Origin of the sequence: uncultured Thiothrix sp. (assembly GCF_937876535.1) — a bacterium.
GTDB lineage: Bacteria > Pseudomonadota > Gammaproteobacteria > Thiotrichales > Thiotrichaceae > Thiolinea.
Genome location: NZ_CALFHZ010000025.1, coordinates 1 through 56,341, shown reverse-complemented (window position 1 = coordinate 56,341; position 56,341 = coordinate 1). Strand labels below are relative to the sequence as shown.

Below are 56,341 nucleotides of genomic sequence, written 5' to 3'. Positions count from 1 at the left end.
ATAAATAGCGCCCATGTCGGGTATGCATTTTCAAGACCTTTTGAACCACCTTCTTACTAGCACCGGGGAGCTGTTCATCATTCACTAGCTTGAACAGGTCTTTATCTATCCCAATCGCCAACGGCTGAAAATTCAACCAAACGGGAAAAGCGTTCAAGCGGTCGTTCAGTTCCTTGGCTTTCAAATCACTAGGGGCAGTCGTGGGCTTCTTGGTAGGTTTGCGCGCTGGTTTCTTCTTATTCGTGGGTTTGCCTTTGTTGGCCGCTGGCTTGGCTGGCGTTGGGTTTAAATCTTCACGCCGGATGATGCGCTTGCCGCTGCGGTTCACTAGGTTGGCCGGTGGGCTGCTGGTGGGCTTCTTATTTAGTGTGAGTGTTTTTTTCGGTGTATCGGTCATCGTTTGTCTGTACCCGTGGGAATCGTGCGGGGTTTCCCGCTTGGCGGTGTTGTAGGGGCAAGTGTAGCACTACCCCTATAAAAAGCCGAAGCTAGCCCGGCTTTAGCTAGTTACATAGTGTTTAGGTATGAATTTGGCTTGAAGTGATTACTTGATAACGGAAAGGGCGAATCTTGCCACCAGCTTTTAATTTATCTAAATAATCAGCCCATGCTTGCATCATTTCGCGCCTTTCTTCTAGGTACTGCCCTCGGTTATAAGCGCCTCGGATGCGATTTTTATCTTTGTGGCTTAGTTGTCGTTCCACTGCATCAGGATTCCATGTACCCATTTCATTGAGCATGGTTGAAGCCATGCTTCTAAAACCGTGGGCGGTCATTTGTCCCTTAAAACCCATTCTATGCAGTGCCTTCGATACTGTTTCACTACACATAGGTTTGTGTTGATTGCGGCCATAACCTGGGAAAACATACAAGCCTTTTCCTGTTAATGGATATAGCTCTTTAAAGATGCTAATCGCCTGTTTTGACAAAGGAATAATATGCTTGTGCTGATTGGCTATTTTGATTTGTTGGGCGGCTTTCATGCGTCTAATTTCCACTGTCCATGTAGCGGTTTCAAAATCTATTTCTTGCCACTCAGCACCAATTAATTCACTAGGTCTAAGCATTGCTAGGGCAGATAACTTCAAAGCGCACTGAGTTAAAAATGAACCTGAATAATTATCAATCGCACGCATTAAGCGCCCAACTTCTTCCGGTTCGGTTATGGCTGGAAAGGGGACTAATTCACTATTACGAGTAAACATACCTTTCAGGCTGGCAGTAGGTTCTATTTCTGCGCGTCCTGTTGCGATGGCATAGCGGAAAACCTGCCCCAGTGATTGTAAAACTCGGAGGTGAGAGTCATGTTTAACGCGGCGTTGAATACGTTCAATAACCGGCGTTATGTCCATCGGACGTATTTCATGAACTGGTTTGGAACCAAGCCACGGAAACACGTCCCGTTCTAAATAGCTAATCGTTCTTTGTCGGTGTGTAGCTGATTTACTGCTTAGATGTTTGAGAAACCATTCTCTTGAAATACTTTCAAGGCTATTAGCGGTCTGGCCTGATTGTTGTGTTTTAGAAGCTTTCTTAAACTCAATAGGGTCTATGTCCCTCACTAATAATTCACGTGCTTCCTCGTGGCGTTCTCTGGCTAGTTTTAAGGAAACTTCTGGGTAAGCGCCTAAAGAGAGCGTTTTCATTTTGCCACTGTAGCGGTAGTTATAGCGCCAATATTTCCCAGTAGGTTTGACATGCAAGTACAAGCCGCCACCATCGCTATAGTTACAGGGGGAACCTGTTGTATGAGGAAGGGCACTTTTTTTGATGAATGAATCGGTGAGTTTGCGTTTCATAAATGTTTGTATCCTGTCTAGTGTTTAGTGACAGTACAAACAGTAATACAAACATTTTTCGCGGATACCCTAAGACACTATAGGACACGTAGAAACAAAAAAGCCCTTACAAGTGGCTACTTATAAGGGCTTTTTGGATACTGTAAAACACTACAGTACAGTGTAATGGCGGAGAGCGAGGGATTCGAACCCCCGGAAGGTTTTCCTTCAACGGTTTTCAAGACCGCCGCTTTCGACCGCTCAGCCAGCTCTCCAAGGCCGCTAAGACTAATAAAAACTTTGAGTAATTTCCAGCTTTTTTTGCTTAGTGGTCAAAAAAATCTTCATCTGACCCTGCTAGCTCTTCCTGAAGCACGCGAGTAGACTCGCAAACATCATTTGATTGACCACAGTGGAGAGACTATGGAAGCCGATTACATCATCATTGGTGCAGGATCAGCGGGCTGCGTGTTAGCCAATCGCTTGAGTGAAGATCCCTCTAAGCGGGTCTTATTACTGGAATATGGTGGTAGTGATCGCAATCTGTTTATTCAAATGCCCACGGCGCTGTCGATTCCAATGAATACTGAAAAATTCGCATGGCAGTTTCATACTGAGCCTGAACCTTATTTGAATAACCGAAAAATGCATTGTCCACGTGGCAAAGTGCTAGGTGGTTCGTCATCTATTAATGGCATGGTCTATGTGCGTGGGCATGCGCGTGATTTCGATGAATGGGCTGAGCAGGGTGCTACTGATTGGGATTATCAGCACTGCTTGCCCTATTTTCGTAAAGCCGATGATTGGGCATTTGGAAGCGATGCTTACCGCGCTCAAGGTGGACCGCTTTCAGTCAATAATGGCAATCAAATGCAAAACCCCTTGTACCGCACTTTTATTGAGGCAGGCGTACAAGCAGGCTACTTGCCCACCAAAGATTACAATGGTCAGCAACAAGAAGGCTTTGGCCCGATGCATATGACGGTTAAAAATGGTCTGCGTTGGTCAACCGCGAATGCTTATCTAAAACCCGCTCTGAAGCGCCCGAATCTACAAGTTGTGACGAATGCCATGACACAGCGGATTTTGTTTGAAGGCAAGCGTGCAGTTGGTGTGTCTTTCTTAAAAAATGGGCAAGAACAACAAGCTACAGCAAAGCTTGAAGTCATTTTATCGGCGGGCGCGATTGGCTCACCCCATTTATTGCAAGTGTCTGGTATAGGGCCTGCAGCCGTTTTACAAGCAGCGGGTGTACCCGTTGTGCATGATTTGCAGGGAGTGGGGGAAAACTTACAAGATCATTTAGAGTTCTATTTCCAATTCCGCTGCAAGCAGCCCATTACACTGAATGGTCAGCTTGATCCGTGGCATAAGTTTTTAATTGGTGCGCGTTGGCTACTGAAGCGCGATGGTTTGGGGGCGACGAATCATTTCGAATCTTGCGCCTTCATTCGCTCTAAACCGGGAATGGAGTGGCCGGATATTCAATACCATTTCTTGCCTGCTGCGATGCGCTATGACGGGCGCTCAGCCTTTGATGGACATGGCTTCCAAGTGCATGTCGGCCACAATAAACCTAAAAGCCGTGGACGTATCCAAATTCGTAAAGCGGATGTGCGTGAAGCACCTTCCATTCTGTTTAACTACCTGCAACACCAAGATGATATTGAAGGCTTCCGTGCCTGCGTGCGCTTAACTCGCAATATTATTGGGCAGCCTGCTTTTGACCCTTATCGTGATTCTGAAATCCAACCGGGCGAAACAGTGCAGACTGATGAAGAAATTGATGCTTTCGTGCGCGCTCATACCGAGAGTGCTTATCATCCCTCCTGTGCTTGTCGCATGGGCACGGATGCTTTAGCAGTGGTTGATCCTGATACGCGGGTGCAAGGTGTACAGGGTTTGCGCGTGGTGGACTCCTCGATTTTCCCAACCATTACCAATGGCAATCTGAACTCACCCACGATTATGTTGGCCGAACGTGCTGCTGATTTGATTAAAGGCAAAGGGATGCTGCCAGCTGCGGGGGTAGAGGTTTATATTGACCCTGAATATCAAAGCCGCCAGCGGGTAGGGCAGCCGCAGCGAAGCTAGTCAATAGCTTACTTTGGGCGAGTTAGCTCGCCCAGCCTTTACTCATATCCGGTTGAGCATAATGCTCTAACACCCGCTCAGGATAGTTGGTGAATATCCCATCCACGCCTAAGTCAACCATTGCTTGAATATCCTCAGGATCATTGACGGTATAGACATACACTTTCAAACCACGCGCATGTGCATCCTCCACATAGTCTTGATCAACCAGCTCTAACGAGGGGTTCACGGCAATCGCACCTAAATCTTCTGCAAACTGGGCATGGTCGACTGGAATCGAGTAACCTAAAGCAGCAATATTTAAGCTAGGATCTAAGCGCCGTACTTGTTGTAGTGCACGGTGATCAAAAGAAGAAATCAGAAGTTGTTCACGCCGCCAGCTACTAATCTCAGGGTGAAGCATGGTTTGAATGAAATACACCACATCCGCCGCGACATTGCTGCCCTTCAATTCAATATTTAGGCAGGCTTTGCCATCAATTTCGCCACACACTTCGGCAAGGGTGGGAATACGCTCACCTTGACCGGCATCGAGGGAGCGTAAATAGCCAAAATCATGCTCGCTTAATTTACCTTTGCCATTAGTGGTGCGCTCTAAGCGTTCGTCGTGAATCACCAGCAAATTGCCATGCACGCAATACACGTCGATTTCAATGCAAGGTGCACCAAGCTCTAGTGCTTTACGAATGGAGGCTATAGTATTTTCGGGGGCATGGCCCATCGCACCGCGATGGGCAATACATAATAAACTAGGCTTGTTGTTTTGATTGAGCATGCAATTAAAGTCTTATTTGGAAACAGTCACTAAAGAACAACAGCCAGACATCACTTTCTGGCCATTTAATACGGCAGTGACTGTGTAAGGATAGTTTTTATCCGACATACCATCACTACAATCTTCAACTTTCTCTAAAAAGGCAGTGGTTGACGCATTACCGCGTGCACCTGCTACCACAGCAATGGTCGTACTATTCGCAGATTGTTGGCGCATACTCACAGGCACGGTAAATTGTGCACCGCCCATAATATTCACCTTCATCTCGCGCTCACTCACACTCATACTCCAGAAAGGCTCTGTACCTCCGCACTGCATCACCACTTCAGGTTTAACCACAGGCTTAGGTTTGGCTGGATTGTAGTCCACTGTGTCTACATCTTCGCGCAAATAATATTTATTCACCCAGCCTTGCTGACCCGCCCACGCGATTTTAACCCAAACCGAGTTGCCATCTTTTTTCTCTTGACCCAATGCCACTAAGCCTTTGGCATTCGCGGGTAAGACTGCAACTACACTACCACCTGTTCCGGGTTGAGTGCGCATATTTAGCCCATCATCGGGCGCGACTTTGGAGACGGCATATACACGACTGGCGGCAGCGGCGGGTGCAGCACCTGCATTTATAGTCACAGGTGCACTACTAGTGGGTGCAGCATTAGTGGTAGCAGTGACGGTGGTATTGGCAGCCTGGCTATTGGTAACGAAGATCATTAATCCAGAAGCTGCTAGTACTAAAGTCCGTTTCATCACAAGGTTCTCCCCCGATTAAAATGTGGTAAAAATCTTACCAATGGTTTTTGAATAACCCTAGTTTAGCGCGGTTTCAAGGTTTTATGACAGACTCTTGCCCAATCTATCTCGACTAAGACACAATCAAACTATACCGTTAGCCAAATTTGCGCAGGAGAGTAAGCATGCATTTGCTGGGAATCGATTTAGGGACATCCAGTGTCAAAGCGATATTAATGAATGAGCAGCAACAGATTCTCGGCTCCAGCAGTCAAGCACTCGAGGTCTTTCGCCCTCATCCGGGCTGGTCTGAGCAGCATCCTACCGATTGGCTGACTGCCATCGATCAAGCCTTACAAGCTTTACAGCAAGCCCATCCACAGGAAATGGCTGATGTACAAGGCTTAGCTTTATCCGGGCATATGCATGGTGCAACGTTGCTCGATGCACAAAATCAAGTTTTACGCCCTTGTATCCTCTGGAATGACATCCGCAGTTATCTCGAAGCGGCTGAATTAGACGCTAAACCTATTTTCCGAGCGTTGTCTGGCAATATCGTTTTTCCAGGGTTTACTGCCCCTAAGCTAGTTTGGGTACAAAAACACGAACCGGCTATTTTTACCCAAGTACATAAAGTGCTATTGCCAAAAGACTATGTACGCTGGTGGTTAACGGGTGAATATGCTTCTGATATGTCTGATGCGGCGGGTACTGCGTGGCTTGATGTAGCTAAGCGCGCATGGTCCCCCGAGTTACTAGCTGCTAGTGGTATGCGCCTTGAGCAGATGCCGAAAGCAATTGAAGGTACGGAGATTAGTGGTTATTTGCATCCACATTTAGCCGAGCGTTGGGGGATTAAACAGCGCGTCATCGTGGCCGGTGGTGCGGGTGATAATGCCGCTGCTGCTTGTGGCATGGGAACGGTCGCTGCTGGTAGCGCCTTTGTATCTTTAGGTACTTCAGGTGTGTTATTTGCAGCAACGGCCAGCTATTTACCGAATCCAGCCAGTGCAGTGCATACCTTCTGCCATGCCATTCCGCATACTTGGCATCAAATGGGGGTGATTTTATCCGCCACCGATTCTTTAAATTGGTATGCGCAGATTGTGCATCAATCCCCTGCAGCACTCACTCAAGCCTTAGGCGAACAGTTGAAAGCGCCTAGTCAGGTGTGTTTCTTACCCTATTTATCCGGTGAACGGACTCCGCACAATGATGCCAAAGTGCGTGGTGCTTTTATTGGCTTAAGCCACACGGATCAGCAACAGGATTTAACTCAAGCGGTATTGGAAGGCGTAAGCTTTGCGATACATGATAATCTCAAGGCACTCAAGGCTGCAGGCACGCAGTTAGAGCGTGTTACGGCAGTGGGTGGTGGCTCACGTTCACATTATTGGTTGAAGGTTTTAGCCACAACTTTAAATTTACCGATTGATTTGCCCGCCGAAGGCGATTTCGGTGCTGCCTTTGGTGCAGCACGTTTAGCGTTAATTGCTGCCACCCAAGCGAAGCCGCTAGAGGTGTTAACTGCCCCTAAAGTGGCACAAACGATTGAGCCAGAAACAGACTATATTCAAGCCTTTAGCGAGGCTTATCAGCGTTATCAACAACTATACCCTGCCATTAAGGGAGCATCACTATGAGCACAGGTTTCTTTGGTAATATTTCCCCGATTGCTTATGAAGGCGCGGAAAGTCGTAATCCATTAGCGTATCGTTTTTATAATCCAGATGAGTTAGTGCTAGGGAAGCGTATGGAGGAGCATCTGCGCATGGCGGTGTGCTATTGGCATACCTTCTGTTGGCAGGGAAATGATCCTTTTGGTGGCGCTACTTTTGAGCGTCCTTGGTTTGGCGAAGGCATGAGTATGGCTAAAATGAAGGCGGATGTAGCCTTTGAAATGTTTAGCCTACTTGGTGTTCCGTATTTCTCTTTCCACGATTTGGATGTACGCCCTGAAGGTGAAACCTTTGCGGAAAGTGCTTATCGTTTGCATGCGATGGCGGATTATTTCCAGCAAAAAATGGAGGAAACCGGCGTTGGCTTGTTGTGGGGCACGGCGAATCTATTCTCTCAACGCCGCTTTATGGCAGGAGCTTCGACCAATCCTGATCCGAATGTATTTGCTTATGCAGCAGCGACTGTAAAGCATTGCATGGATGTGACACATCAACTGAAGGGCGCAAATTACGTGCTTTGGGGTGGGCGCGAAGGTTATGAAACTTTACTCAACACCGACTTACGCCGTGAGTTAGATCAATATGGACGCTTCCTAAACTTGGTGGTAGAGCACAAGCATAAACTAGGTTTCACTGGCACCATTCTCATTGAACCTAAGCCTCAAGAACCTAGTAAGCACCAGTACGATTTTGATGTAGCTACGGTGTATGGTTTCTTAAAGCGTTATGGTTTAGAGCAGGAAGTTAAAGTCAATATTGAAGTCGGGCATGCGGTATTAGCAGGGCATACCTTCGAGCATGAAGTCGCTTTAGCCAATGCATTGGATATTTTTGGCTCGATTGATGCGAACCGTAACGACTACCAATCCGGCTGGGACACGGATCAATTCCCGAATAATGTTCCTGAAATGGCTTTGGCTTATTACTATATCCTGCAAGGCGGAGGATTTAAAACAGGTGGCACGAATTTTGACTCCAAATTGCGCCGTCAATCCCTTGACCCTGAGGATTTATTGATTGGGCATATCGGCGGGATGGATACCTGTGCAAGAGCTTTAAAATCAGCCGCTAAACTATGGGAAGATAAAGCTTTATCGCAGCCTTTAGAGCAGCGTTATGCAGCTTGGAGTGCTGCAGAGGCACAAGCGATGTTGCAAGGTGAACGTTCTTTAGAGCAGATTGCAACTTATGTAGAGGAGAACAATCTGAATCCACAGCCACGCTCTGGTAAACAAGAGTTGCTAGAAAATATTGTCAATCGCTATGTCTAAACTATGAGAAGCTTAATTTTAATTGCCCACGGTAGCCGACGTGCTGAGTCCAATGAGGAAGTACGTGCCTTGGCTACACAACTTGGCCGTATGTCGAAGAGTTTTGATTCAGTGACTTGTGCCTTTTTGGAGTTGGCTGAACCTTCAATTCCTGATGGGATTGAAGCCTGTGTGCAACAAGGCGCTAACGACATTGTGATCTTGCCGTATTTTTTGTCAGCAGGGCGGCATGTCGCGGAGGATATTCCAGCTTTAGTCAAACCGAAGCAGTTGCAATATCCTGATTTAAAAATTGAATTACGGCCTTATTTAGGCGCTGCTAAAGCTTTACCAGCTTTATTAGTAGGCTTAGTGGAGTAGTTCGTAGCTTGGATTAGGGATGCTTGGCAGCATCCCTAGTGTTTAAGTTAGGATTTAGTTTGGTCAGTTCTTTTAGCTTGTTCAGCGGCTGCTTCATTCGCATTAGCTTTCCATTCCTGAGTTTTAGCGGTGGCTTCTTCTTTTACATCTTTAGCCACATCCACTGCTTTTTCTTTTAATTCCTGTGCAGTTTCAACCGCTTCTTGTTTGAAGTCATTAAAGTTCTCCGAAGCGCGATCACTTAGGTCGGCTTTAGCCGATTGTCGCTCTGCTTTAGAGGCTGTATTAATGCCGAGGAATTTATAGAGGCCGCAAAAGCTGAGTAGGCCTGTGGCTAAAATAACAATGCCTAAAAGAATTAAGCCAAAGCTTTTAAAAATACCAATAGCAATCAATAAAATACCGATGCCAATACGGATATTTTTGTCAGTACGGCCTACATTACGTTCAAGTTCCATGGAAAACTCCTCTGTTCAAGCTGGATAAAATTTTAATTCGATTTAAAGGTAGATTGGGATGTTTCTGTCCAGAACAAGAGGGAGCATAAAGTTTGTGCACTGCACTTGCAATTAAAACTACAGAACTCGAGTGCTAGCTGTTCCAGACTTATCAAGAAATATTATATGCTTGTCTGGGTATACCCATTCCACAGTTCAATCAGTTGAGGAATTTCTATGAAGAAGTGTCTGCTAGTCTTATTGGTTTCCAGTTTATCTACGGTTGTTAGTGCAGAAGATTTGAAACCTGCCATTGTTTATGACCTCGGTACTAAGTTTGATAAGTCTTTTAATGAAGGCGTTTCCAATGGCGCCAAGCGATTTACTGAAGAAACTAAAATAGAAGTTCGTGAATTTGAACCTGCTAATGACTCTCAAATCGAGCAAGCTATTCGCAAAATGGCCAGCCGTGGTTCTGATCCCATTATCTCTGTTGGTTTTAGCCAAGCGAATGCCCTAACGGCTGTGGCTAAAGAATTCCCTAAACTCAGCTTCACGATTATCGATAGTGTGGTCGATCAGCCGAATGTGCGCTCAGTCACCTTCAAAGAAGAGCAAGGTTCATTCTTAGTGGGCGCTTTAGCCGCAATGGCCTCTAAAACTGGCAAAGTGGGTTTTGTTGGCGGTCAAGATATTGCGTTAATTCGTAAATTTGCTTGTGGGTATGAGCAGGGGGCGAAGTATATTAAAAAGGATATTGAAGTCTTTCAAAATATGACCGGTTCGACTGGGGCGGCTTGGAATAATCCCAGTAAAGGTGGTGAATTAGCTAAATCCCAATTTGACCGTGGGGCGGATGTGATTTTTGCAGCAGCCGGTGGCACTGGCATTGGGGTGTATCAAGCAGCGAAAGACAATGGTAAATACGCAATTGGTGTTGATTCCAACCAAAATCATCTCCAGCCCGGCACTATGCTCACTTCGATGATCAAACGAGTCGATAATGCCGCCTATGATACCTTTAAGGCAAAAATGGATGGCAGTTGGAAACCCGGTGTTGTTTCTTTAGGTCTTGCAGAGAAAGGTGTGGGTTGGGCAGTTGATGAAAATAACGAGGCCTTAGTCAAACCTTATATGGAAAAAATGGCTGAAATCGAAAAAGGGATTGTCGATGGCAGCATTAAAGTCCATGACTATATGACTGATAACAAATGTGAGTATTAAGCCTTGAATGCCTGCGCTTTAGAGCTGATTGGAGTCAGTAAACGCTTTGGTTTAGTCAAAGCCAATCAAGATATTTCATTGTGCGTTCCCTCGGGAACTATTCATGGCATCATCGGTGAAAATGGCGCAGGCAAGTCAACCTTAATGAGCATTATCTACGGATTTTACCAAGCTGATAGCGGTGAAATCCGTATTCAAGGCCAGACCGTTACTATCCATGATTCCAAACAAGCGATTGCATTGGGCATTGGGATGGTGCACCAGCATTTCATGTTAGTGGATGAGTTCACTGCTTTAGAAAATATTATGTTGGGTGCAGAGGGCGGCGCTTTATTGCATGAAGGCGAACAGCGCGTCCGTAAACGTTTAGCTGAATTAAGTCGACTGTATGGTTTGGAAGTACCTTTAGATATTCCAGTGAACCAGTTAGCAGTCGGTGTACAGCAACGGATTGAAATCCTCAAAACCCTTTATCGCGAAGCACGCATTCTAATTCTTGATGAACCAACGGGTGTACTCACCCCCCAAGAAGCGGATGATTTATTTAAAATTTTGCACACCTTAAAAGCGGATGGTGTAACTATTCTGCTAATTACGCATAAATTGCGCGAAATTATGGCGATTACTGATCAAGTTTCGGTAATGCGTCAAGGGCAAATGGTGGCACATCGCGAAACCGCTGCGACCAGTATGCCTGAGCTGGCTGAATTAATGGTCGGGCGCAAAGTTCGCCAGTCTGTTGATCGGCATGAACAATCTACAGGTCAAGTATTGCTAGAAGTGCGCAACTTGACGGTACGCGATAAACAAGGCATTGCTCGGGTTAATAAGGTCAGCTTACAAGTCGCTGCTGGTGAAATTGTTGGAATTGCAGGGGTATCTGGGAATGGTCAAAGTGAGCTTTTACAAGCTCTAGCGGGCATTATTCCTTTTAGTGAAGGTGAAATCAGTTTTGCGGGGCAAAACATTACACCTAAACAGCCCGTAAACGCGGCGCGGATGCGTGAGCTAGGCATGGCACATGTCCCAGAAGATCGACATCGGATGGGCTTAGTTTTACCCTTTGCAGCGTATCAATCGTCTATTTTAGGTTATCAGCGGGTGGATAAATATAACCACGGTCTAACCTTAAATGATCCAGCCATTCGCACTGAATACACTGATCGTGCTGAGCAATTTGATATTCGCCCCCGTGATCCTTTCCTTGGCTCGAATAATTTTTCAGGTGGGAATCAGCAAAAAATTGTTTTAGCTCGCGAAATTGGCGCTGATCCGCAACTACTGTTGGTGGGTCAGCCCACCCGGGGGGTCGATATTGGTGCCATTGAGTTTATTCATCAGCACATTATGGATATGCGCAATGAGGGTAAGGGTATTTTGCTAGTATCGGTGGAGCTAGATGAGATTATGACCCTCTCAGATCGTATTCTGGTTATGTGCGGTGGTGTAATTACTGGTGAAGTAGGCCGTGAACAAGCGAATGAACAAATTCTCGGCCTGTTAATGGCTAATGCTTTAGATCCCAATGAATCACAAGGACACTCTGCATGAAAGCAGCGACCTTAAATAAGTTTCTATCCATTTTCCTGTTGCCAGTCCTGAATATTCTCACGGCGTTTATTTTTACCACCTTACTATTTTTAGTGATCGGTATAGACCCTTGGGAGGCTGCAAAAATTCTAGTCCAGGGTGCCTTCGGTTATGAGGAAGGTATTGGCTACACGCTTTATTACACGACTAATTTTATTTTCACTGGCTTAGCAGTCGCCATCGCTTTCCATGCAGGGTTATTTAATATTGGGGGCGAAGGACAGGCTTATATCGGTGGCTTAGGGGTGAGTTTAGTCGCTTTAGGTTTGGGGTCGTTCTTGCCGCCTATATTCTTGTTGCCTTTAGCGATTCTAGCGGCGGCTGCCTTTGGTGCAGCTTGGGCAGCCATTCCAGCTTACTTACAAGCGTATCGAGGGAGTCATATCGTTATTACCACGATTATGTTTAACTTCCTCGCCGCGTCCTTGATGGTGTATTTGCTGGTCAATGTGTTTTCTGAAGCAGGTCAAGGGATGCCCGCCAGCCGTGCTTTTCCAGATAGTGCGAGCTTGTGGACTTGGCAAGCCTTCATGGCTCAGTTCGGCATCGAGTTTGCAGCCTCACCCTTAAATATCTCCATTATTTTAGCCTTAATCTGTTGTGTTGCGGTTTGGGTCTTTTTATGGAAGACCCGTTGGGGTTATGAATTACGCACGGTAGGGGCTAATCCTGAGGCAGCGATTTACGCAGGAATTAATCCCAAACGGATCATTATGTTAGCTATGCTGATCTCAGGTGCTCTAGCAGGTTTTGTAGCGGTGAATGAGCTTTTAGGCGTACAGCATCGCTTAGTCTTAGGTTTCAATACGGGCTATGGTTTTGCAGGAATTGCAGTGGCTTTGATGGGGCGCAATCATCCGATTGGTGTGATGCTTGCGGCCTTATTATTTGGCGCGCTTTATCAAGGGGGCGCTGAGTTAGCCTTTGAAATTCCTAGTGTGACGCGTGATGTAGTGGTGGTTATTCAAGGCTTAATTATTCTGTTCTCGGGTGCTTTAGAGTTTATGTATCGAGCGCCTTTGCAGCGCTGGTTATTAAGTTTTGCGAGGGAGGCTTAATCATGCAGGACGCTTGGGTTTGGTTGATTTTAAGTCTGGATGCTACCTTGCGGGTTTCAACGCCTTTGATCTTTGCTGCCTTAGCGGGGTTATTCTCAGAGCGCTCCGGCATTGTTGATATTGGCTTAGAGGGTAAGATGCTAGTTGGGGCTTTTGCCGCAGCAACCGTGGCCTCTGTGAGTGGTTCAGTGTGGCTAGGCTTATTAATGGCGATTGTCGCTTCGGTCGGTTTCGCCTTACTACATGGCTTTGCCTGCATTACCCATCGCGGGAATCAGGTGGTGAGTGGCGTGGCCATTAATATCTTAGCCTCAGGTTTAACAATGGTGTTAGGTTTAGCTTGGTTTCATCAAGGTGGTTCTACACCTGCTTTAACTAATGATCAGCGTTTCACCTCAATTGACTTACCCTTTGCTCAGCAGTTAGCCGATGTGCCGGGGATTGGTTTGCTCTATAGCGAGCTATTATCTGGGCATAATATTTTGGTTTATATCGCCTTTGCCTTAGTGCCTGTAAGTTGGTGGGTTTTGTATCGTACCCGCTTTGGTTTGCGCTTACGCGCGGTCGGTGAAAATCCTAAAGCAGTAGATACTGCAGGAATCTCGGTCGCTGGTTTGCGTTATCGTGCAGTGATGATTGCAGGTGTTCTGTGTGGCTTCGCAGGAGCTTATTTAGCCACAGCGCAAAATGCCCAATTCATTCGGGATATGACGGCGGGTCAAGGCTTTATGGCCTTAGCTGCATTGATTTTTGCGAAATGGCGGCCGTGGCCAATTTTATTTGCTTGCCTCTTATTCGGTTTTTTAGATGCAGTCGCAGTGCGTTTGCAGGGTGTGACTTTGCCCGGGATTGGTCTGGTTCCAGTACAATTAATTGAGGCTTTGCCCTATTTGCTGACCGTTATTTTATTGGCGGGCTTTATTGGTAAAGCAAACCCTCCGAAAGCGGTTGGTTTGCCGTATGTGAAAGAGCGTTAGTGCTTGGGTAGCTTTGAAAGTGTAAATATTCTCGTTTGTAGCGTTTATAAGAATAAAAATATTATGACAGTACCTAAAATTAGAATGCCTAACGCCGCTAATAAATAAAAAAATAGGTTGTGTTCACTAGGCTGATTTTTCTGAACGTTTGGTTTATTAGCAACGGGCTGTTTTTGAGGGAGTGATTCAAGCTGGGGTGCAGTGTTGGGTTCAGTCCAAACTGCTTGTGTCTCAAGCTTAGCAAGCCGAGCCGGGCGATTTTTTAAAAGCTGATGTAAACCCAAATAATCAGTCATTAGCTCAAAAACATTCTGTCCTTGTAAGGGCGGAATAATATCTTGTAGTTTGCCTCCCTCGGGCAAAATCGGCACAAATTTAGTTTGTTTAGCATAGGCATTATAAAGTGCTTCAGTTATCACTAAGCCACCAAATTCTTCCGTGTCAGCGGTAATCAGTTTATTTGCTTGATAGCGCTCTAAATAATGCGGCGTACAAATTACCAGAACGAAATCTGCTTCGGTTAGCTCTGCTTCCAACCAGGTACGCCAGCCTTCTTCGGGTGCTTCGTCTAAATAAAAATCTAGAACGCAGTTAAAGCCATCTTCCAGCAAGCGTTCAGCGAGTTCGAGTACGAATTGCAAATGCTGTTCAGAATCATGGCTATAGCTAATGAACAAGCGCGTGCGGTTGAGCATAGGAAGCTCCCTTGGAGTGAATGTTCTTTTAATTATAGTGTTTTTAGCCTTGGTTCTATAGTTTCTAAAGTTTTTGAGGAACTCACTTAGTGTTTATAGGGTCATTATTAAAAAGGGAGCATGTCTTATGATTAATCTAAGGAAAATAAGCTTACAGGTTTCATTCATGGCCTTAACCCTCAGTCTAAGTGCCTGTAATGAGCAAACAACCCAAGCTACTCAAACTGGGCAAGCCTCAACTCTAGCGCAAACCTTGGAAGAAGAGGATCGCCAAGCTGCACTCTATGATCAAGCAGATAGCTTGTGGTATCTGGAAAATGAGCGTGCCAAACGTTTAGCAGAAGGTGCAGCAGCTCCAGAAAGCATTATTCAAAGTTCTCCACAGTCTAAGCGCGAAGTGGGTGATTACAGTTTTACTCAACCTCCTGTACCACCCGTGAGTAAGCCGGGGCAGCTCTTAAATTTACCCGACCCTGGTACAACACCGCGTTTTACCGTGACGGGTTTGCAGTGGCCAGCCAATGTGGGTGATTTGAGTATTTCCATGTGGGCCAAAGATAAAATGGCGGCGTTTAGCCTGACGATTGATGACAATCATGTGCAGGATCATGCCTTTTGGTATGAAATGTCTGAGCAGTATGGCTGGAAATGGACTTGGTTTTTAATTGCTAATCAAATTGGTTGGAGTTCCGCCGATCATTGGGGACACTGGCAAAAGGCTTTAGATCAAGGCCATGATGTTCAATCACACGGACAAACGCATTTGTGTGATGCGCTCTTCTATACTTTCCGTGAGTATCGTCAATCCCAAGTAGAAATTGAACGTAGTTTAGCGAATGCTAAAGTGCGCAGTTTAGCTTATCCGTTTGGCATTAATACTGATAAGCGTGGTTCACCTTGTGAGCCGTTAACTAGTGAGCGCACTAAAAATAGTCGGGCGGAAGCCGCTAAATATTTCTTAGCAGCGCGTGATGTGTACGGAGCTTTAAGTAGTCCGGCTAAAATTGATTATTTAAAAGTTCCTTCTGTAAGTTCATCGCGTAACTTTTTAAATCCGCAAGCCCCTTGGGCTTATTTTGATTCAGTATTTAATCCCACTAGCGCTAATTATCGCACTTGGTATGTGGTGCATTACCATAATGTCCCAAATGACACTGCAAAGAATGAAGTACGCCAGGTCTTAGCGCATTTGCAGGCAGTGGAAGATAAAGTTTGGATAGCCCCCTTCACGCAAGTGGCACAGTATGGGCAAGAATTTGCCACGGCTCAATTGACTAATGTGCAGCGTACAGCGAATAGTGTAAGTTTCCAACTCAAGGATCAAATGAATGATACGTGGTTTGATCAGCCCTTAACGGTCAAACTGCGTTTGCCGGATGCTTGGAGTGGTAATCTGAGCGTACAACAAAACTCTGTTAGTCGGTCTGTTCGCACGGTGGTCAATCAAGATAAGACTTATGCCTTATTTGAAGTAATTCCCGATCGCGGCTTGGTGACGGTGACTTATTGAAAAATCACCAAAGCGTATTTGAGTGCTAAACTTGTTGAAGAGGCGGCTTGGCCGCTGAGTGTCTAATCTAACGATATAAGGAAGGATTCTTAATGAAACTACGTCAAACCCTACGCACGGTTGCTTTAGCATCGGTAATGGCTTTAGCAGGAGTAGTATCGGCTCAGGCGGCTACTCAGTTCATGCAAGTGGTAAACGTCAGCAGCAATGATGCCTTGAATATGCGCGCCAGCCCTGATTCAAATAGTGATGTCATTGGCAGTATTCCGCATAATGGGCAAACGGTCGTTGCTACAGGCAATAAGCAAGGCAACTGGATTGAGGTCAGTTGGGCGGGGCAAAGTGGTTGGGTGAATCAGCGTTTCTTAAAACCAGCTGCACAGCAAACCGTCTCAAATCGGGCTAACCGGCAAACTCGCCAGCAACGCGTGCCCCGCCAGACCCGCCCGAATACCCGAAATCTTAGTGTTAGCCATACACACCCAGCTAATGAGTGCACCCGCTCTATTACGCATAGCCATCCTAATGGTGGTGTGATGCATAATCACCATTATTCCTGCCAGCCAGGGATGAACACCAGCCATGTTAAGCCAAAGTTTGCCCCGAAATACCAGCAAATGGATGTGCAACTGCAATACTAATAAGTAAGACCGATACCGCTTCTTGTGATCGTTTAAGAAGCGGTTTTACAGAGCTTAATAGCCCTTTTGAAAATCAATCAGATAGTCTAAAGTTTGCCCTTGTTGAAAACGTTGGTAGTTGTGTACAAAGATTTTTACCACGTCTATTGGAAATGAAACCGCAGCTTGGTGAGGGGTGAGATAGACATTATCTAAAGACCACAAAGGATCAGTTGCTGCTAAAGGCTCTTCCGCAAATACATCCAAAACGGCAGCTCGCAATTGTTTAGCCTTTAAACTTTGCGTCAAGGCTACTTGATCAACAACGCTACCACGCCCGACATTAATTAAGACTGTTTCAGGTTTTAACTGTGCTAAGGCAGCCGCATTAAACAGATGGTAGGTGCGTGCTGTGGCGGGTAAGGTAATTACTAAATAATCTAAATCCCGCAAAAATGTTGCTAGTTCTGGCAGTGTATAAAGCTCATCTACCTTTGGTACTACAGCACTGCTAGTCTTTAAGCCTTTCACATACATCGAAAAATGCTTAGCGGTACTGGCGAGATGTTGGCCAATATCACCTAAACCAGCAATCCCAATTTTTACGCCCGCTAAACTTCTATAAGGAAAGGGCTGCCAAACTTGCTGAATTTGCTGTTGATGAGCACGTAGTAGGCCGCGTTCCAAAGCCAAGATGTAAGCAAACACATATTCACTCATCAAAGGGCCAAATACGCCTTTGAGGTTGGTTAGCAAATAATCACTACGTAATTCTGGCTGGCATAAAGCATTCACCCCTGCAAAAGTCGATTGTACCCAAGTCAGTTTGGGCAAGCGTTCGAGGAGGGGAGCTAATAAGGGCGGATCACCTATGACTAGATTAATCTCACTCATATTGTCGGGCAAAGATTCAGCACTGGAGGCTAGATGAATTTGCAGATTAAGAGCATAGGGCGCGAGTAGTGGCTGATAGGCAGCTGCTTCGGGGCTTAAAATGAGTAACTGGTTCATCTTCAAGCCTTATCTTTGAATTTAATGATCGGCACTTTAATCTGCCAATAAATAGCAGCTATTCTTAAACTAAAAATTACCACCATGCCTGTGATCATCGCTGCTGTCTCGGGAATATAGCTACGCACCAAGGTATAAGCGACCACCCCAATAATGGCTGCTAGTGCATACATTTCACCTCGCATGACGAAAGGGGTCGTCGGAGTGAGGACATCACGAATCATACCGCCTGCTATTCCGGTGATCACGCCCATAATGACTGCAACTGGCTCAATCAAATGATAACTCAAAGCTTTTTGCGCACCCAAAATAGCAAACAGGGCTAAACCAGCAGCATCTGCAATATCAATCAGATAAAGTTTAGGTGGAGGTGTGTAAAAACGGAAGATAATAATTGAGAGGATAGTGGTGGGGATAATAATCTGAAGGTAGCTTGGGTCAACTGCCCAAAACACAGGAGTAGCCCCAATCAATAGATCACGTAAGGTACCCCCGCCCACTGAGCCAACAAAGGCTAGGACGAGAGCACCAAAGAAATCCATCTGATGACGCGCTGCTTGCAGCACTCCACTGAAGGCTAAGGTAACAGTCGCAATGACCGTTAAAATTTGCTGGAAGAGGTCTAGATTCATGCGCTGTATTCTACGCGAAAATCTAGTTAAGCTGCAGATTTGGCAGCGAGATCAATTCTGAAGCTTAAGCAGCCCGTGGCAACTGATAGCTATCATTCGCCGCTGTTTGCTTGAACTGGACTAATACAGCACCAGTAGTAGGTTGTTGTAAACCCGTTTCCAGAATGCGCCAAGGATAAGCTCTCACGCCTTGTGCTAATAACTCGCGGGAAATACCAATATCATCTAATTGGCTGTCATTGAGTTTGCTTAAATTGCGTAAGGTTCGATTTTTCAGGAAGTTTTCGATCATACTGCTGTAGATCATAGCTAAGGCTTTCATTTTATTTCTCTAGGTGTAATGTATTTGTGAGTTTTACTCATTAATTTATGCGAGAAATTCTAGAGAAAATGCTGCAATGCAACAAGCTACTTTTTTTCATCCGCTGGCTTAGGAATTTTGACCTGAATGGTTAATTAGTAGTTCATAAAAGCGCGGCCGTCATTGGTTAAAGCTGTTAGAAAGCTTATGCTACTGCGTTTAAACTAAGGACAGTTGGCATGCAAGATTATAATAAAGGCATTGCCTTAATGATTTTCACCACTTTTATTTTTGCGATTCAAGACACGACTACCAAAGTGCTTGGCACCAGTATGCCGGTGCTACAGTTTTTGGGTATTCGTTATTTAGTCTTTTTTGCTTTTGCCGTCTGGTGGACGACCCGTAGGCGTTCTTTACGTGAAGTAGTCACAGTCAATAATGTGCCTTTGCAATTATTACGTGGTGTGCTGTTAGGTTTCGAAAGCTTACTCTTCGCTTGGGCACTCACGCATATTGGCGTGGGGCAAATGCATAGTATTTTTGCCTGTTTTCCGTTGATGGTGACGGCTTTATCTCCTTTATTTTTAGGTGAGAAGGTTGGTTTGATTCGCTGGTTTGGAATTTTTATTGGTTTCATTGGCACGTTGGTGATTATCGCCCCAGGTACGGTGTCTTTTACGCTCTATAGCTGGGTAGCTGTCGCTTGTGCGGTAATGTTTGCGATCTATAGTTTACTAACCCGCTATGTCGCTAGCACCGATAGTGCCGAATCCTCCCTGTTTTATACCGGCTTGATGGCTGCAACTGTTACTGCCCCGTTTTTACCCTTCGTTTGGGAACCCATTACATTCAATCAGGGATTAAAAGTGGCAGCGCTTTGTCTTCTTGGTATTTTAAGCCATTATTCAATGATTCAGGCTTTAAAATATACGCCTGCGGTGGTGCTACAGCCGTTTAATTATTTTGTTTTACCTTGGGTGCTGCTCTTTGGCTTTTTAGTATTTGGAGAAGTGGCCTCCTTCAGTCAGCTTTTAGGCGTGTGTTTAGTAGTCGGCAGCGGCTTATTTATCGTCTATTATCAGCGCCGTTTAAAAGTTTAAAGGACAGAGTATGCACGTGAATATTCGTAAAGCGGTGTTAGCGGATGCGGCAGTGATTGCCGAGTTTAATCAAAAGATGGCTTTAGAAACCGAACACAAAGAACTCATTCCAAAGTTAATTTTGGCGGGTGTGAACAGTTTGCTGACTAATCCCGCTTATGGCTTTTATTTAGTGGCTGAGCTTGAAGGTCGAGTCGTCGGTTCTTTAATGATTACTACCGAATGGAGCGATTGGCGAAATGGCGTATTTTGGTGGATACAAAGCGTCTATATACAGGTGGAAGCGCGTCGCCAAGGAATTTATCGCAAACTATATGCAGCGGTTAAAGCTTTAGCTGCTGAACAGGGTAATGTCTGTGGTTTCCGTTTATACGTCGAAAAAGATAACCAACAGGCTCAATACACTTATCGTGAACTAGGAATGCAGATGACAGATTATCTAATCTATGAAGAAATGCAGGCTGGGATTCGTTACTTAAAAGAGCAGACGGCTTAAGGTCTGCTCGGCTTGCGGTTTTTAAGCGCGTGCTTAAACTGTTGTTGGTTTGATGGTGATGCGTTGTGCAAAATTCGCCATCACAACCCCATAGACTGGTATAAACAGCAATAAGTTCACCACTACCTTAATGGCATAATCGACGGATGCAATTTCTGGCCAATTAGCTGCCATGAAGGCATCGCTGCTTTGATAGAAAGCAACACTAAAGAAAATCACTGTATCTAAAAAACCGCCAATCACATTCGAAGCAGTCGGCGCAATCCACCATTGTGGCAAGCTCCGTAAGCGGCTAAACACATACACATCTAAGAGTTGGCCGAAGGTATAAGCTAAGAAACTCGCGAAAGCAATGCGAGCTACAAAGCTATCAAATTGTCCTAAGGCGGCTAAACCACCTGTTTGTATCACTGAAAACAGATAAGAAATCAGTAAAGCAGGTAGCATGGCTGTATAGATGATTTTGCGTGCCAAACTTGAGCCAAAAATCCGTACCGTTAAATCAGTAGCCAGAAAAATAAAAGGAAAAGTGATCGCACCCCAAGTGGTGTGAACGCTAAAGATTTCAACGGGGATTTGTACAAGGTAGTTGCTGAGCGCAATGATGAATAAGTGAAAAGAAACTAGCACTAACCAAGTGACTCGCAAGGGAGTCGGAGTTAATAAACTCATATTGTGACCTTTTTGTCGTTGGGGGCGAGGGAACCCAAGTTAATCAAATGCAAAAGCGGCGCGATTATACGCTGAGTTTTTCAAGGAACTCAATGAAATTGCTTGAAAGCCTGAGCTGCCCTGTTAGCAAAGCAACTCATGGCCAAGATATACACTTAAGAGGCTAAACCTTCTGCTTTTAAAGCAGCATGTACGCCAGGGCGCTCAGCCATGCGTTGTTGGAAAGCGGTTAAATGTGGCCAAGCCGCTAAATCTAATTTACTCACCCGTAACCAGCGCGTTACGGTGAATAAGTAGCCATCTGCGACCGAGAAATTTTCACCAAGCAAATAGTTTTTATCAGCTAAATGTTGGTTCACATAAGCATAACGCGCTTCTAAATTCGCTTTAGCTACTGCTTGCCAATCGTCACTGCCATGATGGAAGAAGGGTACAAAGGATTTATGTAGTTCAGTACCGATATAAGTCAGCCAAGCTTGTAATTCATACCGTGCCATCGTGCCATTCGCAGGTGCTAAGTTTTTTTCCGGCACTTGATCCGCAATGTATTGCACAATTGCGGGTCCTTCGGTCAGGAGTTCACCAGAGTCTAGTAATAAAGCGGGCACATAGCCTTTAGGGTTGATCTCGGGGAAGTTCACACCCGCTTCGGTGAGTTTAGTTTTTAAATTCACTTTCTCGACTTCAAAAGCTAAGCCTGATTCTTGTAAAGCGATATGTGGGGATAAAGAACACGCACCAGGGGAAATAAACAGTTTCAAAGTGGCCTCCTAAATAATGAATACTGGAGGTAAACCATAAGCCAAGTAACGGTAGATTGCTAATTGTCTTTAGTTTGCTGAGTTTGAGTTTGAGTTTGAGTTTGAGTGCGATGCTGTTGTCCCCAATATACTCCTGCCAAAATCAGACACACACCCAGCAATTGCATGCCTAAAGAAATTAAGAAGCTACTATGATTGCTAATCACCACGCCCACCAGCATCTGCCCACTAATCACCAACAAAGCGGTTTTTGTGATGCCCAAGCGTGGAATTATATAGCTATTAATTGCCACGAAGAACGTCCCAAGTACCCCACCTAAATAAACATACCAAGGCGCTTGAGTGACTTGATCCCAGACAAAACCACTGATCAATAATAAAACTAGGGTGAGAAAAGCGAAGCCGACGATATGATTCCAGTAAGAAGCTTTAAACGCTCCCAAAGACAGACCCACTTGTCCATTAGCCGCGCGGTTGAGGCTAATCAAGAGTCCAGATAATAAGGCTAAACAGATTCCTAGCAACATGCTTAAACCCGAAAGAAAATAATGAGTAAACTGCCACTCACAATCAGCAGAGTGCTAATAAGGTCGTGACGTGTGAGTGAACGTTGCGGCAGGCCTAACCAGCCAAATTGATCTGCTAATAGACTGAAGCTAATTTGTCCCACCAGACTTAAAGCAATCGTGCCTGCTAAACCGAGCGGGCTATTCACCGCCATTGTGGCTGTGACAACTACCATTGCGCCTGCAAGACCACCTGCATAAGCCCAAGTCGGTACTGGTTTAGCGCTTTGAGGAGGTGGAAACCAACGGGCTAAGCTGAAAAGAAAAATAATTGAAACTAAGGTTCCAACCGCATGCGCAGCCCATGAGGCAAAAAGGGGAGTGCTGGCTTTAGCTAATTGGCTATTGAAGCTAATCATCGCCACCAAGAGCGCGCCTGCGGTTAAGCCTAGTAATACATCAGCAGAACGTGGCATGAGAGCTTCCTAATAAAAACAAGCTGTAGAGTACTAAGATTTAACTCGAAGTGGATAGCTTAATTTTTGTATTAAAGAGTATCCAAGCGCCTAAGAGAGCAGCAAAACCTGCAGCATACAGTAAAGCCGCACCCAAACTCCAAGCAAACCCAGCACAAACAACTAAGGCAAGTAAAATGGCAGCTCGAAATTTAGGTTCGACTAAGCGCCAAGCCGCCAGCATGGATGCGGTATACACTAAGATAAACACACCATTTGCCCAGAGGATTAAAACTTCAAAGTTTTCACCTAAGCGATAGGTCAGAATTAAGCCTAAGCTTGCAACCACTAATACAATTGCTAAAGCCATACTAGGTACACGATGCTCATTTAAAGGCTGCAAAGCTTTTGGCAAGATACCATCTTGACTTAAAGACCAAGCCAAGCGGGCGAAGCTTGCCATATAGACATTGACGGTTGCTAAACCACTGGCCACACCTAACAGACCAATCACCCAAGACCCACTCTCACTATGCAATAAGTTTGTATAAGCCCCCACCATGGCCAGCGGGGCTTCGGCATCGAGTGCACTAATCAAAGTACAACTCACATAAATACAACCCACTAATACCGTACCGCCCAAAACCGCTGGTACGAAATCCTTTTTGGGTTGTTTGAATTCAGCTGATAAATGTGTGACCGCTTCAACTCCTACAAAACTCCATAAAGCTAAACTCATCGCTTGCAAAACACCGCTACCTGTACCTTTAGGTAGCTCTGTTTTAGGCGAGGGTGTTTGCCAAATAAAGGCAAACACTAAGCTCACCAGAACTGCGACAATCGCCAAAGTTAAACCTAATTGCATCCGCCCGGATAATTGCATGCCACGCCAATTTAAGACGAATAATAAAGCGAAAGCCAAAAGCTGTCCGAGCAATGCTTGTAAAGGGGTGAGAGTAATGAGTGGCTTTAGAAATTCAAAGGTAATCATCAAAGCTGCAGGTGCACCGACTGGCACGATGCATAAAAATAATAGACCAATCAGTTGCCCTGAGGTCTTACCAAATGCCTGCTGGACAAAAAACGCTGGGCCAGCAGCACTGGGAAAATGTTTGCCCAATTCTGCAAAGACTAAAGCTAAAGGTAAAATTGCGAGTGTTAGTAGTAACCACGCCCACGTTGCCCAACTACCGGCTAGTGTTAAAGTCAATTGCGGTAAGATAAAAACACCTGTGCCTAATAAGGTAGTAGTCACTAAGCCTATCCCTTGCCAGCGTGTAATCGTCGGATTTAAGCTTGTCATCCCGATAGCCTTCTAGAAAAAAAGCTAGTTTAAGTGAGTTCTAGCTTACAGACTGTCGGCTCTCACCGTGGTTTCGGGCTTTTTATAGCCTTAAGTGTGCATGAATGATCGTCTTTTAATTTTTAAAGTGTGCCTACATGGATGATTTTGACCAAAAGATTTTGCAAGCTTTACAACACAATGCGCGTCAGAGCGTTTCTAATATTGCTACACAAGTAAATTTGTCACGTTCAGCCGTATCAGAGCGCATTAAACGCTTAGAGGAAAGCGGTACCATTCAAGGCTATCAGGTCATCTTACGCCCGCCTGAGCAGCAACAAATTCATGTTTGGTTTGAAGTGCGCCACACAGGGTTTTGTGTGGGCATTGTTGAGCAAGTCATGGCACTCGCAGGTGTAAGGGAGTGCTATGGAATTAGTGGCGATTTAGATATGTTGATCAAGGCGGAGGCGGGTTCTTTAGCTAAAGTTGAACAATTACGCGAAAAAATTGATGTAATTCCTGCAGTGAAGCAAGTGATCACCCATATTGTATTACGCGAGTGGAAAACTTAATTATTTCAGTAGTTTTTTCAAACTCACCGCTGGGTCGATCAATAAACTAGGTTCAATCACCGCACCCTTACCAATTAGCATTTCCGCCATGCGAATATCTTTCGCTACTGCAGTCGAAATGCCAATTCCGGCAGCAGCTACAAGCTTGCCATCAGGATCAAATTCAAATTCAATAAATGAATTCTCACTCAAAGGACGTACCACGCGCTGATTGTCTGGTGAGGCTAAACCTGTGACTTGCAAGCCTAGTTCATATTGATCTGACCAGAACCAAGGTATAGCCGTATGGGGCGTTTGGGCACCGAGTAAATTGCTTGCGGCGAGATTGCCTTGCTGTTGAGCATTGCGCCAAGTTTCTAAGCGCATGATTTGGCCGGTGGCAGCGTGCGGAAAAGCACAACAATCACCTGCTGCATAAATATGCGGGTCAGAGGTTTGTAAATGTGCATTCACTACGATACCGTTTTTGACTTCAAGTCCAGCTTGTTCAGCTAATTGCGTATTAGGGACTGCACCAATGCCTACCACCACCAGTTCAGCAGTAATCTGTGCGCCACTACTTAGGACAAAATTAATCTGCTTAGCATCTTGGCTCACACGCTGAATGGCTGCATTACAGATAATCGTCACACCCGCCGCTTGATGACGCTTTACAATCACTTCAGCAATACTCGCAGGAACTGCACGCCGCAATACACGACTGTCTGCTTCCAGCACAGTGACGTCCACACCTAAATGACGCGCACTTGCTGCCAGCTCCAAGCCAATTAAACCGCCGCCAATAATTACCACATGCTTAATGGTCTGGAGGGCAGTACGAATTTTTTCTGCGTCGCCCACAGTGCGTAAATAGCTGCAATCAATGCCGATTTGGGTAAACAGCGGTAAACTGCGGGGGCTAGAACCTGTGGTGAGTAGCAATTTGCTATACGGAATGGTTTTAGTGTTGCCATTTGCCATAGTCACTTGCTGTTCTGTGCGATTAATGGCAGTAACTTTATGCCCAAGTTGTAAGCTAATTTTAGCTGCGTCGAATTGAGTAGCTGAGGCGATATATTTAGGGGTAGGTGAAGGCTCAAGCATGGCTTGTTTGGAGAGTGGAGGGCGCTCGTAGGGGAGATGCTGTTCTTCACTAATTAAGATCACTTCCCCCGCAAAACCTTGTTCACGTAAGGCAAACGCTGCGCGTGTACCACATTCACCCGCCCCAACGATCACAATGGACTCGCTCATCTCTCCTCTCCTCGTTAAGCCTTACAGTTGAATATAGACTGTAGCGTTTTCTACTTTCACTGGATAGGTTTTTAAATTCACGCAGACGGGTGCCCCTAAAGCTGCGCCGGTTTTATAGTTAAAACGCCCATTGTGCTTGGGGCATTCAATAATATCATTCATCACCAAACCATCGGCGAGATGGATTTTCTCATGGGTGCACAAGCCGTCAGTGGCGAAATACTTATCCTCGGGGCTACGATAAATCGCAAAGGTTTGTCCGCCATGATCAAAGCGCACTACATCCTCTTCATCAATCTCATCTGCCGCACATACTTCAATCCAGTTACTCATAATGGCTCCTTCGGTTTAGGCGTTGGCTAAGTGCTTGCTATTAATAGTCGGCTCAGCACTAGAGGGCAAGTTGCGGTGCACAAAATAACTTGGGTCACTGAGCTGGCGTTTTAAAGCCGGAATGATTTCTTGATAAGCTGTAAGCATATTCGGATAGGGCGCTGGGCTATCCTTTTTCATCGCTTCATGCAATTCCGGTAACCGATGATAAGGCACCATCGGGAACATATGATGCTCAAGGTGATAATTCATATTCCAGTAAATAAACTGGCTGATTGGATTCATATAGCAAGTACGGCTATTTAGGCGATGATCGAGGGTATCTTCCGCCAAACCCGCATGTTGAATTAGCCCTGTTAAAATATGATGCCAAGCACCGTAAATGCGTGGCAGACCAATCAACACTAATGGCAACCAAGAACCAAAAATGATGCTGGCCACAATTGTCACTGCATAAATTGCTGTCCAAATGCGTGCCACTTGATACACCTTTGGCCATTCGCTTTCAGGAATATAATCTTTATCTTCGGCGCGCATTTGCCCAGTGGCATTAATCAACATGGTTTTCAGTGCGTTATACACATCCACTACGCCAAAGATATTCAAGAGCATCACGGGAATATTGGGTGGGCGCTTAGCAGAAATCTCAATATCACGCCCAACAATTATGGTGTCGGTATGATGGCGCGAGTGACTCCATTTCCAAGTTACCGGGTTACGCATCATCATAAAGCAAGCGATTTGGTAGACTACATCATTTTTCCAAGGGGTTTTAAAAGCGGTGCCATGACTGCATTCATGCCAACGACTATCGCCACCTGAACCATATAATACGCCGTAAGCTAAGAAAAAAGGCACAGCCCACCAGCTACCCCAAAATGCAATGCCAAGACCGGCAAACAAAACCATTAGACCCAACCACAGAGCCGTATCGCGAGTGGCAGGGCCGTCCGAGCGCTGCATTAACTCTTTCATTTGTTTGCGCGGAATATCGGTTTTATACCAAGTGGCATTCGCCAAACCGCGTTCAACAGCGCGGGCATTTTCAGGTCCGGTGAGGGAATAATCGCGTCCTTGAACAGACATTACAGCCTCCTAAAAGCTCTTAATGTGAGTTATGATCTAACCATTCGTTAAATGCCTGGGCAAGTTCCGAGTTAGACGCTACTTTGTGTTCGGTTGCGGGATAAATGCCTTGAGCAACATCGGTAGCAAATTGCTTATAGACTTCGATACGCTCTTGCTGGAGTTGCGCGAGTTTGGTAGCAAAATTGGCATAAATCTTCGCGTGGCGTGGAATATGTCCAGTGTTAGAACCTAAGACATCTTCCGAAAATAAATACTGTGCATGTGCACCACTACCAGCACCCATGCCTAATAAAAATAAAGAGCTGCGTTGTTTGACGGCTTCAGCAATTGCTTCTGGCACGACTTCAATTTCAGCAGCAAAAGCGCCCGCATCTTGCAAGGCTACAATGTCTTCCCAAATCTTTTTCGCACTATCTAAAGTCTTGCCAACGGCTTTAAAGCCACCTGTCCAAGTTGCTTTGGAGGGGATTAAGCCAACATGACCACAGACTGGAATACCTTCTTCGGCAAGACGACGCACAGTTTGAGTCCGCGCTGAACAATACACTGCATCACCACCCACTTTTAAGGCGCGAAAACCTGCCGCTAAACACTGTTCTTCGGTTTGATAGCGTCCATAACTAATGCTTGGGAAAGTGAAGATAGTCGGAGCAACATGGCGTAGGCCGTTTTCGAGCTGCTCAATTTCAATCGAAATGAGATCAATCCCTGCTGCTTGGGCGGCGGCCGCTTCTTCATTGGTTTCTGTGCGTAACATCGAGAAAGTACGCACCCCACGTAGAGCTAATAAGTCAGCCACAGTCAGGCGTGATGGTTGTTGCATGATCTCCTCCAATTTGAGTCTGCAGTTCAACTGCATGGGAGCACTATCTATCAAAGCGAATAGTTAATGCAAGTGCTTGCAGTATTTCATTGCATTTCCTATCATTGAACTTATGAAAAAATGATACGAAGGTGTCAAAGTCATGGCAAAGCGGATAACAATTGCTGATGTAGCAAGGGCAGCGGGTGTGAGTGTAGCAACAGTCGATCGTGTGATGAATAAACGTCATGCGGTGCGCGATGTGACTGCTAAACGTGTCTATGAGGCTGCAACTAGCATTGGCTATCATGCCGCCAATGTGATCGGTGCGCGTTTACAACATGACTTGCCTTTGTATCGTGTCGGCATTCTCTTGCAGCGTCCACACCAAACTTTCTATCAAGCCTTAGCCCGCACCCTAGAGCAACAAGCGCAATTACAAACCCAATGCCGCTTAATTGTTGATATTGAGTTCCTCGACTCCCAAGTACCTTCGCAAGTTGCTCTGCGCTTACGTGCGCTTGGCCAGCGCGTACAAGCAGTAGCGATTGCTACCATCGATCATGCCAGTATTACCGCAGTGGTCGAGGAATTACGCTTGCGGGGAGTACCTGTTTTTAGTTTGCTTTCAGATATGGCCTATGGCTCACGGGCGGGTTATGTAGGGGTGGATAATCGTAAAGCAGGGCGTTTAGCGGCTTGGTTGATTAGCAAAATGACTAAGAAAACCAGCGGCAAAGTAGCCTTATTTGTGGGTAGCCATCGCTTTTTAGGGCATGAAATGCGCGAACTAGGGTTTCGCACTTATTTCCGCGAACATGCACCAGAATTTGAGGTGATTGATACCCTTTTAAACCTCGAAGAACTCACTCTCACCCATGAAGCTACTTTGGATTTGCTGGCTTATTATCCTGATTTAGTGGGCTTTTATGTTGCAGGTGGCGGCATGGAGGGCGCGATCACAGCCTTGCGTGAGGAAAAGAAAAGCGGACAATTGATTGTGGTATGTAATGAGTTGACTGTCGATTCACGTGATGCACTGCTGGATGAAACCATCACGATGGTGATTTCTACGCCCTTGGTTGATTTGGCGCAAACTTTATTCACACAAATGGTGAGTGCTCTAGAAGGGCAAGTACCTTCAAGTCAAAGTTTATTAGCCTTCGAGATTTATACTTCAGAAAATCTCTAATTGCAATTTTTCACATCATTTTCGCTATATAAGACTTGCAAAAATTGCGAGTAAATGAGGGTGGGTGTATTGACCCTTGAGCCGGAAAACGTGCTAAATCTCCAGCATCAACTAATGAGGAGAGAGTTTATGAGCGCCGCTCAACCACAGTTTTCTTTAAATCACATGACCACCCCGAATTTATCCGTGCAAGACTTTTTTGCCCTCAGCAAAAGTCTGGGGATTGATGCGGTCGAAATTCGTAATGACCTGCGCAATAACGCAATTATTGATGGCACACCCGCTGAGCAAGTGAAGCAACTGGCGCAAGAAGCGGGTGTGAAAATCGTGTCAATCAATGCACTGCAACGCTTCAATGAGTGGACACCTGAGCGTCAGCAAGAAGCGATTGAATTAGCCGATTATGCACAAGCTTGCGGCTCTGAAGCCTTAGTCTTAGTGCCAGTGAATGACGGTTCAGGTAAAGCCGATGGTCAACGCGAAGCTAATTTACGCACGGCTTTAGGCGCTTTAAAACCAATTTTGGCGTCGCGTGGTTTGATTGGTTTAGTTGAACCTTTGGGTTTTGAAATTTGTTCACAGCGCTCCAAAAAAGAAGTCGTCGATGCGATCAAAGCTGTGGATGGTTTGAATACCTTCCGCATGGTGCATGATACTTTCCATCATCACTTGGCTGGAGAAGGGCAGTTTTTCCCCGAATTAACCGGCCTAGTGCATATTTCTGGCGTGGCGGATCAGGGGGTGCCAGTGTCTGAAATGCGTGACCCGCACCGTGTCTTCGTGGATAGCAATGACAAATTAGGCAATATTGAGCAGATTAACACCCTGTTAAAACAAGGATATAAAGGCTATTTCTCGTTTGAATTATTCTCAGGGGAAGTCCACAAACTATCGAATCCTGCCGAAGCGATTCAAACTAGTATAGATTATATTCGTCAGGGTTTGAGTCGGTCATTGATTTAGCTAAACAAAATAAAAAATAATTAGATAAAGTGAAAGAGGTAAGGCTTCTTTCACTAAAGATCAAGAATAATTTATTATTCTTACATTTTATGTTATGTTAAAAAAATTTCACCGGCACGATGATCCTCTCTCAACTTCTTTATTTACTGCTTCTAAGGTAATGGCATTCGCTTGGTACTTAAAATCCAGCGGAATCGTCTTTGTCTCTGCCGTCATCTTCAAAAATAGCTTAATTGCTTGAGCTGGACTGATCCCATAACTCTTAAACACCTCAAACGCTTCATTCTTTAAATCTTCATCTAACCGAATATTGTAAGAAACACTCATCATTTACACCTGCTTTTAATAAAACTCATCGTCCCTAAAGTGTAGTTACACTGCATACACATTGAAATACAATTTAAAAGCTCCCCGAATCCCTCCCGAGTTGCGACGACGTTAGGAAGAGCAGCGAAGGGCGGCGGAATTGATTCGTGTGCCTGTGTCTCTATTACCGCTAATTCATATACCTTAATTGCCATTAAAAAAGGGCAGGGGCTTGCCTTGGTCAAGTCACCGGTGTTTTGTCCTTAGTAGGCTTTCCAGAAAACGACGTTTAACAGCTCGTGGTCGTGAACTGCTTAAAAAAATTAAAAAAAGGAATCAGCGCCAGCGCCAATTCTTTTAGTGCTGCTGGCCCAGCGTTTTTTGTCTAGCAGACGTTTATTAAAGCTTCTGGGCAACTGATAGGAAACCTTTCTAACTTGCTGAATAAGCAGTCTTTCATACATATATATTTTGTTATGTAAAATTATTAAGCAATTCAAAACCACCAATAAAAACCGAACAACTCCCCCAAACTAACAAAAGGGGAGTCCGCAAATGAATAATTATAACCGGCGTTTGCATCAGTACTAGTTTGCGCTCTAGCTCTTGCTTGAGAGAATAAACTTTAAGGCTTGAGCCTCTCTTAGCTCACGGATTAACTGACGATCAAAGAAAATAGCTCTGATCTCATCACGATGATAATGATTACCAGTGGGGTCTAAAAGAAAGTCACCGTCGACTATCCAGCCATCATGCAAGTGCTCCTGTCAAAGATAGGAGTTTAGGTAATTTAAGTTTATGTATTATTTTACATAATATGCATTATGCGTATATTAAAGTTACCTAAAGAATGGCAGAGCTGGTACTTCTGGGAATACTATTTAGTCGACCCAGATGGTAATCGTTATTCTGTGGAAATGGTGCGTTCTTCCCTCTTTACTTTGCAACTGAGCCATGAATTAAGAGGTAGTACCTTACAGATTCACAGCCTTAAGCAAGAGCTGAAGCAACGGATTGAAAACTTAAAACAGTTCCAAGAAATTACCGTGACCTGGGGCAAGTCATCCCACTAAAAGCATACCGCTAAGATTTAGAACTGTGGCAGACACAGGCAGCTCTCCCCCTTTTGCTTTTGTAAGTTTTATTTGGGGGTTCTTCAGTTCTTTGGTATAGATTATTTTTTATAAATTTTACATAACATAAATTATAAGAATAATTTTAACTGGTAAAACTAGAATTACACTTACTGATCAGACCTAGGTACAATGAGTTGTAAATATCCACGAGAGGTTATAACAATGGACGTACTAGAACGTATTGATGACGCAGTAAAAAACAACCCGATCATTATCTTTATGAAAGGCACTCCACAAATGCCTCAGTGCGGTTTTTCTAGCCGTGCTTCACAGGCTTTGATGCAGTGTGGTGAAGAATTTGCTTATGTAAACGTTTTAAGTGATCCTGAAATTTTTCAAAATTTGCCTCGTTATGCAGACTGGCCAACGTTTCCGCAAATCTATATAGGTGGTGATCTAATAGGTGGTTGCGATATTACTTTGGAAATGTTTCAAAGTGGCGAATTACAGGAAGCTATCAAAAAAGCTGTTTCAGGTAAAAAACCTACTTAACTTTTACCTTAGGCAGGGTATTCCTACCCTGCCCTTACTCAACTACTTCAAATTATTAATAATTTTTGCTGTATTATCTAACTCTAGTTGCTTATAAAATAAGCTCCTAGCACCTTTGGGAATAAATCCAATCAACAATAAGCCTGCCAGTAATAAAGGCAGAATTATCAAAGCAACATGCATCACTGCTTCTGAACCTGTTAACACAGCACCAACACCTGCCAAATCAGCTATATAGCAAGCAGCAAAAAAGAAAATACAAGCCAGCAATAATACGGCTGCTGCATGCAATAAAATAGCCCCGATTTTGTTCACCCAAGACCATTTTTTACGTTTTTTCTCACTGGCAACCTCATAAGACTTAGAACGTGTATTCAGTTCTTTAAGCACTCGCCGCTGCGAATCATCTACGATTAAAGTTGCAATTTGGTTTTCACGCGATGCTAGTGTCATGTAAGGCAGATGTGCCATCACTTTAATATGCTGCTTAAATGTCTGACGAAATAACTGCTCTGGATCAATCTGATCAGGCAAGGTTAAACGTGCTAAAGGGTGATGCTGCCAAGAGGTATGTGCATAGTGAGTAATACGATCAACCCGCTTTTGGCGCAAATCAAACAACATACTACGAACTGCCGTATGCTGCCGAAAATCAGGTTCGGCCTGAGCTTGCACATAGTAAACAGGTGATGCGGAAACTAAAGTTGATAAATCCTGAGTTGCCGACTCCACCTCACCTACTGCCGCTAGATAGCGAATATGTTCATAGCGGCTTTCTAAATCCGTTTCTGCATTATAGTGTAACACTGCTAAAGAATGCTCCACAGCTTCACTAAACTTAGCTTGACTGTAGCAAGCATCAGCTAAATGCCGTTTAGCAAAATGTGCAAACAATACATCACCCTGCTCTAAAGCATAGCGAGTTGCAATCTGAAAATGATATTCAGCTTCTGCAAGCGACTCTAAAACCGTTAAATAAATCCAAGCTAGCTCAAAATGAGCGCGATAATTTTTGATATTAGTAGTGACAGCATCCTTTAACAAATACTCAGCTGTCACCATACTTTCATAGCCAGCCTGTTGCTCCACAGCTAAAGCTTCGGAAATCTTTAAATTAGCTAAATCAGCTTCTACTTCTGCACGGTAAACGCGAAAACCCCGTTGAACTTGCTTAGCTAGTTGTTCACGTAAGACTTGACGCTCCCGTGCTAAGCGTTGACCTTGCAACGACATACGCCCTGCCACCCCTTCTAATTGGGGACGCAGGCTAAAAATAATTTCATCTTTAGCACCAATACTACGCAGATTATTGCGTAAACCAGCATCTAATAAACTGTAAACATTCTCACGCTGCAATGATTTGAGCGGTACTAAATACTCCATATTGATGCGGTGAAAAGTAAAATGTTTACGTTTCGGGAAAAAGATAGCCCGAACTTGCTGAGCCTCTAGTCCTATAGGCATGGGGTTCATCCATAATTGATTTGACACACTCTTTTCAATTATAGACTGAAAACTTTATAGAGTTAGACTATTTTTTAGAAAATACCTAATTAGCACAAGTACTTAGCTAGCTTCTTGAGTACGCATGCGGGTTTTGAACTGGCTGGGAGGTTCACCACAACTCTTATTAAAGAAACGTGAAAAATAAGCCGGATCTTTGAAACCCAGTTCGTAAGCCACTTCATTCACTGATAAATTAGCGTACATAAGTTTACGCTTAGCTTCAGTCACTAAGCGCCCATGCATAATTTGTAGTGCATTTTGGCCTGTATAGCGTTGACATAGACGGTTCAAACGACTTTCCGTCATCCCCAAACGCTCTGCATAGCGATTAATTGACCAATGTTTGGTGTAATTATCTTCAAGCAGTTTTAAAAATTGCTCATAAATTGTTATTTTGGCATCAAACTGCTGTTCTGGTGTTTGCACATGCCCAGCTGCGCGCCCTAAGAGTACAAAAACAATTTTTAGATAAGCCCCTAATAAACAAGTTTGCCCACTTTGCGGTTGCTCATATTCCGCAACTAATTGGCGCACTAAAGAAAATAAGTTTTGGTTAGCAACACTCTGCTCATTCGAACGCATTAGTAAGGGTTGCATAAACAAAAACGGAAAGGCTTGACGCTCAGTTTCGGCAAAAGCACCCATTAAAAATGGCTCAGAAATAGTAATGATATAACCGCGCACATCAGGGTTATGGCGGAAACCATGCACCTCACGTGCAGGCACTGACAGAATACAAGGCCCCTGCTCTTCGGCACTCCAATCAGCCACCTGCAGAAAAACCTTACCCTCCTCGACAATCAAGAGCTGATGCATTTGATCATGGCGATGTGGATGAATTTCCCAATTATGTTTAGGCAAAGACTCCTCTAAGCGAGCAATATAAAGATAATGCGGTGCTTCCGCTGCTGAACTTTTGCCATAGAGTGAATAATGAGGAACATCTTTCATGTCTTTGCCGCCCTCGTCTGCTTAATGCGTATGTAAAGGCTCAAACTTAATTTGCTCATGCAAACAACAATTATGTTCTGTAGTACCTTGCTCGATTTGCAAAGTGCTATGCGCAATTGAAAACTTAGTTTTTAAAGCGTGCGTTAATTCATCCATGAAGGCATCCCCAGGATAGCCAGTAGGCATCACTAAATGCACAGTTAAGGCTGCTTCAGTAGTACTCATCCCCCAAACATGCAAATCGTGAATCGCACTCACGCCAGGTTGCTGTTGTAAAAACTGTGCAACTTTTAGTAAATCTACGCTTTTAGGTACAGCAAGCAAAGCTAATTGCGTTGATTCTCTTAGTAAATTCCAAGTACCCACTACTATTACCGCCACAATGATTAAGCTCATAAGTGGGTCGAGCCAATACCAGCCTGTGAGCAAAATCACTAAACCGGATAGCACGACTCCAAAAGATACTGCAGCATCTGCCAACATATGCAAATACGCACCGCGGATATTCAAGTCATCTTTGCTACCACGCATAAACAGCCAAGCCGAAATACCATTAATCATAATCCCTACTGCCGCAACCCACATCACTGTCGAACCCACTACTGGAGGCGGATTCATAAAACGATGTACTGCTTCCCAAGCAATCCCGCCACAAGCAACTAGTAATAAAACGGCATTGGCTAAAGCCGCTAAAATCGAACTACTGCGTAAACCATAAGTGAAGCGCTCATTAGGTACACGGCGTGCCAATAAGGTCGCCCCCCATGCCATCACTAAGCCTAAAACATCCGAAAGATTATGTCCTGCATCTGCCATTAAAGCGGTAGAGTTAGCAATTAGGCCATAAGTAAATTCAGTAAGCACAAAAGCAATATTTAAAACAATCGCAATTAAAAACGAACGCCCATAGTCAATAGGCTCGTGATGATGATCATGCTGCCCATGCTCAGAGTGAGTATGGCTAGAGTGTTCATGATCGTGGTGATGGTCGTGGGTAGCTGGCATTAAAACAATCCGTCTTTAGTCTAAGCTCAAGGAAGCCCTCTATTTACTACAATCCCTAGAGTAGCGCTAGGCAATCTGAGCTAATCTTCTGTAAGTAGACGATCTAAGGGCTAACGTCCAAGCAATAACAATACGATTGAAATTGATATAAACGACACTAAAGTGGTCATAAACAGCGTGCTTGCACAGAAATCCCTCAGCCCATAGCGCTCGCCCAAAATCGGGTAAATGCTCATCATTGGCGCTGCGGCTATAATAATCACTGCTTGCTGGAAGTTTTGATTAAAGTTGGGTAGTAGGAACACACACAATGCTACCAAAGCCGGATGAAGAATTAATTTGCCAAGCATCACTAATGAAATATCCGCCCAAGGCTGCTTTTCTTGTGGTTTTATATTTGCTAAAGCCGCGCCAATAAATAGCAATGCTAAACCCGCAGAAATTTTAGTGAGTAAATCCAAACTTTGAGTAATGGGTTTGGGTAAGGCTATACCTACTAATGAAATCGCCACACCCATAGCAATCGAGATAATCAGCGGATTTTTCACAATACGTAGTGCGACCGCGCGCAGGATATTGGCCGAATTGCTTTTATGCCCGACGCTATACTCCAGCAGCATTAATACAATAGGCAAAATTAGAATATTTTCAATCAGCACTGCCATCATTAAACTTAAAGAAGCAATTTCGGGCAAACCCAAACTCAAAGACAGCACCGGAAACCCCACGAACATGCTATTCGGGATAGACATGCCCATGCTTTGAATGGCGCTTTGAGTGAATGGATTACCCTTGAGTTTTAGGGTCAAAACAATGGCTACTAAGAGGTTTAATAAGGAGCCAAGACCATAGGCCAATAAAAAATATGGCTCGACAATTTCACTAATGTGAATCTTACTCAAGCCACCAATCATCACCGCTGGAATGGCAAGATAGAGCACAATATTACCCAAACTCGGCATTGCTTCGGCTTTAATCAATTCTCGCTTAAATGCAAAATAGCCAAGGCCAATTAAAATGAAAACGGGCGAGATCGTGAGCAGTATATTAAGCATTTAAAGCGGCTAATTCCTTGGCTTGCATGGTGACACGCATTTGTGCATTGGGCGTGCCAAAGCCTTGATAACCATTGCGCTGTACGATTTCAAAACAGAAGCGCCCTGCAAAAAGTTGGGTGAATAATTGGAAAAATACTCCATGCTCATCTTCATCATACAAAATATGATAATGCTGCAACTGTTCTAATAATTCATCCGCTAAATTAAAACGTGCTGCAAGATCATCGTAATAATTCGTGGTCACTTCCATTGTTGCACAATGTAGGCTTTCTAAACGTTTCGCCACCGCAAAAATATCCGGCGTGCGTAGCGCAATATGATTCACCCCACCACCTGCATAACGGCTGGCAATATAATTGGACACGGTTTGCGCAGCTTGAGAACTATTTAAGGTAAAGGCAACCGCTTTATCTGGCGTTTGCATCACTTGGCTTTTGACCAAGCCGCCCGGATCAGACACACTCACACTTGGGGTTGGCATCATAGCAAACAGTGAGCGATACAATAAAATCGAGTGCAGCATTTCCTCATAACTCATGCTCAAGGCCACATGATCAACGGCTTGTAAGTAAGCCTGTGGCGTATGGGTTTGCGCAATAAATTCACGCTCCCAATGGCTGGGCTGAATACTATCATCGACTAAGTACAGAAAACTGCCAATCGAACCCTCTACCGCTGGAATACCATGTGTGTCGGTTTGCGGATTGCCATACGCCAATTTATAACCGAGCTGTTTGGCACGTTGTTCTAGCGCAGGCACATTCGAGCAGCTCAAACCAAATGCACACACCGAGACACCATGTCGATCATGGTAACGCTGCGCAAAGCTATCCGGCTCAAGGTTCATCACCATATTAATCGCGCCCTGCCGCCACACCTCCACCGCTTTCTTGCGATGCGTGCCTGCATGACTAAAACCCAGATTGCCTAATAAGTGGGTGAGTGCTTGTTTTTCGCTTTGATTAACCGCGAACTCGATAAATTGAATTTCACTAGGAGGTTTAATGCTTGGTAATAAGTCGCCTTGTTGCTGCAGCACAGATTCGGAGGAGCGATTTAAATACACCAAGGAGCGATAACCATCACGCGCGGTATTTTCCGGCGAACCAGAACGAAATTGATCATTAAAAATCTCCAGTGAAAACGCGCCATTATAACCCGTCGCGTGCAGATTATTCATAAACTGCTCGAGTGGCAATTCGCCTTGTCCGGGAAAGCAGCGATAATGCCGACTCCATGACAGATGATCCATCGACAAACGTGGCGCATCGGCGACTTGTACCAGAAAAATCTTATCTCCTGGGATATTTAAAATTGCTTGTAAATCCACACCGCGCGAAAAAATATGAAAGGTATCAAGGCATAAACCAACTGCTGCATGATTCGCGCGACGCACGATCTCCCATGAATCGCGGTAATCATATACAAAACGTCCCCACGCCAGCGCTTCAAACGCCACGCGCATATTGCGAGCTTGAGCGCGCTCACCTAAAGCATGAAAATCATCGGCTGCACGTTGAATCCCGCCCAGAGCCTGCGGATGCACGCTACTGCATGCCATTAATAAATCCGTGCCGAGTTGCTCCATCAAATCGAACTTGCGCTCAGCACGGTCAAAGGCTTTGCTACGATAAGGTTCGGGCAAGCCTTCAAAATCGCGAAATGGCTGGTAGGTGACGATTTCCAAGCCGTGATCTTCAATCATGCGCCGTATTTCTGCCACCGAACCATCGTGGGTAATCAGATCATTTTCAAAAATCTCAATCCCATGAAAACCTGCTTTAGCAATCGCCTCAATTTTCTGGCGCAGTGTCCCCGACAGGCACACCGTGGCTATAGAATAACGCATAATTTAAACCTACTGACTGGAAGCTGTAAGCGCGAGCATCTATTGCCTCACGATCACGACTTATGAAATTTGCGTACTAAACCTTCGATAGCTAGTACATATCCATCCACCCCAAAACCGACCACAATACCGGCAGCGGCGGGGGAAATATAAGAATGATGGCGGAACGATTCGCGTGCATGGACATTAGAAATATGAATCTCAATCAGCGGCACTTCCGCGCCCTTAATCGCATCAAACAAGGCAATCGAGGTATGAGTATACGCGCCCGGATTCATCACGACACCTAGCACTGAGCCATCTTTTACGCCGCGCCCGGCTTCATGAATCGCATCAATCAGCACCCCTTCGTGATTCGATTGCAGGCATTTGACTGCAAAGCCCAAGCGCTTACCGGCGTCCACGCACATCGCTTCGACATCTTGTAAGGTGGTAGAACCGTATTGGGCGGGTTCACGTTGTCCTAAGAGATTGAGGTTGGGGCCATTTAATACCAAAATCGTTGTCATGCTAGTTCCTTATCAGTGATAAAAGACCCCAGCATGATGAGTGCTAGGGTCTGGAAAACCTTACTTTTTGCGTAAAGCGTCTAATTCACTGCTAAGTTTATCAACGGTTTCCTTGCCCACCAACTCTGCATGTTTAGCAATCACAGGCTTTAAGGTTTCGCGCATTTTGGCGATTTCTTCGGCGGGTAATTCAGTAATTTCCATACCGGCTTTTTTTACCTCTTCCAAAGCTGCGGTGGATTTTTCACGCGCTACCCCACGCTCATAAGTTGCGGCTTCGGTTGCTGCCTCACGCACTGCTGTTTGCTGCTCAGGCGTTAAACCATCCCAGGTTTTTTTGCTGACAATCACTGATTGCGGATTGTATTGATGATGAGTCAGTGCTAAGTATTTTTGCACCTCATAGAATTTGTTGGCAGCAATAACTGTCACAGGGTTTTCCTGTCCATCAATCGCTTTCTGTTCTAAGGCTGCATATACTTCTGGGAAAGGCATCGGGGTTGGATTTGCCCCTAAAGCTGAAACCCAATCCACATTAATCGCATTCGGAATCACGCGTAGTTTCAAGCCTTTAATATCATCCACTTTAGTGATGGGATGCTTGCTATTGGTCATATCACGGAAACCTAATTCCCAATAGGCTAAACCAACAATACCCTTCTCTTCTAACTTCGCATGTAAAGCTTTACCAAAATCCCCATCAACGATTTTGTCTGCTTCTTCCGAGTTATTGAACATAAAGGGAAAATCATACACGGCGAACTCTTTCACTTGTGAGGCTAAGATGCCAGAGTTCAGAACGACTATATCCAATGTCCCACCTTGTAGTGCGGAGACGTTTTGGGCATCACCGCCTAATGCACCACCCGCGAAGACTTTCACTTTTAAAGCACCTTTCGTTTTGCTATCCACTAACTCAGCAAACTTAGTAGCCCCCATTTCGAGTGGGTGACCTTTTGGGTTTTGCAGGGCTAATTTCAGCTCTTTATCCGCTGCAAAAGCCATACTCATGCTCGCAGCAGCCACTAATGCAACTAAACCTTTGACCATTAAACGTTTCATCTCAATTCCTCCAACAAACTCTAGAGCGACAAAATCGGGTGGCGAATGGACGGCGCTCTGGTCATCCACCCACGCTTAAATCAATAGAACCAAGACAAGGGTACGAGCACCAAGCTTGGAAAGAACACTAATAAGAACAGCACAATAAACTGAGCGATCATGAAGGGAATCACACCTTTAGACACCGCGCCCACACTCATACCACCAACACCCGCCATGACATTTAATACCGTGCCTACAGGAGGTGTAATCAAACCAATCACTCCATTCATCACAAACAACACTCCGAAATACACTGGATCAATACCTGCCTGCTTCACTACGGGCACTAATACAGGTGCAAGAATCAAAATAGTCGGAGTTAAATCCATAGCTGTACCAACCAGAATACAGATCAACATAATCGCAAGTAGTAACAGCGTCGGGCTATCCATTAACGGGCCTAAGAACTCCAGCACTTGCCCTGGTACATCCGCTACGGTAATCAAGTACGCAGAGACCATCGCGGCAGCCACTAAAAACATCACAGTTGCAGTAGTTTTCGCGGAGCCGACAAAGACCTCATAGAGTTGATGCCAAGTCATTTCACGGTAGATCACCATTGAGACAAAGAGAGCATAAACAGCAGCGACTACTGCGGCCTCAGTCGGGGTAAAAATACCCATTTTTAAACCGACCAAAACAATGATCGGTAAGAACAAGGCCCAAGTAGATTCTTTTAACGCCTTCATACGCTCAGCACCGGTAGCCTTTTTGGGTAAAGGACGATCAGGCTGTTTTTTTGCTTCACGATTGACCAGTAAATACCAAGTAATTGCAATTGCAACTGCCATAAACAGGCCGGGGAAAATACCTGCCATAAACAACTTGCCAATCGACACATCGGTGGCGACGCCAAATACTACAAAGGCAATCGACGGTGGAATAATCGGCGCAATAATCCCTGCTGAGGCAATCAACCCACCTGAAGTCGCTCGATCATGCCCAGCGGCTACCATCATCGGCAGTAATAAGGCACCTAAAGCAGCCGTATCAGCTACAGCAGAGCCAGACAAAGCAGCCATTAAACAGGCAGCTAAAATTGCGACATAACCCAAACCACCACGCACATGCCCCAATAAAGACAGGGCTAAATTCACAATGCGTTTGGATAAGCCACCCACATTCATAATTTCGCCAGCGAGCATAAAAAACGGCACGGCTAACAGAGGGAAGCTATTCGCACCTTCGATCAAGTTTTGTGCCAGAATTTGGGCATCGAACATATCCATATACAGCATTAAAGCCACACCGGATAAGAGCAAGGAATACGCTATCGGAATCCCCAGCATCATGGCAGCGAGGAGTACGACAATGAAAACGACAATAGTCATGATTTACTCCGCGTGTGAGCTGGATGGAGAGACACTAATCGGATTATTGAAATTGCGTATTGAATCCCAAGCATCTATTAATAAGATCAACGCACTAGAGATGGCAAAAAACACACCAACACCATAAAACCACGCTTGCGACCAACCAGTGACCGGAGCAGCATTGCTGGCATTAATTACCGTCTGTGCCCAACTACCTGTAAAAATCAGGTAAGTCACCCATAGCATTAAACCCAGTGCAAACAAATGGCAAATACGCTGTGCTTTTGGAGATAAAGCTGATACCACTTCGCCCAAGCTCATATGCGCTTTTTCATGTAAAGCTACCACTGCGCCCATAAAGGTCAACCACACAAATAGCCAACGTGATACTTCCTCAGAAAATGCAATGCCAGAGTTAAACCCATAACGCAGCACCACATTGCCGAACACTAATACCACCATTAAGGCGAGTAGCAATGCCATCAGTGCAGAAAGCACTCGGCAGTACATATCCATCAATCGCTTCATGCACTCCTCCTCACATGAAAGTTTTAACTAGCCATCAAACTATTGAAGGTGGATCGCAAAGCCTCAGCATCAGGCTTCAATCCGGTAATCAATTCAAATGCTGCTACCGCTTGAAATACGGCCATTCCTGCACCAGATGCCACACGGCAGCCTTTTGAACGTGCCGCTTTAAGTAATTCGGTTTCAAGCGGGAAATAAATAATGTCGACGACCCATAAACGAGCTTCGATTAGCTCTAAAGGAAATGGGCTACCAGGCAATTTCGCCATACCTACTGGAGTCGCATTCACTAAGCCATCAAGTTGCGGAATTAAGTCAGGTGTAATAGCAGTAGCGACAGCACGTTCAACCCCATATTGTGCACTTAGACTTTGTGCTAATTCCTGAGAGCGCTCAGTACTGACATCGGTAATAAATAGCTTAGTCACACCTGATTGGAGTAAAGCATGTGCCACGGCCAGCCCTGCTCCACCTGCACCAATCAGTAACACATGATCGTGTTTAGCAGCCCCCATTTGCTCTTGGAAGCTCAAAGCGAAGCCCGATAAATCGGTATTGTGTCCAATACGTTTACCGTCTTTAAAGACCACTGTATTCACTGCACCCACTGCTTTTGCAGTAGCCCCCAATTCATCTAGGAAAGGAATAACTTGCTGTTTATACGGGAAGGTAATGTTTAAACCAGAAAACCCACAGTATTGCGTAGCGTTCAATAACTGCTCAAGGCTGGGTTTATTTGAACCCATTTGGTCGGTATCGAGGAGTTGGTAGAAATAATGTAAGCCAAGGCGCTCACCTTCAGCTTGATGCATCGCCGGGGTACGTGAACCCTGAATCCCCTGCCCAATCAAGCCAGCCAACACTTTGCGGCGCTGTAGAATCGGGGTATGGGTAATTGTTTGATCGAGCTCTGGCACGATGCTCCTCCTCAAGTTGTAACGTTTTTATACTTTGTACCAATTGGTTCATTTGGTCAAGCTATTTTGTACCATTTAGTTAATTTATTTTTACATTATGCTAGAATTCATTATGCAAGCCGCAATCTGCTTGCGTTTCACCCCTGAAGCGGCTAAAACAGTCGGCCTAAAAATCGCAACTGCAGAGGAACCTTTCATGTCAGCGCCCGATGAGGAAAAACTGTTAGAAACCAAAACCGGTTGGAAACAAAACCCTGAAGCAGTGCGCATGGATATTATTAAAGTCGCGACCGAAGAATTCGCCCTGAATGGTTTATCTGGCGCGCGGGTGAATGAAATTGCTGCCAAAACCAAAACTTCAAAACGGATGATTTATTACTATTTTGGCGATAAAGATGGTTTGTATCAGCAGGTCTTAGTGGAGGCCTATCGTGAGGTGCGCGAAGGCGAAGGCGAGCTAGATTTAGAGCATTTAGCACCTTTAGCTGCCTTAAAAAAGCTCGTGGAGTTCACCTTTGATCATCATCGACGCAATCCCGATTTTATTCGACTAGTCATGATCGAAAATATTCATCACGGCGACTATATGAAACATGCCCCACTGATTCAAGCCCTGAACCAACCGGTGATTGAGCGCCTTGAACGCATTTATGCGCGGGGCTTGGAGGAAAAATTGTTTCGCGAAGGTATTACTGCCTTAGAATTGCACTGGCAGATTAGCGCTTTGAGCTTTTTCAATGTCTCAAATCAAACCACTTTTTCCTTGAGCTTTGGTAAGCGTTTGTTTACCAAAACAGGACAAGCGGCGCTTAAACAGCAAGTGGTGCATATGGTATTGAGATTTGTATTACGCCCTGAATGGATTGAGCAATCTTTAGAGACCAAGATAAGAGCTTAAATACTACTAGGCTCTCCTAACTAGTGTTAACAGTGCGAAAGCTAACACTAGCAAGTAATTTAACTAACTTGTACAAAACTCCGGAAACTCGTTAGGATAAGCCGCTTTCATTCACAGTATTAGCACTATTTTGAATACCAATAACTCTACAATGCGTGGCATTGTCCTTACGCTAATTGCCCTATTTTTCTTTGCGAGCATGGATACCACCATCAAATACCTCGCTGAATCTTATAATATCCCACTGATTGTCGCGATTCGCTATATCGTTAATACCTTATTTATCGTTGCCATCTTTGCGCCGCGCCAAGGCAAAACCTTAATCAAGACGCAGCGTACCGGCTTAGTATTAATACGTGCTGCTAGCCTTACGATTATGTCTTTACTAGTCGGTTTCGCCTTAAAAGTCATGCCAGTAGCGGAAATGATTGCGATTAGTTTTCTCTCACCTTTGCTCGTGGCTTTATTAGCGCGCCCTCTGTTAGGTGAAACCATAGGCTTCTTAGGCTGGTTGGCGACTTTAGTTGGTTTTACTGGTGTTATGTTTATTGCGCAACCAGGCAATGGATTAGCTACGAGTGGTATAATGTTGATGCTCTTGGCGGTCATCGTGAATACTTTCTATCAACTACTTTCACGGCTGTTAGCGGCCTCCGAAACTACCCTTGCTTTATTGTTTTATGCTTCATTTTTTGGTGCTCTAGTCTTTGGCTTGACTCTACCTTGGGCTTGGTATGGCATGAAACCAAGCCATTTGCAGTTGGTATTATTTATTAGTACCGGCATCACCGGTGGCATCGGTCATTATCTATTTACTGCTGCTTATCGCTATGCGCCCGCCACCGTCATTGCTCCAATCACTTATTTTCAACTACTCTGGGCGGGTTTATTTGGCTGGCTGGTATTTAACCATGTCCCAAGTTCGTGGAGTATCCTGGGCATGATACTAGTGATTGCTTCCGGCTTTATTATGATGTTGAAAACCCGCCAACCTGTCCCTAGCAAAGCAGCGTAAAGCCCAGCAACCACCAAATTCAACCTAAGTGTTAGGCTGCATTGTTGTCACTAACAAGTTCTAAAAAATATTTAAGATATATCTTATTAAGCTCTTGATCTATTTTTTATAAAGATATATCTTAGACACATAAAGAATGATCTTTATAGAGATTTAATTAATTTTAGGATAAATAGTAATGATGAGAAGAATGTGTCGGCAACATACACAAAAGCATGCGCGTCGTGATGATGAATGGGGGATGGGGCGCAGTCCAGGACGTGGGCGTGAGCGCCTCTTTGAAGCGGGTGCTTTACGCTTAGTGATTTTGCATCTGTTACAAGAGCGCCCACGCCACGGTTACGAAATAATCAAAGCGATTCAAGAATTAACTGGTGGCACATATAGCCCAAGCCCAGGTGTGATTTACCCAAGTCTGACTCTCTTAGAGGAGATGGGACAAGTAGTGATTAGCGAACAAGCAGGTAAAAAACAATACACCCTGACTACAGCGGGAATACAAGCTTTAACGGATCAAGAGGAAGCTATCCAGCGAATTCTGCATAAACTCCAAGGGATCGGCTCTAAAGCAGATGCACGCCGTTTACCGGAGTTACAACGTCCAATGCAAAACTTAAAAATGGCACTGCAACTACGCTTAGAAAAAGGCGATATTACGCCCGACATACTGCATAAAATTGTCGATGCTTTAGACCAGGCAACGATTACTATTGAGCGTAGCTAAGAACAGACCATGAAGCAAAATACCTATCAAGTAAGGATTGAACAAATCAGTGATAAACAAGGTAGGGCCGTTAAGCTGCCCGCCTTGAGTTTCCAAGCTCGGAATCATGATGATTTATTTAATCTGGTCGAGCAGATTAAAAATCGTGGTTTATTGAATGCGGATGACAGTGCGGCCTTTGCGGTTGGTTTAAAGCTGTTTGGGGAAATACTACTAGAAAATCGCGCTCAACCTTTCTTCAAAGAGTTGATTCCACACATGGGCGCGATTATGCAAGTGATTAAAGGGACTAAGCCAGATTAAGGCTTAGCCCCACATGTATTTTATAAACGAGCCTCACATAGACAATGTACGACAGCATTGAATGGCTGTTCAGGCTTAATTAAACGCTGTAAACGAGTTGTTTCATGTTGCAACTGTTTCAGCTCAGGCTGTAAAACAGTGGGTACTAAACTTTCAGGTAAGCTTGACTGTAAATCTGCAAATAATTGCGTACCCATTAGCTTTTGCAAGAACCAATCATATTCAGATTCTTCATTTTCAATATACCGCACCGATGCACCATCCGGTAATTTAGCTAGTTGCTTAGCTGCATTCACTGCATCCTGCAAACTACCTAAGGCATCGACTAAGCCACGATCTAAAGCTTGTTGCCCTGTCCAAACGCGCCCTTGCGCCACCTCATTCACCTTTTCTACTGGCATCTTACGTGCTTTACTCACATGACCGAGAAAAGTTTGGTAAGTGCTATGAATATAGGTTTCCATTAGTTTTTCAAAACGTGGGTCAGGGGCTTTACGCAAGTCACCGGCACTTTTTAACCAAGTCGTTGCATAGCCACCTTGATGAATACCTAATTTATCCATCAAGCCCTCGAAAGTGGGAAATAGCGTAATCACGCCAATCGAGCCGGTAATCGTTGCTGCATCTGCAAAGATTTTATCAGAAGCAGTTGAAATCCAATAACCACCGGATGCAGCCACATCCCCCATCGAAACAACCACGGGTTTACCTGCCTCACGGGTCGCAGCTAATTCACGCCGAATCAGCTCAGAACCGAACACTGCTCCTCCAGGTGAATTAACGCGTAGCACAATCGCTTTCACCGTATCATCTAAGCGTGCTTGGCGCACTAGAGCAGCCGTAGTTTCGCCGCCAATGGTTTGGCGAGGTGCTTCGCCATCAATAATTTCGCCTTCAGCAACAATAATGCCCACACCATCACCACTCGTATCTGGCTTAGCTAGGCTGGCTAAATAAGCTTCATAACCAATTTGGCGGAACGTATTATGTTCACTGTCTGCTTCACCATTTTTAATGAAGTCTTCACGCACCTGCTGAATATCTTTTAACCCAGTCACCAAACCTTGATCCAGCGACATTTTAGCTAAGTCACCACCCGCTGCCTCTAAAGGTGCAGGTAAATCATTAATGAGTTGCATGATTTTACCTTGCGGTAACTCACGCGCTTGTTCAATCTCATTAGTCACGACCGACCATAAATCATCCAATAGATAAGCACTCGACTCCAAAGTCGCTTGGGAAGGGGCTTTATCCGTGAATTGCTCGGCCATATTTTTATAAGGCCCCGTGCGTACCACATGGACTTTCACACCCAGCTTTTCTAAAGCTTCCGCATAGTAACTATTGTCACCGCCTAAACCGTCCAGCAACAGACCACCGGCAGGATCTAACCAAACTTCATTCGCATGAGCGGCTAAGAAATATTGAGCTTGTGAATAATTAGGTGCCCAAGCCACCACTGTTTTACCGGAAGCTTGGAAGCGTTTTACAGCTGCACTAGCTTCACGCAAGGAGGCTAAGCCACCGCCATCGAACTGATCTAATTTTAATAACACTCGGGTGATGTGCGTATCTTCGGCAGCAGCTTTCAATACAGCCACTAAATCGCGGAGCTGCACTTCGTTATTTAATTCATCCCCACTGGCTAAAGATAAAAGAGAGCTATCAGGTCGACTTTTTTCTTCAACTAAAGACCCTTTCAAGTCAAGAACTAAAGCGGTTTTATCTTTAATTGTTACCACTTCTTTCTCAGAACAACTCCGCACCATCAGTGACACTAGTGCAATCAAGATAACTAGTGTCAACAGATTTAAAATCCAACGCCGCAACCAAGTTAAGCCACGCCCTATTCCACCAAAAAAACCGCTTACCCGCCCCCGCCGCTCTACCTGAACCTGCATCTTTGTTTTCCATTTATGAGAAGAAATTGGATTTTAGCCTAGCTTAAAGCCAGACGCTTAATAGCCTCAATAATTTTTGCTTAAAACACGGGCAACTCAACAAATTTCGTTTATTTTTCGTACAAATTTCAGGACAGTCTAGCCCACCTACAACTAAGCTGAGCGCTTATAAAAACAATAATCGTTTCATAAACACTTAATTTAACTCAACCTAAAGGGAGCAATACAACATGAAAAAATTAATTCTTAGCGTAGTTCTTAGCTTGGGCGTAAGCCAAGCCGTCTTAGCAGCACCTCAATTCACGGGTAAAAACAAAATCTCTTCAGTCGCTTTAGGATGGGCTGCTGATACTATGGCTGTCACACTATTGAATACACCAATTATTAATCCAGCAGGCTGTACTGTAATTAACGGTGGCTATGCAACTCTACCAACAGATACTGGTAGAGGGCTCTATCACAACTTTATAAGAGATGCTTATTTCCGAGGAACATCTATTCGCCTATTAATTAGTGATAATTCTTGCGCCTTTTCTAAACCTAGAATTATTGGTGTTTTACTGGATTAATAACAAACCAGCTTAGTTCTCATTAAGCTTAATCTTATTAATCTTTAAAGGTCGTTTCTTATGAAAAGAATCTTTTTTAGCTCACTATTGCTAATAAGTTTATCAGGCGTAGCTTTAGGTGCACCGCATCAATTTACCTCTGAAAGTGGCCTTGCTCAAATTGTTTTCGTACCTAGTACTGATGCAATGCTAGTCAGTTTAACCAGCCAAACCAGTATAGTTAATCCAGCAAATTGCTCAACCACTGACTCTGGCTACGCAACACATCCATCGGATGGTGGCAGAAATTTGTATCAAGATTTTTTGCGGGAAGCCTATTTTCAAGTCTACTCTGTCAAATTATTAATTAGTGGAACTTCCTGTGCATTGAATAGACCGAGAATTATTGGTGTTTTACCCGGAACAGGTATTATTGATTAACATACTATCAAACCTAGGAGAAAAACCATGCATCATAAAACGATTCTAACCACTTTGCTATTAATACCCTTTGCAACATTAATAACAGCAAATGCGACACCTAAAGCAACTTATATTAATGTTTCAACAGGCTTCTGTTTAGACAGCAATCCAGAAGGCAAAGTATATACACTAGCTTGTAACGGTGGGAATTATCAAAATTGGACGAAATCAGGAAAAAATTAATAAATGTCTCCACAGGACTTTGCTTAGACAGCAATCCTCAAGGACAAGTTTATACACTAGCCTGTAACGGTGGAAACTATCAAAATTGGCAATAAACTTATAAAACCGAATTAAATAAGTCCTCTAACTCATACACCAAGCCCAAATTCCTTTGCATAATCAGCTCATGCGCGCCCAAGCCTTGTTGAATACGTTGTTTTGCCTCATGCAACAAGGCTGGGTAATCTGTAAAATCTTGCAGCTTCAAATACTTAGCTAGATTTTCAGCCACCACGATACATTGCCAAGCCAATTTTAAATGCCCTTGAAAAGCCTTAGCTGCCCCTATCCCCAACATCACCGCAATTTGCCCCTCTTGATCACCTAATTGCAAATAGTCGGTCATACTCTTTTGCAAAAGAACTAAAGCAGATTCCACATTACCCTCACTTAGCTCTAAGTAGCCCAAACTACATAAAGCTTGCGCCCGATACAGTAAAAATCCTAATTGCTCCGTGAGTTGAATGCTTTGCTGCAAATAAGCTCGCGCCAGTTGTACTTGTTTCAACTGTGCATTCACACGCCCTAAGTTGATCAAAGCGTAAGGCATACTCAAGGTTAAGCCAATTTTTTGATTTAAACTGATACACTCCTCAAAAAGCTGTATAGCTTGATTCTCTCGCCCTAGCTTAAGTAAGGCATGACCCACATTCACTAAATTAATTTGATACCCGCCCTCATCACCGCTATCCATAAATAAGCGCATACTCTGCTGACCGGATTCAACTGACTCTAAATATCGACCTTGTAAACGTCGCAAGATGCTTAATACAAATAAGCCCCGAGCTGAGCTTATCTTTCCACCAAAATGCTCAGCCATGTTCCGGCCAGCCTGCACATATTGATCGGCTAAACTATGCTTATCGAGAACGGCTGATATGCCTCCCGCCGCTAATAAAGCCATACCTTGAGCAAGGGAGGGAGGGGCATTACGATGTAAACCAAGAAAACGTTCTAACCAACTGAAACCTTCTTGCCAATGATTTGATAAAAACCAAAACATGCCTAAGCTTCCAGCCAAGTTTAAACCTAAATCTGATAAACCCTTGGGACTTAACTGTTTAGCAGCCAGACATAAACTCAAACATTCTCGAAAATGATCATTTTCTTGAGTCAGTTGCTGAATAATAGTGAGCTGCCGCCCACTTAATATCTGAGCATCAGCCGTACTCGCTAACTCTAAATAATACTCAATAAAGCGCTGTGCCATGCGCCACTCGGAGTCTTCTGCAATACGAAGATGACTCGCATACTCACGCATGACCTCATGCAGGATATAATGTCCTGTTGGTTCTCGGCTCAGCATGGACTTATCAATCAAACCACTATAATCACCTAAATGCGCCCCCGTAATCGCTGAAGCCGCTTCACGCGTAAAACCACCACGAAATAGTGAGAGGACTTGCATCATCCTCTGCTCACGCGGGCTGAGCATTTGCCAGCTCTGCATAAGCACTTGTCTTAAAGACCCTATTGCCTCGGGATCAGTCGTGGTATTCAATGTGGTTAATTGCTGCTTCAACTCCGTCAACACCTCAGCACAGGACAGGTGTTTAAGCCAAGTGGCGGCAATTTCAATCCCTAAAGGCATACCATTCACTAGACGGCAAATCTGCAGAATCAGTGCTTGATCCTCCTCTGTGGGTGCAAAACTATAATTCACCCGCCGCGCTGTTTGTACAAATAAAACAAAGCTAGGACAGCTAGCGGCTGCTTGAATTAAGGGCGTCACAGCTAAACCCTGCAAGTGATACAGCCATTCACCATAAACCTGTAAGGGTTTACGAGAAGTAAGCAGAATTTTTAACTGGGGGCAGGCTGTTAATAAGTTCTCACATAGATGCTCTTCATCTGGTAGCAGATGTTCAAAATTATCTAAAATAATTAAAGCCTGCTGATGCGCCAAAGCTCTCTGCAATTGTTCAACAGGCGAGCGCTGTCCTTGTAAACTAAGCCCAATACTTGCGGCAATAGCACTTGGAATTAACCGCGCACATTGCACAGTGACTAGCTCCACCCAATAGATACCTTGCGAAAACTGCAGCCTGCATGACTGCATTAAGGTTTTCGCTAAGCGTGATTTACCAACACCACCAAAACCCAATAGAGTGATTAAGCGGCAAGCCGGATCTAATAGCATTTGCTCTAATTGGTGTAACTCTTGGCTACGCCCCAGCAAAGGCAGTAGCTCATCAAAAACCCTCGATGGTTTAGAAGTTAATTTTTCAGCGGCTATTAAAATATAGCCACGCCGCGGCACAGTCTTTAATAATTGGTGTTGCTTGTCTTGTAAACTTTGGCGAATCTCCGCGATGCACTGCACTAAAGAATCATCCGTGACACAACTGCCTTTCCAAACTTTGGTAAATAACTCATCCTTGGAAACGAGTTGATTTGCATGACTGGCTAGATAATGCAAAACCTGCAAAGACTGATTCCGCAAAATACAAGGTTGATGATTTGAATCGCTAAGCTGCTGTTGGTTTAGGTCATAAAAGTAATGACCAATTTGCAGTTGACTCATAGGCAAACCCAAAGCGTTGAGATAATTTCGAGTATAGCTTCTGGCATTAAAACCATACTCCCATCTATTGATACTTTAGTTTAGCCGAGCGGCAGCGCCAATTTATCCACCACCTTTCTAAGCACAAAGCTAGTATGCACACTGGTTACTCCTGTAATGCGATTAATTCGATTTAGCAGTAAATCTTGATAATGATCTAAATCTTTCACAATCACTTTGAGTTGATAATCAGCGGTTTGGCCGGTAATCAATAAGCACTCCAAAACTTCAGGAATATCTTGAATCTGCTGCTCAAAAGTCTTGAAGCGTTCATCAGTGTGTTTATCCATTGCAATCGAAATCAAGGCCATCAAGGTATAGCCAAGCTTTTTTGCATCCACGACAGCATGGTAAGCCTTAATAATCCCCGCCTCTTCCAAAGCACGTACCCGCCGCAAACAAGGTGAAGGTGACAAGCCAATTTGATCGGCTAGCTCTTGATTGCTCATCCGGCCATGAGCTTGTAAGCGTTGCAAAATTTGGTAATCGTAGCGATCTAATTCCATCTTAATCATCCATCTAAACAGATTATTCTAATAAATATATTTTTAGCGCAATTTTCTGTTTATATAAAGCTATTTAGCGCTTTAAAACGCAATCCTCTGCTAAGCACTTTTGCTTATAGTAGTGGCATTCAACCATTCACTGAGTAGAAAAAATGTTAAAGCAGCCCGCTACCAAATACCGCGCATTCCCGCCGATTAGCTTGCCGGATCGTCAATGGCCAAGCCGTACGATTACTCAAGCGCCAATTTGGATGAGCACCGATTTGCGCGATGGCAATCAGTCTTTGTTCGAGCCTATGAATAGCACGCAAAAATTACGTCTGTTTCAGGAATTGTGCACGATCGGTTTTAAGGAAATTGAAGTGGGCTTCCCTTCTGCCTCACAAACTGATTTCAACTTTGTGCGCCAACTCATTACTGAAGGGCATATTCCAAGCGATGTCACTATCGAGGTCTTGACCCAAGCGCGCGAGCATTTGATTCGCCAAACCATTGAATCGTTGAGCGGTGTGAAACGTGCCATTGTGCATGTTTATAATGCGACTAGCCCGCAATTCCGTGATGTGGTGTTTAGCTTGAGCCAAGCTGAAGTGATTGATTTAGCGGTACAATCGGTCAAGTTAGTCAAAACTTTAGTCGCTGAGCATCCCGAAACCGAATGGGTTTTGCAATATAGCCCTGAAACCTTCAGCATGACCGAATTAGACTTTGCTTTAGCAATTTGCAATGCGGTCACGGATGCTTGGGAAGCCACACCAAGTAATAAAATCATTTTGAATTTGCCCGCCACGGTGGAAGCTGCCACCCCGAATATTTATGCCGATCAAATCGAATGGATGCACCGTCATTTAGCTAAACGCGACAGTATTATCATTAGTTTGCATCCGCATAATGACCGTGGTACTGCAGTGGCAGCCACCGAATTAGCCTTAATGGCGGGGGCAGATCGGGTCGAAGGCTGTTTATTCGGGCATGGCGAACGTACCGGCAATGTTGACTTAGTCACGATGGCTTTGAATCTTTATACTCAAGGCGTTGATCCTGAATTGGATTTTTCCAATGTGAATGCAGTGGCTCGTTTGGTTGAGGAATGCACTCAATTGCCGGTACATCCGCGCCATCCTTATGTGGGCGATTTGGTGTTCACTGCCTTTTCTGGCTCACATCAAGATGCGATTAAAAAAGGTTTTGCGGCACAAAAACCGGATGCGATTTGGAATGTTCCTTACTTGCCGCTTGATCCGGCTGATGTGGGACGCACGTATGATTCGGTGATTCGGGTGAATAGCCAATCGGGTAAAGGTGGCATTGCTTATTTAATGGAGCATGTACATGGCATTGTGATGCCGCGCCGCTTACAGATTGAGTTTGCCGCAGTGGTTCAGCAGCACATGGATGCTTCTGGACAAGAAATGAGCTCAGAGGATTTGTGGAACATCTTCAATCAGCACTATTTAGCCAGCACGACACCGTTTGCTTATCAACAACATCATTTATTTGAACATGGTCATGCCCAAGGCATTCGGGTACTGATGAATAGGCAAGAGGAGCAACACTGGATCACGGGTGAAGGCAATGGCCCAATTGATGCTTTCATGCATGCATTGGCGCAAGTGGGGATTGAGGTGAAAGTACATAGCTATGAAGAGCGTTCCATGAGCTCCAGCGCTAGTGCAGGCAATGCTAAAGCCTGTGCCTTTGTTGAGTTAGCACAAGTGGGACAAAGTACAATGACTTATGGCGTGGGCATTGATGAGAATATTATTACCGCGTCCTTGAAAGCGATTATTAGTAGCTTGAATCGTTTAGGTGATGGTGTGGTAGCAAATTATCAGAAAGCGGCTTAACCTTTCTTAAGCTGAGCTAGTTTTCAAAGCTAGCTCAGCTCTACTCAAAGATAAGTACCCAGCAAAATGCAGGAATAATCGTCGCTACGTGTCAATAAGCCAGTTGTAAATACGTTATGAGCTTCTTTTAATAGCGTTTTGCTTTAAGATGCGCGTTTTAACACAAATCAGTGCGCCTACCTAGCACCCGCGAAAATCTCTATGTCCAGCCCTCAAACCCTAAATTGCCCTCATTTTCAGGCTAAACGTTGTCTGTCTTGTACTTGGATTGAGCAGCCTTATGCACAACAATTAGCTGCCAAGCAGGCCGTGCTAAAAGGTTTGCTGGCTAATTTCGAAGTGGAAGAATGGTGCGAACCCGTGCCTAGCCCACTGCAAGGTTTTCGCAATAAGGCAAAGATGGTGGTATTAGGCGCTGCCCATCAACCGATTTTAGGTATCCTAAGTCCTGATGGCACCGCACAAAGTCTAATCGATTGCCCGTTGTATCCCCCTGCGATGCAGGCTTTATTAAAGCGTTTGGAGCGTTGGATTCAGCAAGCTGGTTTACCGCCCTATCGCCTTGATAAACAAAAGGGTGAATTAAAATATATCTTACTCACTCAGAGCATGGCATATGACCACTATATGCTACGTTTTGTATTACGTAGTGAACAAGTTATTCCGCGCATTCAAGCAAACCTCGCTTTATTATTAGCAGATTTTCCAAACATCACGGTTATTTCTGCGAATATTCAACCCATCCACATGGCTATTTTAGAAGGTGAGCAGGAAATATTTTTAAGTGCGACAAAATGTCTGCCCGAACAATTTAATCATGTGCCGTTATATATTCGCCCGAAAAGCTTTTTCCAAACGAATCCAACAGTAGCAGCCGCGCTTTATCAAACGGCACGTGAATGGACACAAGCACTACAGCCTAAAGTCATCTGGGATTTATTCTGTGGTGTGGGTGGTTTTGGTTTGCACTGTGTAAGCACTGAGTCGCAACTCACGGGGATTGAAATTGCAGCGGAGGCGATTGCTTGTGCGCGCGACTCAGCACAAGCAATGGGCTTGAAGAAAATAAATTTCCAAGCACTCGATTCGGCAAAATTTAATCATCCATCCGCTGAAAAACCTGATTTGGTGATTGTGAATCCCCCACGGCGTGGAATTGGCAAAGCTGTTTGTGAGTATTTAGCAGATTTGAACCCTAAGGCCATTCTTTATTCAAGCTGCAATGCAGAAAGTCTTACACAGGATTTAAAGTATTTAGAGGGCTATCAAATCCAAAAAGTGCAAATCTTTGATATGTTTGCACATACGGGGCATTTTGAAAGCTTGGTTTTATTAGTCAATGCATAAACACTAAGCTAAGCTACTATAATAAGGCTTAACTGAGTTAGTTTACTGTCCTTGATACCCCAAAGCCACACAGAGGGTCTGAACTAAGCATAAAGTAGAATTCAAGGATCTAAAACCGCGTACATCAGCTTCACGCACAATGAATACATAATCAGCAACTTGTGTATGTGGGCATAATTCACTATCTGTAATTAACAAAATTTTTGCCCCTTGATCACGTGCAAAATGAACTGCTTCCGTCGTCGTTTTACCATAAGGATTGAAAGTAATCGCGACTAAAACCGAGTCTGTTTGAATCCACTTCATCTGCTCGGGTGCCATGGCTCCCTGCCCATCAATGACGTGGCAGCGTACATCCATTTGGCTCAAAGCATAATCCATGTAAACGGCTGCCGGATACATACGCCTTACCCCACAAATGAAAACTTCATTAGCACTTGCCAAAGCTTGCACGGCAGCGGCTAAGCTTTCCGGTTTAATTTGCTGTTGTAATAAACCTAAGGCGAGGCTATTGCCCTCGGCAAAATCATGCAGCAATAAAGCGGGAGTGACAGTACCATTACCACCTGCTTTCTTAAGTTGATTAATACGCTCACGGTAGTTGCTGGGATGATCAATAATCTGATTTTTATACAGACGCTGCACTTCAGAAAAACCATCAAAGCCAAAGTAATTAGCAAAACGCACCAAGGTCGAGGCATGCACACCGGCTTTTTCAGCAATTTCGGCCAAGGTATTGAAGGCGATTTGTTGGGGATGCTCCACTAAATACACTGCCACTAATTTAAGGCGGGCACTAAGTTTGGGCTGTTCGGCAACGATTAAAGTATGTAATTCTTCAACCGTCTGCGGCAAGCGAGTTGTGGTTTCGGGCATAGCTGAACTCATAAGTCATTCCTTTATTAATCCTCATCTCTGCCCGCCCCTCAGGTAACACGTTTTACGACGGGAAAGCGAACTGAACTTTTTCGCGCACCGCGGAGGACGGCCAGCGCTGGGTAATAGTTTTGCGACGGGTGTAGAAACGTACACTATCCGGACCATACGCCGAGAGGTCGCCAAACAAGGAGCGCTTCCAACCACCAAAGCTGTGGTAGGACACCGGTA

The 56,341-nt window shown here is 44.6% G+C and carries 59 protein-coding genes, 1 tRNA gene and 1 pseudogene (1 of these 61 cut by a window edge); 26 read left to right on the top strand and 35 right to left on the bottom strand.

Features of this window, described 5'->3' with window-relative positions:
* From Q0230_RS18640 to Q0230_RS18630, 3 genes are all read right to left on the bottom strand, one after another.
* Positions 1-397, bottom strand: the 5' portion of a protein-coding gene (locus Q0230_RS18640; protein ID WP_298612993.1) for a ProQ/FINO family protein. Its footprint begins 119 nt before the window's first position; only the first 397 of its 516 coding nucleotides appear in the window; the start codon lies at positions 395-397; its stop codon lies beyond the left edge, outside the window.
* Between the two features lie 121 nt (positions 398-518).
* Complete coding sequence (locus tag Q0230_RS18635; RefSeq protein WP_298612990.1) at positions 519-1,799, bottom strand: integrase arm-type DNA-binding domain-containing protein; 1,281 nt, start codon at positions 1,797-1,799, stop codon at positions 519-521.
* Positions 1,800-1,965: 166 nt separating this feature from the next.
* A tRNA-Ser gene (locus tag Q0230_RS18630) sits at positions 1,966-2,053 on the bottom strand.
* Between the two features lie 148 nt (positions 2,054-2,201).
* Between Q0230_RS18630 and betA the strand changes: the two genes are divergently transcribed.
* Positions 2,202-3,872: a choline dehydrogenase gene (betA, locus tag Q0230_RS18625; RefSeq protein WP_298612987.1), complete on the top strand. Its 1,671-nt coding sequence runs from the start codon at positions 2,202-2,204 to the stop codon at positions 3,870-3,872.
* Positions 3,873-3,894: 22 nt separating this feature from the next.
* Here the strand turns inward: betA and Q0230_RS18620 are convergent, their stop codons facing one another.
* Both Q0230_RS18620 and Q0230_RS18615 read right to left on the bottom strand, forming a co-directional pair.
* A complete protein-coding gene (locus tag Q0230_RS18620) occupies positions 3,895-4,647 on the bottom strand; it encodes a glycerophosphodiester phosphodiesterase family protein (protein ID WP_298612984.1) in 753 nt (250 codons plus the stop codon).
* Between the two features lie 12 nt (positions 4,648-4,659).
* Complete coding sequence (locus Q0230_RS18615) at positions 4,660-5,397, bottom strand: SH3 domain-containing protein (protein WP_298612981.1); 738 nt, start codon at positions 5,395-5,397, stop codon at positions 4,660-4,662.
* 167 nt (positions 5,398-5,564) lie between these two features.
* On the opposite strand from Q0230_RS18615, the gene xylB reads away from it, so the two are divergent.
* Genes xylB through Q0230_RS18600 form a run of 3 tightly spaced genes read left to right on the top strand, consistent with a single transcriptional unit; the run spans position 5,565 to position 8,689 of the window.
* Entirely contained in the window at positions 5,565-7,022 is a 1,458-nt protein-coding gene (gene xylB / locus Q0230_RS18610; protein WP_298612978.1) for a xylulokinase, read from the top strand.
* Complete coding sequence (xylA, locus tag Q0230_RS18605) at positions 7,019-8,329, top strand: xylose isomerase (protein WP_298612975.1); 1,311 nt, start codon at positions 7,019-7,021, stop codon at positions 8,327-8,329. The genes xylB and xylA overlap by 4 nt, the downstream gene beginning before the upstream one ends.
* A 3-nt stretch (positions 8,330-8,332) precedes the next feature.
* Positions 8,333-8,689 (top strand): CbiX/SirB N-terminal domain-containing protein, encoded by a 357-nt coding sequence (locus Q0230_RS18600; protein ID WP_298612972.1) that lies wholly within the window; start codon positions 8,333-8,335, stop codon positions 8,687-8,689.
* Between the two features lie 47 nt (positions 8,690-8,736).
* On the opposite strand, the gene Q0230_RS18595 is transcribed toward Q0230_RS18600, so the two are convergent.
* Positions 8,737-9,147, bottom strand: coding sequence for a DUF2892 domain-containing protein (locus Q0230_RS18595; RefSeq protein WP_298612969.1), 411 nt, complete (start codon positions 9,145-9,147; stop codon positions 8,737-8,739).
* A gap of 216 nt (positions 9,148-9,363) precedes the next feature.
* On the opposite strand from Q0230_RS18595, the gene Q0230_RS18590 reads away from it, so the two are divergent.
* Genes Q0230_RS18590 through Q0230_RS18575 form a run of 4 tightly spaced genes read left to right on the top strand, consistent with a single transcriptional unit; the run spans position 9,364 to position 13,975 of the window.
* Positions 9,364-10,350: a BMP family ABC transporter substrate-binding protein gene (locus Q0230_RS18590; RefSeq protein ID WP_298612967.1), complete on the top strand. Its 987-nt coding sequence runs from the start codon at positions 9,364-9,366 to the stop codon at positions 10,348-10,350.
* Between the two features lie 3 nt (positions 10,351-10,353).
* Positions 10,354-11,901 carry an ABC transporter ATP-binding protein gene (locus tag Q0230_RS18585; protein WP_298612964.1) on the top strand — a complete coding sequence of 516 codons (1,548 nt, stop codon included), beginning with the start codon at positions 10,354-10,356 and terminating at the stop codon, positions 11,899-11,901.
* Positions 11,898-12,998, top strand: a complete 1,101-nt coding sequence (locus tag Q0230_RS18580) for an ABC transporter permease (RefSeq protein WP_298612962.1) — start codon at positions 11,898-11,900, stop codon at positions 12,996-12,998. Before Q0230_RS18585 ends, Q0230_RS18580 begins: the two co-directional genes overlap by 4 nt.
* 2 nt (positions 12,999-13,000) lie before the next feature.
* Positions 13,001-13,975, top strand: coding sequence for an ABC transporter permease (locus tag Q0230_RS18575; protein WP_298612959.1), 975 nt, complete (start codon positions 13,001-13,003; stop codon positions 13,973-13,975).
* Positions 13,976-14,019: 44 nt separating this feature from the next.
* Here the strand turns inward: Q0230_RS18575 and Q0230_RS18570 are convergent, their stop codons facing one another.
* The gene (locus Q0230_RS18570) at positions 14,020-14,670 is read right to left on the bottom strand and encodes a toll/interleukin-1 receptor domain-containing protein (protein WP_298612956.1); all 651 of its coding nucleotides are present in this window, start codon (positions 14,668-14,670) and stop codon (positions 14,020-14,022) included.
* A 166-nt stretch (positions 14,671-14,836) separates the two neighbouring features.
* Here Q0230_RS18570 and Q0230_RS18565 point away from each other — a divergent pair, with 166 nt between their 5' ends.
* Both Q0230_RS18565 and Q0230_RS18560 read left to right on the top strand, forming a co-directional pair.
* Positions 14,837-16,180 carry a polysaccharide deacetylase family protein gene (locus Q0230_RS18565; RefSeq protein WP_298612953.1) on the top strand — a complete coding sequence of 448 codons (1,344 nt, stop codon included), beginning with the start codon at positions 14,837-14,839 and terminating at the stop codon, positions 16,178-16,180.
* A gap of 92 nt (positions 16,181-16,272) precedes the next feature.
* Positions 16,273-16,821, top strand: coding sequence for an SH3 domain-containing protein (locus Q0230_RS18560; protein WP_298612950.1), 549 nt, complete (start codon positions 16,273-16,275; stop codon positions 16,819-16,821).
* Positions 16,822-16,875: 54 nt separating this feature from the next.
* Here the strand turns inward: Q0230_RS18560 and Q0230_RS18555 are convergent, their stop codons facing one another.
* From Q0230_RS18555 to Q0230_RS18545, 3 genes are all read right to left on the bottom strand, one after another.
* On the bottom strand, positions 16,876-17,811 hold the full coding sequence (locus tag Q0230_RS18555; RefSeq protein WP_298612947.1) for a D-2-hydroxyacid dehydrogenase: 936 nt from the start codon (positions 17,809-17,811) through the stop codon (positions 16,876-16,878).
* Between the two features lie 2 nt (positions 17,812-17,813).
* Positions 17,814-18,443: a trimeric intracellular cation channel family protein gene (locus Q0230_RS18550; protein WP_298612944.1), complete on the bottom strand. Its 630-nt coding sequence runs from the start codon at positions 18,441-18,443 to the stop codon at positions 17,814-17,816.
* A gap of 64 nt (positions 18,444-18,507) precedes the next feature.
* Positions 18,508-18,765, bottom strand: a complete 258-nt coding sequence (locus Q0230_RS18545; protein WP_298612941.1) for a DUF1127 domain-containing protein — start codon at positions 18,763-18,765, stop codon at positions 18,508-18,510.
* Between the two features lie 218 nt (positions 18,766-18,983).
* Here Q0230_RS18545 and Q0230_RS18540 point away from each other — a divergent pair, with 218 nt between their 5' ends.
* Entirely contained in the window at positions 18,984-19,844 is an 861-nt protein-coding gene (locus Q0230_RS18540) for a DMT family transporter (RefSeq protein ID WP_298612937.1), read from the top strand.
* A 10-nt stretch (positions 19,845-19,854) separates the two neighbouring features.
* Positions 19,855-20,340: a GNAT family N-acetyltransferase gene (locus tag Q0230_RS18535; protein WP_298612934.1), complete on the top strand. Its 486-nt coding sequence runs from the start codon at positions 19,855-19,857 to the stop codon at positions 20,338-20,340.
* Positions 20,341-20,373: 33 nt separating this feature from the next.
* On the opposite strand, the gene Q0230_RS18530 is transcribed toward Q0230_RS18535, so the two are convergent.
* The 5 genes from Q0230_RS18530 to yjeH form a co-directional block, all read right to left on the bottom strand.
* A complete protein-coding gene (locus tag Q0230_RS18530) occupies positions 20,374-21,012 on the bottom strand; it encodes a 7-cyano-7-deazaguanine/7-aminomethyl-7-deazaguanine transporter (protein WP_298612931.1) in 639 nt (212 codons plus the stop codon).
* Positions 21,013-21,167: 155 nt separating this feature from the next.
* Entirely contained in the window at positions 21,168-21,773 is a 606-nt protein-coding gene (gene gstA / locus Q0230_RS18525; protein ID WP_298612928.1) for a glutathione transferase GstA, read from the bottom strand.
* A gap of 59 nt (positions 21,774-21,832) precedes the next feature.
* Entirely contained in the window at positions 21,833-22,300 is a 468-nt protein-coding gene (locus tag Q0230_RS18520; RefSeq protein WP_298612925.1) for a DMT family transporter, read from the bottom strand.
* Positions 22,301-22,302: 2 nt separating this feature from the next.
* On the bottom strand, positions 22,303-22,755 hold the full coding sequence (locus tag Q0230_RS18515) for a DMT family transporter (protein WP_298612923.1): 453 nt from the start codon (positions 22,753-22,755) through the stop codon (positions 22,303-22,305).
* 40 nt (positions 22,756-22,795) lie between these two features.
* Positions 22,796-24,037, bottom strand: a complete 1,242-nt coding sequence (gene yjeH / locus Q0230_RS18510) for an L-methionine/branched-chain amino acid transporter (RefSeq protein WP_298612920.1) — start codon at positions 24,035-24,037, stop codon at positions 22,796-22,798.
* 137 nt (positions 24,038-24,174) lie between these two features.
* On the opposite strand from yjeH, the gene Q0230_RS18505 reads away from it, so the two are divergent.
* Positions 24,175-24,591, top strand: a complete 417-nt coding sequence (locus Q0230_RS18505) for an Lrp/AsnC family transcriptional regulator (RefSeq protein ID WP_298612917.1) — start codon at positions 24,175-24,177, stop codon at positions 24,589-24,591.
* On the opposite strand, the gene Q0230_RS18500 is transcribed toward Q0230_RS18505, so the two are convergent.
* From Q0230_RS18500 to Q0230_RS18485, 4 genes are read right to left on the bottom strand one after another with little or no spacing between them, the layout of a single operon-like run.
* Positions 24,592-25,824 carry an FAD-dependent oxidoreductase gene (locus Q0230_RS18500; protein ID WP_298612914.1) on the bottom strand — a complete coding sequence of 411 codons (1,233 nt, stop codon included), beginning with the start codon at positions 25,822-25,824 and terminating at the stop codon, positions 24,592-24,594.
* Positions 25,825-25,845: 21 nt separating this feature from the next.
* Entirely contained in the window at positions 25,846-26,157 is a 312-nt protein-coding gene (locus Q0230_RS18495; RefSeq protein WP_298612911.1) for a MocE family 2Fe-2S type ferredoxin, read from the bottom strand.
* 15 nt (positions 26,158-26,172) lie between these two features.
* The gene (locus Q0230_RS18490; protein WP_298612907.1) at positions 26,173-27,243 is read right to left on the bottom strand and encodes a fatty acid desaturase family protein; all 1,071 of its coding nucleotides are present in this window, start codon (positions 27,241-27,243) and stop codon (positions 26,173-26,175) included.
* Positions 27,244-27,262: 19 nt separating this feature from the next.
* Positions 27,263-28,069: a 3-methyl-2-oxobutanoate hydroxymethyltransferase gene (locus Q0230_RS18485; RefSeq protein ID WP_298612904.1), complete on the bottom strand. Its 807-nt coding sequence runs from the start codon at positions 28,067-28,069 to the stop codon at positions 27,263-27,265.
* 142 nt (positions 28,070-28,211) lie between these two features.
* Between Q0230_RS18485 and Q0230_RS18480 the strand changes: the two genes are divergently transcribed.
* Together Q0230_RS18480 and Q0230_RS18475 are read left to right on the top strand one after the other, a co-directional pair.
* Entirely contained in the window at positions 28,212-29,240 is a 1,029-nt protein-coding gene (locus Q0230_RS18480) for a LacI family DNA-binding transcriptional regulator (protein ID WP_298612900.1), read from the top strand.
* 129 nt (positions 29,241-29,369) lie between these two features.
* Complete coding sequence (locus Q0230_RS18475) at positions 29,370-30,203, top strand: TIM barrel protein (protein WP_298612896.1); 834 nt, start codon at positions 29,370-29,372, stop codon at positions 30,201-30,203.
* A 108-nt stretch (positions 30,204-30,311) separates the two neighbouring features.
* Here Q0230_RS18475 and Q0230_RS18470 read toward each other — a convergent pair whose 3' ends face one another.
* On the bottom strand, positions 30,312-30,533 hold the full coding sequence (locus Q0230_RS18470; protein WP_298612892.1) for a type II toxin-antitoxin system RelB/DinJ family antitoxin: 222 nt from the start codon (positions 30,531-30,533) through the stop codon (positions 30,312-30,314).
* 800 nt (positions 30,534-31,333) lie between these two features.
* On the opposite strand from Q0230_RS18470, the gene Q0230_RS18465 reads away from it, so the two are divergent.
* Positions 31,334-31,582, top strand: coding sequence for a hypothetical protein (locus Q0230_RS18465; RefSeq protein WP_298612889.1), 249 nt, complete (start codon positions 31,334-31,336; stop codon positions 31,580-31,582).
* A gap of 225 nt (positions 31,583-31,807) precedes the next feature.
* Positions 31,808-32,137, top strand: coding sequence for a Grx4 family monothiol glutaredoxin (grxD, locus tag Q0230_RS18460; RefSeq protein ID WP_298612886.1), 330 nt, complete (start codon positions 31,808-31,810; stop codon positions 32,135-32,137).
* 42 nt (positions 32,138-32,179) lie between these two features.
* Here grxD and Q0230_RS18455 read toward each other — a convergent pair whose 3' ends face one another.
* The 10 genes from Q0230_RS18455 to Q0230_RS18410 form a co-directional block, all read right to left on the bottom strand.
* Positions 32,180-33,601, bottom strand: coding sequence for a hypothetical protein (locus Q0230_RS18455; protein WP_298612883.1), 1,422 nt, complete (start codon positions 33,599-33,601; stop codon positions 32,180-32,182).
* Between the two features lie 102 nt (positions 33,602-33,703).
* On the bottom strand, positions 33,704-34,594 hold the full coding sequence (locus Q0230_RS18450; protein ID WP_298612880.1) for a helix-turn-helix domain-containing protein: 891 nt from the start codon (positions 34,592-34,594) through the stop codon (positions 33,704-33,706).
* A 21-nt stretch (positions 34,595-34,615) separates the two neighbouring features.
* Entirely contained in the window at positions 34,616-35,599 is a 984-nt protein-coding gene (locus Q0230_RS18445) for a cation diffusion facilitator family transporter (RefSeq protein WP_298612877.1), read from the bottom strand.
* Between the two features lie 110 nt (positions 35,600-35,709).
* Complete coding sequence (locus tag Q0230_RS18440) at positions 35,710-36,654, bottom strand: AEC family transporter (RefSeq protein ID WP_298612872.1); 945 nt, start codon at positions 36,652-36,654, stop codon at positions 35,710-35,712.
* Positions 36,647-38,506 carry a bifunctional sugar phosphate isomerase/epimerase/4-hydroxyphenylpyruvate dioxygenase family protein gene (locus tag Q0230_RS18435; protein WP_298612869.1) on the bottom strand — a complete coding sequence of 620 codons (1,860 nt, stop codon included), beginning with the start codon at positions 38,504-38,506 and terminating at the stop codon, positions 36,647-36,649. The genes Q0230_RS18440 and Q0230_RS18435 overlap by 8 nt, the downstream gene beginning before the upstream one ends.
* A 53-nt stretch (positions 38,507-38,559) precedes the next feature.
* The gene (gene aroQ, locus Q0230_RS18430) at positions 38,560-39,015 is read right to left on the bottom strand and encodes a type II 3-dehydroquinate dehydratase (protein ID WP_298612866.1); all 456 of its coding nucleotides are present in this window, start codon (positions 39,013-39,015) and stop codon (positions 38,560-38,562) included.
* Between the two features lie 60 nt (positions 39,016-39,075).
* The gene (locus Q0230_RS18425) at positions 39,076-40,077 is read right to left on the bottom strand and encodes a TRAP transporter substrate-binding protein (protein WP_298612862.1); all 1,002 of its coding nucleotides are present in this window, start codon (positions 40,075-40,077) and stop codon (positions 39,076-39,078) included.
* Between the two features lie 80 nt (positions 40,078-40,157).
* Positions 40,158-41,450 (bottom strand): TRAP transporter large permease, encoded by a 1,293-nt coding sequence (locus tag Q0230_RS18420; protein ID WP_298612859.1) that lies wholly within the window; start codon positions 41,448-41,450, stop codon positions 40,158-40,160.
* A gap of 3 nt (positions 41,451-41,453) precedes the next feature.
* On the bottom strand, positions 41,454-41,960 hold the full coding sequence (locus tag Q0230_RS18415) for a TRAP transporter small permease (RefSeq protein WP_298612856.1): 507 nt from the start codon (positions 41,958-41,960) through the stop codon (positions 41,454-41,456).
* A 23-nt stretch (positions 41,961-41,983) separates the two neighbouring features.
* Positions 41,984-42,877: a shikimate dehydrogenase gene (locus tag Q0230_RS18410; protein ID WP_298612853.1), complete on the bottom strand. Its 894-nt coding sequence runs from the start codon at positions 42,875-42,877 to the stop codon at positions 41,984-41,986.
* Positions 42,878-42,989: 112 nt separating this feature from the next.
* Between Q0230_RS18410 and Q0230_RS18405 the strand changes: the two genes are divergently transcribed.
* The 4 genes from Q0230_RS18405 to Q0230_RS18390 all read left to right on the top strand — a co-directional run bounded on the left by Q0230_RS18405 (position 42,990) and on the right by Q0230_RS18390 (position 45,817).
* Positions 42,990-43,775 carry a TetR/AcrR family transcriptional regulator gene (locus Q0230_RS18405; protein WP_298612850.1) on the top strand — a complete coding sequence of 262 codons (786 nt, stop codon included), beginning with the start codon at positions 42,990-42,992 and terminating at the stop codon, positions 43,773-43,775.
* Between the two features lie 151 nt (positions 43,776-43,926).
* Entirely contained in the window at positions 43,927-44,790 is an 864-nt protein-coding gene (locus Q0230_RS18400; RefSeq protein WP_298612847.1) for a DMT family transporter, read from the top strand.
* Between the two features lie 178 nt (positions 44,791-44,968).
* Entirely contained in the window at positions 44,969-45,514 is a 546-nt protein-coding gene (locus tag Q0230_RS18395) for a PadR family transcriptional regulator (RefSeq protein WP_298612845.1), read from the top strand.
* Between the two features lie 9 nt (positions 45,515-45,523).
* Positions 45,524-45,817: a DUF3861 domain-containing protein gene (locus Q0230_RS18390; RefSeq protein WP_298612843.1), complete on the top strand. Its 294-nt coding sequence runs from the start codon at positions 45,524-45,526 to the stop codon at positions 45,815-45,817.
* Positions 45,818-45,837: 20 nt separating this feature from the next.
* Here Q0230_RS18390 and sppA read toward each other — a convergent pair whose 3' ends face one another.
* Entirely contained in the window at positions 45,838-47,718 is a 1,881-nt protein-coding gene (gene sppA / locus Q0230_RS18385; protein WP_298612840.1) for a signal peptide peptidase SppA, read from the bottom strand.
* A 230-nt stretch (positions 47,719-47,948) separates the two neighbouring features.
* Between sppA and Q0230_RS18380 the strand changes: the two genes are divergently transcribed.
* From Q0230_RS18380 to Q0230_RS18370, 3 genes are read left to right on the top strand one after another with little or no spacing between them, the layout of a single operon-like run.
* Complete coding sequence (locus tag Q0230_RS18380; protein ID WP_298612836.1) at positions 47,949-48,287, top strand: hypothetical protein; 339 nt, start codon at positions 47,949-47,951, stop codon at positions 48,285-48,287.
* 60 nt (positions 48,288-48,347) lie between these two features.
* A complete protein-coding gene (locus Q0230_RS18375) occupies positions 48,348-48,707 on the top strand; it encodes a hypothetical protein (RefSeq protein ID WP_298612833.1) in 360 nt (119 codons plus the stop codon).
* Between the two features lie 27 nt (positions 48,708-48,734).
* Entirely contained in the window at positions 48,735-48,932 is a 198-nt protein-coding gene (locus Q0230_RS18370; protein ID WP_298612830.1) for a hypothetical protein, read from the top strand.
* Between the two features lie 97 nt (positions 48,933-49,029).
* Here the strand turns inward: Q0230_RS18370 and Q0230_RS18365 are convergent, their stop codons facing one another.
* A complete protein-coding gene (locus Q0230_RS18365) occupies positions 49,030-51,495 on the bottom strand; it encodes a tetratricopeptide repeat protein (protein WP_298612827.1) in 2,466 nt (821 codons plus the stop codon).
* A gap of 80 nt (positions 51,496-51,575) precedes the next feature.
* Entirely contained in the window at positions 51,576-52,040 is a 465-nt protein-coding gene (locus tag Q0230_RS18360; protein WP_298612824.1) for an Lrp/AsnC family transcriptional regulator, read from the bottom strand.
* A 152-nt stretch (positions 52,041-52,192) separates the two neighbouring features.
* Between Q0230_RS18360 and leuA the strand changes: the two genes are divergently transcribed.
* Complete coding sequence (leuA, locus tag Q0230_RS18355) at positions 52,193-53,887, top strand: 2-isopropylmalate synthase (protein ID WP_298612821.1); 1,695 nt, start codon at positions 52,193-52,195, stop codon at positions 53,885-53,887.
* Between the two features lie 201 nt (positions 53,888-54,088).
* Positions 54,089-55,234 (top strand): 23S rRNA (uracil(747)-C(5))-methyltransferase RlmC, encoded by a 1,146-nt coding sequence (gene rlmC, locus Q0230_RS18350; RefSeq protein WP_298612818.1) that lies wholly within the window; start codon positions 54,089-54,091, stop codon positions 55,232-55,234.
* Between the two features lie 42 nt (positions 55,235-55,276).
* Here rlmC and Q0230_RS18345 read toward each other — a convergent pair whose 3' ends face one another.
* Positions 55,277-56,122 (bottom strand): MurR/RpiR family transcriptional regulator, encoded by an 846-nt coding sequence (locus Q0230_RS18345; RefSeq protein WP_298612815.1) that lies wholly within the window; start codon positions 56,120-56,122, stop codon positions 55,277-55,279.
* A gap of 52 nt (positions 56,123-56,174) precedes the next feature.
* Positions 56,175-56,341 (bottom strand): annotated as a pseudogene (locus tag Q0230_RS19710) (methylmalonate-semialdehyde dehydrogenase (CoA acylating)); the annotation flags it as partial.

Coding starts and splice junctions, on each gene's coding strand:
- Q0230_RS18465 (WP_298612889.1), top strand. CDS start 31,334: ATGCGTATATTAAAGTTACCTAAAGAATGGCAGAGCTGGTACTTCTGG.
- grxD (WP_298612886.1), top strand. CDS start 31,808: ATGGACGTACTAGAACGTATTGATGACGCAGTAAAAAACAACCCGATC.
- Q0230_RS18570 (WP_298612956.1), bottom strand. CDS start 14,670: ATGCTCAACCGCACGCGCTTGTTCATTAGCTATAGCCATGATTCTGAA.
- Q0230_RS18595 (WP_298612969.1), bottom strand. CDS start 9,147: ATGGAACTTGAACGTAATGTAGGCCGTACTGACAAAAATATCCGTATT.
- Q0230_RS18590 (WP_298612967.1), top strand. CDS start 9,364: ATGAAGAAGTGTCTGCTAGTCTTATTGGTTTCCAGTTTATCTACGGTT.
- Q0230_RS18600 (WP_298612972.1), top strand. CDS start 8,333: ATGAGAAGCTTAATTTTAATTGCCCACGGTAGCCGACGTGCTGAGTCC.
- Q0230_RS18475 (WP_298612896.1), top strand. CDS start 29,370: ATGAGCGCCGCTCAACCACAGTTTTCTTTAAATCACATGACCACCCCG.
- Q0230_RS18505 (WP_298612917.1), top strand. CDS start 24,175: ATGGATGATTTTGACCAAAAGATTTTGCAAGCTTTACAACACAATGCG.
- Q0230_RS18450 (WP_298612880.1), bottom strand. CDS start 34,594: ATGAAAGATGTTCCTCATTATTCACTCTATGGCAAAAGTTCAGCAGCG.
- Q0230_RS18515 (WP_298612923.1), bottom strand. CDS start 22,755: ATGCCACGTTCTGCTGATGTATTACTAGGCTTAACCGCAGGCGCGCTC.
- Q0230_RS18370 (WP_298612830.1), top strand. CDS start 48,735: ATGCATCATAAAACGATTCTAACCACTTTGCTATTAATACCCTTTGCA.
- Q0230_RS18620 (WP_298612984.1), bottom strand. CDS start 4,647: ATGCTCAATCAAAACAACAAGCCTAGTTTATTATGTATTGCCCATCGC.
- Q0230_RS18520 (WP_298612925.1), bottom strand. CDS start 22,300: ATGTTGCTAGGAATCTGTTTAGCCTTATTATCTGGACTCTTGATTAGC.
- Q0230_RS18560 (WP_298612950.1), top strand. CDS start 16,273: ATGAAACTACGTCAAACCCTACGCACGGTTGCTTTAGCATCGGTAATG.
- aroQ (WP_298612866.1), bottom strand. CDS start 39,015: ATGACAACGATTTTGGTATTAAATGGCCCCAACCTCAATCTCTTAGGA.
- Q0230_RS18400 (WP_298612847.1), top strand. CDS start 43,927: ATGCGTGGCATTGTCCTTACGCTAATTGCCCTATTTTTCTTTGCGAGC.
- Q0230_RS18425 (WP_298612862.1), bottom strand. CDS start 40,077: ATGAAACGTTTAATGGTCAAAGGTTTAGTTGCATTAGTGGCTGCTGCG.
- Q0230_RS18435 (WP_298612869.1), bottom strand. CDS start 38,506: ATGCGTTATTCTATAGCCACGGTGTGCCTGTCGGGGACACTGCGCCAG.
- Q0230_RS18485 (WP_298612904.1), bottom strand. CDS start 28,069: ATGCAACAACCATCACGCCTGACTGTGGCTGACTTATTAGCTCTACGT.
- yjeH (WP_298612920.1), bottom strand. CDS start 24,037: ATGACAAGCTTAAATCCGACGATTACACGCTGGCAAGGGATAGGCTTA.
- Q0230_RS18440 (WP_298612872.1), bottom strand. CDS start 36,654: ATGCTTAATATACTGCTCACGATCTCGCCCGTTTTCATTTTAATTGGC.
- Q0230_RS18360 (WP_298612824.1), bottom strand. CDS start 52,040: ATGGAATTAGATCGCTACGATTACCAAATTTTGCAACGCTTACAAGCT.
- Q0230_RS18455 (WP_298612883.1), bottom strand. CDS start 33,601: ATGCCTATAGGACTAGAGGCTCAGCAAGTTCGGGCTATCTTTTTCCCG.
- Q0230_RS18365 (WP_298612827.1), bottom strand. CDS start 51,495: ATGAGTCAACTGCAAATTGGTCATTACTTTTATGACCTAAACCAACAG.
- Q0230_RS18395 (WP_298612845.1), top strand. CDS start 44,969: ATGATGAGAAGAATGTGTCGGCAACATACACAAAAGCATGCGCGTCGT.
- Q0230_RS18375 (WP_298612833.1), top strand. CDS start 48,348: ATGAAAAGAATCTTTTTTAGCTCACTATTGCTAATAAGTTTATCAGGC.
- Q0230_RS18580 (WP_298612962.1), top strand. CDS start 11,898: ATGAAAGCAGCGACCTTAAATAAGTTTCTATCCATTTTCCTGTTGCCA.
- xylB (WP_298612978.1), top strand. CDS start 5,565: ATGCATTTGCTGGGAATCGATTTAGGGACATCCAGTGTCAAAGCGATA.
- Q0230_RS18420 (WP_298612859.1), bottom strand. CDS start 41,450: ATGACTATTGTCGTTTTCATTGTCGTACTCCTCGCTGCCATGATGCTG.
- Q0230_RS18390 (WP_298612843.1), top strand. CDS start 45,524: ATGAAGCAAAATACCTATCAAGTAAGGATTGAACAAATCAGTGATAAA.
- Q0230_RS18530 (WP_298612931.1), bottom strand. CDS start 21,012: ATGAGTTTATTAACTCCGACTCCCTTGCGAGTCACTTGGTTAGTGCTA.
- Q0230_RS18470 (WP_298612892.1), bottom strand. CDS start 30,533: ATGATGAGTGTTTCTTACAATATTCGGTTAGATGAAGATTTAAAGAAT.
- betA (WP_298612987.1), top strand. CDS start 2,202: ATGGAAGCCGATTACATCATCATTGGTGCAGGATCAGCGGGCTGCGTG.
- Q0230_RS18535 (WP_298612934.1), top strand. CDS start 19,855: ATGCACGTGAATATTCGTAAAGCGGTGTTAGCGGATGCGGCAGTGATT.
- Q0230_RS18575 (WP_298612959.1), top strand. CDS start 13,001: ATGCAGGACGCTTGGGTTTGGTTGATTTTAAGTCTGGATGCTACCTTG.
- Q0230_RS18405 (WP_298612850.1), top strand. CDS start 42,990: ATGCAAGCCGCAATCTGCTTGCGTTTCACCCCTGAAGCGGCTAAAACA.
- Q0230_RS18545 (WP_298612941.1), bottom strand. CDS start 18,765: ATGAAAGCCTTAGCTATGATCTACAGCAGTATGATCGAAAACTTCCTG.
- Q0230_RS18615 (WP_298612981.1), bottom strand. CDS start 5,397: ATGAAACGGACTTTAGTACTAGCAGCTTCTGGATTAATGATCTTCGTT.
- Q0230_RS18345 (WP_298612815.1), bottom strand. CDS start 56,122: ATGAGTTCAGCTATGCCCGAAACCACAACTCGCTTGCCGCAGACGGTT.
- Q0230_RS18635 (WP_298612990.1), bottom strand. CDS start 1,799: ATGAAACGCAAACTCACCGATTCATTCATCAAAAAAAGTGCCCTTCCT.
- Q0230_RS18565 (WP_298612953.1), top strand. CDS start 14,837: ATGGCCTTAACCCTCAGTCTAAGTGCCTGTAATGAGCAAACAACCCAA.
- Q0230_RS18550 (WP_298612944.1), bottom strand. CDS start 18,443: ATGAATCTAGACCTCTTCCAGCAAATTTTAACGGTCATTGCGACTGTT.
- Q0230_RS18500 (WP_298612914.1), bottom strand. CDS start 25,824: ATGAGCGAGTCCATTGTGATCGTTGGGGCGGGTGAATGTGGTACACGC.
- Q0230_RS18495 (WP_298612911.1), bottom strand. CDS start 26,157: ATGAGTAACTGGATTGAAGTATGTGCGGCAGATGAGATTGATGAAGAG.
- rlmC (WP_298612818.1), top strand. CDS start 54,089: ATGTCCAGCCCTCAAACCCTAAATTGCCCTCATTTTCAGGCTAAACGT.
- Q0230_RS18540 (WP_298612937.1), top strand. CDS start 18,984: ATGCAAGATTATAATAAAGGCATTGCCTTAATGATTTTCACCACTTTT.
- Q0230_RS18415 (WP_298612856.1), bottom strand. CDS start 41,960: ATGAAGCGATTGATGGATATGTACTGCCGAGTGCTTTCTGCACTGATG.
- Q0230_RS18380 (WP_298612836.1), top strand. CDS start 47,949: ATGAAAAAATTAATTCTTAGCGTAGTTCTTAGCTTGGGCGTAAGCCAA.
- Q0230_RS18480 (WP_298612900.1), top strand. CDS start 28,212: ATGGCAAAGCGGATAACAATTGCTGATGTAGCAAGGGCAGCGGGTGTG.
- leuA (WP_298612821.1), top strand. CDS start 52,193: ATGTTAAAGCAGCCCGCTACCAAATACCGCGCATTCCCGCCGATTAGC.
- Q0230_RS18490 (WP_298612907.1), bottom strand. CDS start 27,243: ATGTCTGTTCAAGGACGCGATTATTCCCTCACCGGACCTGAAAATGCC.
- Q0230_RS18555 (WP_298612947.1), bottom strand. CDS start 17,811: ATGAACCAGTTACTCATTTTAAGCCCCGAAGCAGCTGCCTATCAGCCA.
- Q0230_RS18445 (WP_298612877.1), bottom strand. CDS start 35,599: ATGCCAGCTACCCACGACCATCACCACGATCATGAACACTCTAGCCAT.
- xylA (WP_298612975.1), top strand. CDS start 7,019: ATGAGCACAGGTTTCTTTGGTAATATTTCCCCGATTGCTTATGAAGGC.
- sppA (WP_298612840.1), bottom strand. CDS start 47,718: ATGCAGGTTCAGGTAGAGCGGCGGGGGCGGGTAAGCGGTTTTTTTGGT.